This is a genomic window from Enterococcus hulanensis, from assembly GCF_005405485.1.
GTDB classification, from domain to species: Bacteria; Bacillota; Bacilli; order Lactobacillales; family Enterococcaceae; genus Enterococcus_A; species Enterococcus_A hulanensis.
The window spans coordinates 1-57,671 of the sequence record NZ_BJED01000018.1 but is presented as its reverse complement, the minus strand read 5'-3'; the positions used below and the strand labels follow the sequence as shown (position 1 = coordinate 57,671).

At 41.0% G+C, this 57,671-nt stretch carries 54 protein-coding genes, 1 riboswitch and 1 other annotated feature (1 of these 56 running past the window's edge); of the genes, 10 read left to right on the top strand and 44 right to left on the bottom strand.

Annotated elements, in window-relative coordinates; all coding sequences use genetic code 11:
• The 9 genes from FFR60_RS17765 to FFR60_RS17725 form a co-directional block, all read right to left on the bottom strand.
• A protein-coding gene (locus tag FFR60_RS17765; RefSeq protein ID WP_088931958.1) for an amino acid ABC transporter permease crosses the window boundary here: on the bottom strand, nt 1–171 show its 5' portion. Its footprint begins 471 nt before the window's first position; only the first 171 of its 642 coding nucleotides appear in the window; its start codon is at nt 169–171; the stop codon falls past the left edge of the window.
• Nucleotides 172–759: 588 nt separating this feature from the next.
• Nucleotides 760–985 (bottom strand) — a binding site (T-box leader).
• 80 nt (nt 986–1,065) lie between these two features.
• Complete coding sequence (locus tag FFR60_RS17760) at nt 1,066–2,157, bottom strand: DUF871 domain-containing protein (protein WP_137665179.1); 1,092 nt, start codon at nt 2,155–2,157, stop codon at nt 1,066–1,068.
• 19 nt (nt 2,158–2,176) lie between these two features.
• Nucleotides 2,177–3,565 (bottom strand): glycoside hydrolase family 1 protein, encoded by a 1,389-nt coding sequence (locus tag FFR60_RS17755; RefSeq protein WP_088931956.1) that lies wholly within the window; start codon nt 3,563–3,565, stop codon nt 2,177–2,179.
• A gap of 79 nt (nt 3,566–3,644) precedes the next feature.
• A complete protein-coding gene (locus FFR60_RS17750; RefSeq protein WP_088931955.1) occupies nt 3,645–4,898 on the bottom strand; it encodes a PTS sugar transporter subunit IIC in 1,254 nt (417 codons plus the stop codon).
• Nucleotides 4,899–4,917: 19 nt separating this feature from the next.
• Nucleotides 4,918–6,060: a GNAT family N-acetyltransferase gene (locus FFR60_RS17745; RefSeq protein ID WP_137665178.1), complete on the bottom strand. Its 1,143-nt coding sequence runs from the start codon at nt 6,058–6,060 to the stop codon at nt 4,918–4,920.
• A gap of 11 nt (nt 6,061–6,071) precedes the next feature.
• Nucleotides 6,072–6,401, bottom strand: a complete 330-nt coding sequence (locus FFR60_RS17740; protein ID WP_088931953.1) for a PTS lactose/cellobiose transporter subunit IIA — start codon at nt 6,399–6,401, stop codon at nt 6,072–6,074.
• A 23-nt stretch (nt 6,402–6,424) separates the two neighbouring features.
• Nucleotides 6,425–6,742: a PTS sugar transporter subunit IIB gene (locus FFR60_RS17735; protein WP_088931952.1), complete on the bottom strand. Its 318-nt coding sequence runs from the start codon at nt 6,740–6,742 to the stop codon at nt 6,425–6,427.
• A 120-nt stretch (nt 6,743–6,862) separates the two neighbouring features.
• Nucleotides 6,863–9,541 (bottom strand): sigma-54-dependent transcriptional regulator, encoded by a 2,679-nt coding sequence (locus FFR60_RS17730; RefSeq protein WP_137665177.1) that lies wholly within the window; start codon nt 9,539–9,541, stop codon nt 6,863–6,865.
• Nucleotides 9,542–9,635: 94 nt separating this feature from the next.
• Entirely contained in the window at nt 9,636–10,130 is a 495-nt protein-coding gene (locus FFR60_RS17725) for a TetR/AcrR family transcriptional regulator (protein WP_137665176.1), read from the bottom strand.
• Between the two features lie 144 nt (nt 10,131–10,274).
• Here FFR60_RS17725 and FFR60_RS17720 point away from each other — a divergent pair, with 144 nt between their 5' ends.
• Nucleotides 10,275–11,219, top strand: coding sequence for a ketopantoate reductase family protein (locus FFR60_RS17720; protein WP_137665175.1), 945 nt, complete (start codon nt 10,275–10,277; stop codon nt 11,217–11,219).
• A 53-nt stretch (nt 11,220–11,272) separates the two neighbouring features.
• Here the strand turns inward: FFR60_RS17720 and FFR60_RS17715 are convergent, their stop codons facing one another.
• On the bottom strand, nt 11,273–13,348 hold the full coding sequence (locus tag FFR60_RS17715) for a DNA topoisomerase III (protein WP_137665174.1): 2,076 nt from the start codon (nt 13,346–13,348) through the stop codon (nt 11,273–11,275).
• Nucleotides 13,287–13,658 (bottom strand): DUF1033 family protein, encoded by a 372-nt coding sequence (locus FFR60_RS17710; RefSeq protein ID WP_137665173.1) that lies wholly within the window; start codon nt 13,656–13,658, stop codon nt 13,287–13,289. The genes FFR60_RS17715 and FFR60_RS17710 overlap by 62 nt, the downstream gene beginning before the upstream one ends.
• A gap of 244 nt (nt 13,659–13,902) precedes the next feature.
• Here FFR60_RS17710 and FFR60_RS17705 point away from each other — a divergent pair, with 244 nt between their 5' ends.
• Nucleotides 13,903–15,150, top strand: a complete 1,248-nt coding sequence (locus FFR60_RS17705; RefSeq protein WP_088931946.1) for a multidrug efflux MFS transporter — start codon at nt 13,903–13,905, stop codon at nt 15,148–15,150.
• A 77-nt stretch (nt 15,151–15,227) separates the two neighbouring features.
• The gene (locus FFR60_RS17700) at nt 15,228–15,458 is read left to right on the top strand and encodes a hypothetical protein (RefSeq protein WP_137665172.1); all 231 of its coding nucleotides are present in this window, start codon (nt 15,228–15,230) and stop codon (nt 15,456–15,458) included.
• 37 nt (nt 15,459–15,495) lie between these two features.
• Here FFR60_RS17700 and FFR60_RS17695 read toward each other — a convergent pair whose 3' ends face one another.
• From FFR60_RS17695 to mnmA, 5 genes are all read right to left on the bottom strand, one after another.
• Complete coding sequence (locus FFR60_RS17695; RefSeq protein WP_137665171.1) at nt 15,496–16,350, bottom strand: CPBP family intramembrane glutamic endopeptidase; 855 nt, start codon at nt 16,348–16,350, stop codon at nt 15,496–15,498.
• A 114-nt stretch (nt 16,351–16,464) separates the two neighbouring features.
• The gene (locus FFR60_RS17690; RefSeq protein ID WP_171004969.1) at nt 16,465–17,493 is read right to left on the bottom strand and encodes a sensor histidine kinase; all 1,029 of its coding nucleotides are present in this window, start codon (nt 17,491–17,493) and stop codon (nt 16,465–16,467) included.
• Nucleotides 17,494–17,771: 278 nt separating this feature from the next.
• Nucleotides 17,772–18,491 (bottom strand): LytR/AlgR family response regulator transcription factor, encoded by a 720-nt coding sequence (locus FFR60_RS17685; protein WP_171004968.1) that lies wholly within the window; start codon nt 18,489–18,491, stop codon nt 17,772–17,774.
• A 149-nt stretch (nt 18,492–18,640) separates the two neighbouring features.
• Nucleotides 18,641–20,386, bottom strand: coding sequence for a carbon starvation CstA family protein (locus FFR60_RS17680; protein ID WP_137665168.1), 1,746 nt, complete (start codon nt 20,384–20,386; stop codon nt 18,641–18,643).
• 174 nt (nt 20,387–20,560) lie between these two features.
• Nucleotides 20,561–21,679 (bottom strand): tRNA 2-thiouridine(34) synthase MnmA, encoded by a 1,119-nt coding sequence (gene mnmA / locus FFR60_RS17675; RefSeq protein ID WP_137665167.1) that lies wholly within the window; start codon nt 21,677–21,679, stop codon nt 20,561–20,563.
• A gap of 181 nt (nt 21,680–21,860) precedes the next feature.
• Here mnmA and FFR60_RS17670 point away from each other — a divergent pair, with 181 nt between their 5' ends.
• Both FFR60_RS17670 and FFR60_RS17665 read left to right on the top strand, forming a co-directional pair.
• Complete coding sequence (locus FFR60_RS17670; RefSeq protein WP_137665166.1) at nt 21,861–22,235, top strand: GntR family transcriptional regulator; 375 nt, start codon at nt 21,861–21,863, stop codon at nt 22,233–22,235.
• Nucleotides 22,235–23,611 carry a PH domain-containing protein gene (locus FFR60_RS17665; protein WP_137665165.1) on the top strand — a complete coding sequence of 459 codons (1,377 nt, stop codon included), beginning with the start codon at nt 22,235–22,237 and terminating at the stop codon, nt 23,609–23,611. Before FFR60_RS17670 ends, FFR60_RS17665 begins: the two co-directional genes overlap by 1 nt.
• Before the next feature lie 40 nt (nt 23,612–23,651).
• Here the strand turns inward: FFR60_RS17665 and lepB (FFR60_RS17660) are convergent, their stop codons facing one another.
• The 8 genes from lepB (FFR60_RS17660) to FFR60_RS17625 form a co-directional block, all read right to left on the bottom strand.
• Nucleotides 23,652–24,194: a signal peptidase I gene (lepB, locus tag FFR60_RS17660; RefSeq protein ID WP_137665164.1), complete on the bottom strand. Its 543-nt coding sequence runs from the start codon at nt 24,192–24,194 to the stop codon at nt 23,652–23,654.
• Between the two features lie 160 nt (nt 24,195–24,354).
• Nucleotides 24,355–24,960, bottom strand: coding sequence for a metallophosphoesterase (locus FFR60_RS17655; protein WP_088931927.1), 606 nt, complete (start codon nt 24,958–24,960; stop codon nt 24,355–24,357).
• A gap of 142 nt (nt 24,961–25,102) precedes the next feature.
• Nucleotides 25,103–26,206: a hypothetical protein gene (locus FFR60_RS17650; protein WP_137665163.1), complete on the bottom strand. Its 1,104-nt coding sequence runs from the start codon at nt 26,204–26,206 to the stop codon at nt 25,103–25,105.
• 142 nt (nt 26,207–26,348) lie between these two features.
• Entirely contained in the window at nt 26,349–26,993 is a 645-nt protein-coding gene (locus FFR60_RS17645; RefSeq protein WP_088931925.1) for a hypothetical protein, read from the bottom strand.
• An 821-nt stretch (nt 26,994–27,814) separates the two neighbouring features.
• Nucleotides 27,815–28,162 carry a DUF1831 domain-containing protein gene (locus tag FFR60_RS17640; RefSeq protein WP_137665162.1) on the bottom strand — a complete coding sequence of 116 codons (348 nt, stop codon included), beginning with the start codon at nt 28,160–28,162 and terminating at the stop codon, nt 27,815–27,817.
• Between the two features lie 63 nt (nt 28,163–28,225).
• Nucleotides 28,226–29,371, bottom strand: a complete 1,146-nt coding sequence (locus FFR60_RS17635) for a cysteine desulfurase family protein (protein ID WP_137665161.1) — start codon at nt 29,369–29,371, stop codon at nt 28,226–28,228.
• A gap of 139 nt (nt 29,372–29,510) precedes the next feature.
• Nucleotides 29,511–30,482 carry a ribose-phosphate diphosphokinase gene (locus FFR60_RS17630; protein WP_137665160.1) on the bottom strand — a complete coding sequence of 324 codons (972 nt, stop codon included), beginning with the start codon at nt 30,480–30,482 and terminating at the stop codon, nt 29,511–29,513.
• Nucleotides 30,483–30,636: 154 nt separating this feature from the next.
• The gene (locus tag FFR60_RS17625; RefSeq protein ID WP_137665159.1) at nt 30,637–31,188 is read right to left on the bottom strand and encodes a hypothetical protein; all 552 of its coding nucleotides are present in this window, start codon (nt 31,186–31,188) and stop codon (nt 30,637–30,639) included.
• Nucleotides 31,189–31,393: 205 nt separating this feature from the next.
• Here FFR60_RS17625 and FFR60_RS17620 point away from each other — a divergent pair, with 205 nt between their 5' ends.
• A complete protein-coding gene (locus tag FFR60_RS17620; protein ID WP_137665158.1) occupies nt 31,394–33,301 on the top strand; it encodes a M13 family metallopeptidase in 1,908 nt (635 codons plus the stop codon).
• Nucleotides 33,302–33,399: 98 nt separating this feature from the next.
• Here FFR60_RS17620 and FFR60_RS17615 read toward each other — a convergent pair whose 3' ends face one another.
• From FFR60_RS17615 to FFR60_RS17570, 10 genes are all read right to left on the bottom strand, one after another.
• Entirely contained in the window at nt 33,400–34,242 is an 843-nt protein-coding gene (locus FFR60_RS17615) for an ABC transporter permease (RefSeq protein WP_137665157.1), read from the bottom strand.
• Nucleotides 34,223–34,978: an ABC transporter ATP-binding protein gene (locus tag FFR60_RS17610; protein WP_137665156.1), complete on the bottom strand. Its 756-nt coding sequence runs from the start codon at nt 34,976–34,978 to the stop codon at nt 34,223–34,225. Before FFR60_RS17610 ends, FFR60_RS17615 begins: the two co-directional genes overlap by 20 nt.
• 28 nt (nt 34,979–35,006) lie before the next feature.
• Nucleotides 35,007–35,528, bottom strand: a complete 522-nt coding sequence (locus FFR60_RS17605) for a ClbS/DfsB family four-helix bundle protein (protein WP_137665155.1) — start codon at nt 35,526–35,528, stop codon at nt 35,007–35,009.
• A gap of 174 nt (nt 35,529–35,702) precedes the next feature.
• The gene (locus tag FFR60_RS17600) at nt 35,703–36,539 is read right to left on the bottom strand and encodes an SDR family NAD(P)-dependent oxidoreductase (RefSeq protein WP_137665154.1); all 837 of its coding nucleotides are present in this window, start codon (nt 36,537–36,539) and stop codon (nt 35,703–35,705) included.
• Nucleotides 36,540–36,631: 92 nt separating this feature from the next.
• Nucleotides 36,632–37,249, bottom strand: a complete 618-nt coding sequence (locus FFR60_RS17595; RefSeq protein WP_137665153.1) for a hypothetical protein — start codon at nt 37,247–37,249, stop codon at nt 36,632–36,634.
• A gap of 31 nt (nt 37,250–37,280) precedes the next feature.
• Complete coding sequence (locus FFR60_RS17590) at nt 37,281–39,401, bottom strand: hydantoinase/oxoprolinase family protein (RefSeq protein WP_137665152.1); 2,121 nt, start codon at nt 39,399–39,401, stop codon at nt 37,281–37,283.
• A gap of 24 nt (nt 39,402–39,425) precedes the next feature.
• The gene (locus FFR60_RS17585) at nt 39,426–40,754 is read right to left on the bottom strand and encodes a citrate transporter (protein ID WP_137665151.1); all 1,329 of its coding nucleotides are present in this window, start codon (nt 40,752–40,754) and stop codon (nt 39,426–39,428) included.
• A gap of 231 nt (nt 40,755–40,985) precedes the next feature.
• On the bottom strand, nt 40,986–42,275 hold the full coding sequence (locus FFR60_RS17580) for an MFS transporter (protein ID WP_137665150.1): 1,290 nt from the start codon (nt 42,273–42,275) through the stop codon (nt 40,986–40,988).
• 118 nt (nt 42,276–42,393) lie between these two features.
• Entirely contained in the window at nt 42,394–43,242 is an 849-nt protein-coding gene (locus FFR60_RS17575) for a shikimate dehydrogenase (RefSeq protein ID WP_137665149.1), read from the bottom strand.
• A gap of 18 nt (nt 43,243–43,260) precedes the next feature.
• Nucleotides 43,261–44,115: a sugar phosphate isomerase/epimerase family protein gene (locus FFR60_RS17570; RefSeq protein ID WP_088931909.1), complete on the bottom strand. Its 855-nt coding sequence runs from the start codon at nt 44,113–44,115 to the stop codon at nt 43,261–43,263.
• A 336-nt stretch (nt 44,116–44,451) separates the two neighbouring features.
• Between FFR60_RS17570 and FFR60_RS17565 the strand changes: the two genes are divergently transcribed.
• A complete protein-coding gene (locus FFR60_RS17565; protein ID WP_088931908.1) occupies nt 44,452–45,354 on the top strand; it encodes a LysR family transcriptional regulator in 903 nt (300 codons plus the stop codon).
• Nucleotides 45,355–45,395: 41 nt separating this feature from the next.
• Nucleotides 45,396–45,851 carry a hypothetical protein gene (locus FFR60_RS17560; RefSeq protein ID WP_137665148.1) on the top strand — a complete coding sequence of 152 codons (456 nt, stop codon included), beginning with the start codon at nt 45,396–45,398 and terminating at the stop codon, nt 45,849–45,851.
• Between the two features lie 44 nt (nt 45,852–45,895).
• On the opposite strand, the gene FFR60_RS17555 is transcribed toward FFR60_RS17560, so the two are convergent.
• Both FFR60_RS17555 and FFR60_RS17550 read right to left on the bottom strand, forming a co-directional pair.
• A complete protein-coding gene (locus tag FFR60_RS17555) occupies nt 45,896–46,594 on the bottom strand; it encodes a hypothetical protein (RefSeq protein WP_137665147.1) in 699 nt (232 codons plus the stop codon).
• A gap of 51 nt (nt 46,595–46,645) precedes the next feature.
• Nucleotides 46,646–47,254 (bottom strand): hypothetical protein, encoded by a 609-nt coding sequence (locus FFR60_RS17550; protein ID WP_137665146.1) that lies wholly within the window; start codon nt 47,252–47,254, stop codon nt 46,646–46,648.
• Nucleotides 47,255–47,433: 179 nt separating this feature from the next.
• Nucleotides 47,434–47,531: riboswitch (THF riboswitch) on the top strand.
• 35 nt (nt 47,532–47,566) lie between these two features.
• On the opposite strand from FFR60_RS17550, the gene FFR60_RS17545 reads away from it, so the two are divergent.
• Together FFR60_RS17545 and FFR60_RS17540 are read left to right on the top strand one after the other, a co-directional pair.
• Nucleotides 47,567–48,097 carry a folate family ECF transporter S component gene (locus tag FFR60_RS17545; protein WP_137665145.1) on the top strand — a complete coding sequence of 177 codons (531 nt, stop codon included), beginning with the start codon at nt 47,567–47,569 and terminating at the stop codon, nt 48,095–48,097.
• Between the two features lie 315 nt (nt 48,098–48,412).
• Nucleotides 48,413–49,312, top strand: coding sequence for a WaaS/CpsH family glycosyltransferase (locus FFR60_RS17540; RefSeq protein ID WP_137665144.1), 900 nt, complete (start codon nt 48,413–48,415; stop codon nt 49,310–49,312).
• An 80-nt stretch (nt 49,313–49,392) separates the two neighbouring features.
• Here FFR60_RS17540 and ltrA read toward each other — a convergent pair whose 3' ends face one another.
• The 8 genes from ltrA to FFR60_RS17500 form a co-directional block, all read right to left on the bottom strand.
• The gene (gene ltrA / locus FFR60_RS17535) at nt 49,393–50,781 is read right to left on the bottom strand and encodes a group II intron reverse transcriptase/maturase (protein ID WP_137665143.1); all 1,389 of its coding nucleotides are present in this window, start codon (nt 50,779–50,781) and stop codon (nt 49,393–49,395) included.
• A gap of 600 nt (nt 50,782–51,381) precedes the next feature.
• Entirely contained in the window at nt 51,382–52,176 is a 795-nt protein-coding gene (locus tag FFR60_RS17530) for a helix-turn-helix domain-containing protein (protein ID WP_137665142.1), read from the bottom strand.
• A gap of 180 nt (nt 52,177–52,356) precedes the next feature.
• A complete protein-coding gene (locus FFR60_RS17525; RefSeq protein ID WP_137665141.1) occupies nt 52,357–53,466 on the bottom strand; it encodes a coiled-coil domain-containing protein in 1,110 nt (369 codons plus the stop codon).
• Between the two features lie 22 nt (nt 53,467–53,488).
• Entirely contained in the window at nt 53,489–54,229 is a 741-nt protein-coding gene (locus tag FFR60_RS17520) for a hypothetical protein (protein WP_249355033.1), read from the bottom strand.
• A gap of 42 nt (nt 54,230–54,271) precedes the next feature.
• On the bottom strand, nt 54,272–55,876 hold the full coding sequence (locus FFR60_RS17515) for a coiled-coil domain-containing protein (RefSeq protein WP_137665139.1): 1,605 nt from the start codon (nt 55,874–55,876) through the stop codon (nt 54,272–54,274).
• Nucleotides 55,876–56,649: a hypothetical protein gene (locus FFR60_RS17510; RefSeq protein ID WP_137665138.1), complete on the bottom strand. Its 774-nt coding sequence runs from the start codon at nt 56,647–56,649 to the stop codon at nt 55,876–55,878. Before FFR60_RS17510 ends, FFR60_RS17515 begins: the two co-directional genes overlap by 1 nt.
• A 31-nt stretch (nt 56,650–56,680) precedes the next feature.
• Nucleotides 56,681–57,259 (bottom strand): signal peptidase I, encoded by a 579-nt coding sequence (lepB, locus tag FFR60_RS17505; RefSeq protein WP_137665137.1) that lies wholly within the window; start codon nt 57,257–57,259, stop codon nt 56,681–56,683.
• A gap of 166 nt (nt 57,260–57,425) precedes the next feature.
• On the bottom strand, nt 57,426–57,671 hold a 246-nt coding region (locus tag FFR60_RS17500), incomplete at its 5' end, for a CHAP domain-containing protein (RefSeq protein WP_137665136.1).

Below are 57,671 nucleotides of genomic sequence, written 5' to 3'. Positions count from 1 at the left end.
GATCCAAACGTAAAAACGCAAGATCCATTGCAGTGGTTTAAAGCGGCTCGACAAACCAAATGAGAGTAAAATTCCCAACGGCAATGAGCCTAATATCGTATAAGCAAATAATTTCAGTGTTGTCGTTGCCCCTTGTAATAATTGCGGCATGACTTCGATCAAATAATTCATCCCAATATCCCTCCATGTTATCGAAAGTTGTACGGCCTTTCGAATGTTCTTAATCTTGACTTAGTTCGTTTGGTAAATAAGTTTGGCATATGAGGTACTCTTTTTTCGTACGCATACGATTCCGCTAAACAGACCCCAATCTCAATTCTCCCATCAAAATAAACTGCAAAAAGCGTAACTCGCTGCTATTTCGTATTAAGGAGCAAACTTTTTCAAAAAACGAAAAAGTTTATTTGATTCTCACCACGCATATCATTCTACTAACCTGCTGAAGCAGGAAGTAGAACTGACAGCTAACTTAATGCTAAGGAAATTATTTTTCTAAAAAACGAGAAAAATATTTCCATTTTCGTACGCATACGATTCCGCTAAACAGCTCCATTCATGATTCTCTTAAAAGCCCAATCTCAATTCTCCCATCAAAACAAACTGCAAAAAGCGTAACTCGCAAAAAAAGCCCTCTGGTATTTCTACCAGAGGACGTTATATACGTGGTTCCACCTCATCTTTGTTCCTTTCTCGCAAAAGGAACCTCTTCGGGTCAGTGTCCAATCAGTGAAATAAAAAAAAGTCCTTTAGCCGCTAGGGCTAAAGGACGTAATTACGTGGTTCCACCTTTTTTCATCGTCGTCTCACAACGAACGATCTCAACTGGTCAATCTGACCTCTGCGCTAACGGGCTCTCCCGGATCAGCCTACTTATTTCAGCTGATCGACTCAAAGATGTGGTTCACAAATCATTGTTGTCTCTTCTCACCAACCAGAGACTCTCTGAGAACAAATGAACTGCTACTCTTCTTTTCATTGTCGTTTGATTAAGTTGAGTCATACTTTACACGCCTTTTGAGGGTTTGTCAATAACGAACCTTCATCTTTTTATCATCAGTCTCAAATTTAGTTTTTAGGAACAAACTGAAATTTCGTCCAAGGTTTCAAAAAGTCTAACATAATCAGTTCTTCTTGCGGAATTTTACCAACTAAATTTTTCCGCGAATCACTATGCGGTTCTAAAACAACTTGCAGCTCATTTTTGTACTTGCCAAAATCATCATTGCCGACGATAACATCCCCAACTTGGAATTCTTGGGTATTGTCATGAACAGGATTTGCAACATCCGCATATTTCACCCGAACCATCGTTGACCGTACTGCGGTTGATGTAATATCTCCACGACGAAAATGTTTTTTATCAGCGACGATTTTCCGCTCGATTTCTGTTGCTTCTGGCACAAACTCGATTCCTAAGCTTAATTTATAACGATCAACTGCCGCGACTTTTGCTAATTCTTCATCAGAAGCATAGGCATTTCCGATAATCACCGTATCAATCAACCCCGTCGCAAACATATGGCGGGCCTGTAAATCAATCGGCAAATGACGGTGCATTTCCAATGTCGGCAAGCCATCATTCACATCCCACGGACCGTATTCAGCACTTTGACTTGTAATAAACGCCGCTGTTTTGATTCCATGACCTTTAAAGCGTTCACTACAGCTAATAAAGAAGTCATAAGGCAAAGCCGAACCTTCTTGCGGATAGAAATTGTGACAGCCATAAATGAATGGTTCATTGGCTTCGTAGGACAAGATATTATCAAGGTAAGCAACATTGTTACTCATATTCAACTCAATAGCTAACCCCTCAGGATTGTAGCTCAACATCGCTTCTTTGTTCCCGTCGAACCCTTCATCCAAACGAATTCCCTCAGCACCCAGCTCCGCAAAAAAGCTTAGATCATCATATGAAATTCCTAAGTCGTTAAAAATTGATGGCGCGATATCCAGCACAGTTTCCATGCCTAACTCTTTTGCATAATGAATCACACTGCCAAATTTCTCGCCGACCTTTTCTTTGCCCTCAGTTACCTCCAGCATACTCATAAAAATTCTAGTATAGCCAAGCTCTGCCGCCTTTTTGATGTAATCACGATCCGCCTGCGGATCACTATGATCGGGATATACCGAAATACCTAATTCACGTTTCACTGATTTTCCTCCTTCTGAACTAACCTTCTAAGCCATTTCTTTCAGTTACTTCTTTGAACCAATAACCAGATTTTTTAATCGTTTTGATTTGAGTGTGGATATTGTTTGAAATAAAACCATACCGGTTCTTATACGAATTCAACCAAGACCAGCAATCAATTGGTGTCCACATATGGTAGCCAAAGCAATTTGAACCTTCTTCGATTCCCTTATGAAGCCAATCCAAATGCTCCTGCACAAAATCAATACGATAATCGTCTTCGATCATTCCAGCAGAATTTTTGAAGCGCTCTTCATTTGAGACACCCATACCATTTTCAGATACGTACCATGGAATATTTTTGTAGTTTTCTTTGATGTTAACTGCAATATCATAAAGTGCCTTAGGATAAATTTCCCAGCCGCGATCTAAATTCACACGACGGCCTGGCATATCATAAGCATCATAATAACGATCCGGCATCCATTCACCAACGGAATTTGGGGCAACATCTGGTGCTTTCACACGATTTGGATGATAGAAATTCACTCCTAAGAAATCAACCGTGTTGTTCTTCAAGATTTCTTTTTCCTCGTCGCTTGTTTCCCATAAAACTTTGTCTTTCGTTAATAACTCTTCCAATTCAGCAGGAAAATGTCCATAAACTGCCGGTTCTAGGAACATTTTGTTGTTCCAAAGCTCCGCAATCCGAGCAGCTTCTTGATCTTCAGGCGCATCAGAAGCAGCATACGTTGGAGTTAGATTTAGAATTGTACCGATTTGCGCATCTGCGATATTCAATTTACGGAAAGCTTGGATTGCTTTAGCAGAAGCTAAGTTCAAATTATAGGCAACTTGAACCGCTTTTTTTCCATTTACAATATTCGGATAATGGAATTGGAATAAGTATTCACCTTCCACTACAACCATTGGTTCATTGTGTGTCGCCCAGAATTTTACACGATCGCCAAATAGTTCAAAACATTTTTCCGCAAAACCAACATATAGCTCCACAACCTTTTTCGATTCCCAGCCGCCGTATTTGTCATACAATTCCACAGGTAAATCAAAATGGTGCAGATTCATTACCGGCGTCATACCTTCTGCCAGCATTGTGTCGATTACATTATTATAAAAATCCACCGCATCTTGATTGACCGTGTTGGTTTCCAAATCATCAATCAAACGACTCCATTGAATACTCGTCCGTAAACTGTTCATGCCGATCGAGCGCATCATATGGATATCTTCTTTGTAGCTGTTGTAGAAGTTTGATGCGACATCTGGTCCTACCTGATTATGGAATTTCTCCGGTTCGATCTCAAAATGATAGTCGAAGACATTTGCGTGTTTTTTGTTGAAGCGCCCTTCACTTTGTGGACCAGAAGTTGCTGCACCCCACCAGAAATTATTTGGAAAAGTTTTCATTGTAAATCTAATCCCCTATTCATATTAAATATTTAAGGGGGCTAGGACATTGGAATGTCTCAGCCCCCTTTTAGTTTATTTAAGCCTCTTGTACTTTTTTCAATTCTTGTCTAGTCGCTAATGATACGAATGGTACATACATTGCGATTGAGATGACTACGTTAACAGCAGCTAAAACTGCGCCCGAGAAGCTTTGAGTTGCTAAGAATCCTCCGATGATTGGCGGTGTTACCCATGGCGGCATAACTGTCGCTGCCGGTACCCAGCCAACGCTCGTTGCAAAGTACGCTGTTGAAACACAAATCATTGGTGTCAAGATGAATGGGATAAACATAATTGGGTTCAATACCAATGGCAATCCGAACATCAATGGTTCATTGATGTTGAAGATACCAGGAGCTGCAGCCAAGTTGTTTACGACCATAAATGGTTTGTTTTTACGTCCTACTAAATAGATGGCGATGATTAAACCAATCGTTACACCAGTACCACCCATATTTACAAATGAATCAATGAAAGGTTTGTTAACGATATAAGGAGCTGCTTTTCCAGCTGAAAGAGCCGCATTGTTTGCTTCAATCGCTGGTGCGTTGATTGCTTGCATGAATGGGTCGATCATGTTGGCACCATGTAATCCAAAGAACCACAGGAATGGTGTGATGAAGGCAATCAATAATGCTGAACCGTAAGAATTTGCTAATCCCATAAATGGTTCTTGAACTAGTGCATAGAATTCAGCGAACATATCTTCAACACCAAATCCGGCGATAATCGCTGCGATCAAACCAAAGAGTGAAACAGTGATCATTGCTGGGAATAAAGATGCGAATGAACGCGCAACTGCTGGCGGTACGCCATCTGGCATTTTAACAATTAATTTTTCATTACCAACTAAACGAGTGAATATTTCTGCAACTACGATACCTACGATCAAAGCTACGAACAAACCTGATGAGTTCATTCCGCTAGTTGCTGCACCTAATGTGAAGAAAGAAGCAACGGAAACAACACCTGTTCCGATTGGATCTTTACCATAGTGATGCGCTAGGTTATAGGCTACTAAGAAAGCGATAAATACTGAAAGGACACCAAATGTTCCGTTCCAAACTGCTCCTCCGAACCCTGTCCATTTGTCACCACCGAAAATTCCGTTCATAAAATTTTGGAAAGCTGGAATCGGCAAGTTGTTGATCATTACCGCTAATGCCCCTAAAATCATCAACGGCATAGTTACTGTAAAGGCATCCCGAATTGCGATCAAATGACGCTGGTTACCGATCTTTGACGCATGCGGGATAAAGTGTTTTTCCATAAAAGCAATAAATTTATCCATTTTTTGTGTTCCCCCTATTTTAAAAATAATCGTAAAAACTTTGTCGACCTTTTGGGAAAATTTCTGTCTCAAAACCCTTTGAGGTTGTGACTTTACCGAGGAAGATTCCTTCGGCTAAAGTTAATTCTCCCAGTAATAATTCGCTCCACCCATGAATCGAAGCTTTGATATCGCCTGCTTGTTGTACTTTTTGACAATTCCCCTGACTGATCAGCCAGCTACCAACATTCCAAGGACATTCCTTATCTTCAGTTACTTCTATAATAATTTCTTTTTGGTTAAGCGGAAGTTTCGGTAATAATTGCTCAATGTCAATAATTCGACTCATCATGTAAGGTTCTAAAGTAATCGTAAAATATTCTTGTTCACGAAAACATTTTTCAATGATTTCATGGACAGGCGCATGATAAAGAAATTCTTCAAATGATGAGACATGGGATTTTAAGTACGTTAATAATTTTCGCAGTGCAAATTCGTTTTCATAAGCAAGCTCATCTACTACTAATGCGCGGCCCTGCATTCGATAAATGATGTATCCTTTCGCTTCACCAGTGTCGTCATAAGCTGCGGCGTAAAAACGGTGTGGATAATACTCATTTAGACGATCCCACCACCAATCTTCACGAACAACCGTGCCAACTTGCTGCTGTTTTAATAAGCGCTGATAAATTGATTGGATCACCGGCTTCATCTGCTGCCAGGTTCCACGTTTGACATTCCCCCTTTTTTCACTTGTCAAATAATTAAAGGCTAGTGCTGGAATGCGATATGTTTTTCTTCGGCTAGTAGCTTCGTATCCAAATTGACGATAAAAATCTTCGGAAAAAGGGGCAAGTTGTGAAACCGCCACTCCTTGTTGATGAAGATCAGTTAAAAGTTCAGCCATGATGCTGCTGACCCCGCCTTTACCTCGATATTCTGGATAACTGGCTACATAACCAACACCAGCCATTTTAACTCTCTGTTGAAAAAATTGAATCTCAAAATGATTCGCCATCACTAAATTAGTTAATTCATCTTCTTGATAAACACCGTATACATCTGCGTGTTCATAGCGAGATAAAAAGAGCGGATCATTGATGATTGTTTGCTGCTTTCTAAAAGCGTATTCAATTAAACCTGTGATCGCTTTCAACGTTTCTTGATCACGAGTTAATTTCACGGGATCACTTCCTATTCGTTCCCCAAACGTTTGTAAACATCTACTACTTCTTTGGCCATATCGTTAAAGGTAATACTAGTCATCAAGTGGTCTTGACTGTGAACCGCTAAAAGTGTCACGGTCATTGGGTTGCCGCTTGCTTCTTCCGTTAATAGCCCTGTTTGAGAGTGATGTGCTTCCACTAAAGCTTGATCTGCCGCAGCAAGCTTTTCTTGAGCTAAGGCGAAGTCGCCATCTTTAGCTGCCTGAATCGCTTCCATTGCATCGCTTTTTGCATTGCCGGCATTGATGATTAACCCCATCACTGCTTCCAATTGTTCTTGACTCATTGTTTCGCTCATTTGCTTAGCTCCCCTTCTCCTTCTTATTTCATAAGATTAAGTGCAGTATTTAGAACAGCTTCACCGTTCATCATGCCATAATCTTTCATATCGATTACATCAACTGGAATACCTTTGTCAGCTAATTTTGTTTCAAATTGGCCTTTCATAAAACGAACTTGAGGGCCTAATAATAAAACATCGACTGGTTTGCTTGCGTCTTCTAATTTTGCATCTGCTTCTGATGCTGATACTGCAAAGATATCTGATTCCAATCCTTGGGCTTCTGCTGCTTTTTCCATTTTTGTTACTAGTAAACTAGTGCTCATTCCTGCTGCACAAACTAACATAATTCTTTTCATAATTGACACTCCTTAATTTTTTTATTGTACACTTTATATAAAGCAAGTCCCGTGCCAACTTTTTCATCGCACAGAAGCTGTTGTGATAAGGTTTTCATCTTACACACAAAAAAACTAGGATTACACACTGTGCAATCCTAGTTCAATTCGATTATCTTCAAGTGTTTTAACGATGTAAGCGATATCGTCTTCGATAAAGTGAACACCAAACTGTTTCTCAATCAATGATAGACTGGCCGCGGTTTGGTTAAAACGTAGAAGATGCTCTTGATGGAAATACTTCACGTTTTCAAATGCCGGCCGCTCTTCGCCTTTTTTGATTTTATCTACCAAGAAAGCAATATGCACACTTAACGCCTGCATCGCTGTATTCTCGATAATCAGCTCTTGATCTTTACGGATCAGCTGCAAGACATCATCAATTAGTAAAAAGAGTGTTTTCACATCTAGCTCAGGTGAAAAGTTCTTGGTTAATGAATCGACCATCTCAGGAAGAGTGATCGTACTGCCTAATAAATCTTGAAACTCTAAAATCTTATCCCGCTTGAATAAATTCATTGCCGGAATAAACGGAATCTTTTGATAATGGATCTCCATCGTTCCTACGATCGCTACGATATCCTTATGTGTGATTAGCTGGTCGATGCGGTGCTTGAAGCTTTCCCGTTCTAATGATTGCATTTGAATGACCTCAAACTCATCCAAGTTAACGATCTGAGAGACCACTTCATTCAAACGTTTAGAGACACCTTCACCGGTAAAGCAGGCAACGATGATTACCTTCTTTTCATCCTTTTGCGTCGGTTCTTCTAGACGGACCATTGTTTGGAACATTGAAATCACACTAGTGTAGATTTCTTCTAATGAACGCCCCAGCGTTGCTAGACGGATACTTTCCAGCACCAACATCGTACTGGTCATAGAGATTACTCGTGTGCGGATACCCATTTCATGAAAGATCAGATTACCGAAATTATTTGGTGAACCCATATCCGTCAAAAGAATGATCCCTTCTGAAAATTCTTCCCGTTTTCCTTGGATATAATTTTTGATCTGACCATACATCTTTTCAGTATTCAACGTTAAGGGCATGTTAAAGGCGATCCCATGAGTGGTTCCTAAGAGCTCCTGCACCGTTTCTAACATACTTGAAGCCGTTGACTTTCCATGCATTACAACGAGAACAGCGACTTGTCGTTCATCTATTTTTTGTTGTTCTTGATTATCCATCGTTAGAAACATCGTGATAAAGCCGATCTCATCTAACGGGATCATAATATTGTAGGCTTCTTCGATTCGATTAGATAATTCAATCGCCAACTGAAATTCCTTCGAGTAGCTGCGGCGAATATCATTCAAATTAGGATGAGAAATAAACTGATTGCCACGAATTCGCTCGATCGTTGAATTGATGTGCAGTGCAAAAGCGAAACGTACCTTTTCGTCGTATTCTCGATTCATTTGAACAGAAGCAAAATCATAAAGTTCATTCACCAGCTTCCATAGATCGTCGGAAATAATTTCTCGATACGCATTACTGTGGGAAAGCTCTTCAACATATGTCTCAAAATATTGATCCACATCATCGGAAATCAATTCTTCCAAATCAATCTCCGATAAATTCTCACGGCCTAATTTTTCTAACTTATAGGTGATTGAGTGGTAGACCTCCATGTCCTTATTCGGGTCTTGTCCCCAAACCACTTCTTCGGTACCGGGCTTTAAGGTCAAATAAAGATTTCTTTTATCCATAAAAGGGGTTAATTTATCTTGGACTTCATTCATCCGTAATAAACCCTTTTGCACAACTAACGGCAGATCTTCTTCAACAATCATTAATTTTTCTGACTCGCTATTGGTTTGGTGATGAAGAAACGCCTTAGCGCAAACTAATTTTAAATCTCGTTTTAACTGTCCGATATTTCCTTCTGCAGTATATAGAAGAAACGCGAGCAGGCTTCTTTTATCAATCGCAATTTCCTGCATCAACCGATTGGCCTCTTGTTGAAGAAATTCCTTAATGATTGCTAAACGTTCATCCAACGAACGCTCCGCTAAAGAAGGCAGTTCGATCTGCATCGGAATTCGCCGATTGAAGGTCGATAAAAACATAGAGCTAGTCTCTGTCGTTGCTCCAATAATCTGTACCGAAGCCTGCTTTTCTTGTCCATCCCCTAATGAGCGGAAAGTTCCCTTATCGATGAAGGTAAAAAGCATTTCCTGCCCTTCTGGAGGCAAACGATGAATTTCATCCAGAAATAGAATACCGCCGTCTGCTTGTTCCATTAATCCTGCGCGTGTCTCTTCAGCTCCAGTAAAAGCGCCTCGCTTCACACCAAAGATATGTCCGTAGAGTAATTGTGGATTTTGCGCATAATCTGCACAGTTGAATGTGATGAACGGCGCATTTTCATCTAAAACTTTGGCCGAAACAGCGTAACGATACATACATTCCGCAAACATCGTCTTCCCTGTACCGGTCTCGCCAAAAATAATCGTATGTAATCCGCGTGGTGGATATAAAATAGCCGCTTTTGATTTTTGAATCTGACTCTTCAGAGAATCCTCGCGGCCAATCAAATTATCAAAGTTAATATGTCCCTCTTTTGACACAGTAGTGATTTGAAACTTCACCGGACGTCCATCAATTTTTTTGACTGTCCCGTCTTTTGTCAATTCATTCAAGTAGCGGCTGACGTTTGTGCGGTCAACCCCCAGCTGATCTGCCAGTTCTTGTGCCGTCTGTTCGTTAGGATTTGCTCTCAATGCCTCTAATACTTCGTCTTTTCTTGATTTCAAAAAAATCCCTCCCGAAATTGGTATAAACCATTTACATTGTAACCCTTTTCTTTTTGAATTTCTACTAAATATTCTTGAAAAAAATCGAATCCTTTTAACGAAGTGAATGAGTAATTTTTTCTATTTCCTGTGATATCTCTATTTCGGAAATATCGTTCACTAAGTAATGTTCCAACAAACCAACAAATCCATGAGCGAAGAAGATACTGGTCAGCTGTGGTTGATCTGTCATTTGTTCCATTAAATAATTGCTTTGGAAGCGGGCAAAGAATCCCTGCTTATCCGCAAGAAACAATCGCTGCAAATGATCTCGATGCGCTGCAATATATTCAAACGTTTTTTCCAACTTCTTTAGATCACTCGATTCTTCACACCTATCGCAGTAATTGAATAATTTCTGCATTTCATGAGCGATACTTTTCTCCAGCAAATCATCTTTATCCATAAAATGAAGGTAAAAGGTCCCACGATTGATATCGGCTACCTGACAAATCTGACTCACTGATATTTCTTCGTAACTTTTTTTCTTTAAAAGTTGATAGAACACATCTGTGATTGTAGTTTGTGTTTTTCGCTTTCTTCGATCCATCACTCTGCTCCGATCATTATTTGATTACTGTTCATTTATCAACAGTCTCTCATTTTTGTTGATTGAAACTTATTAAATATCACTTTATTATATTGTACACAAGTTGATTAATCAACACCTGTTGATTTTGAAAGGAATGACATTATGAGAATACTAATTTACGGTGCAGGCATCCAGGGAAGCTACCTAGCTCACTCGCTTATGAAGGGAGATAATCAAGTCACCCTCTTAGCACGGGGAAAAAGAAAGGAAGAATTGTTGAGCGACGGTGTCGTATTGTACCACAGGCTGCAGCGAAAACTAACCAAAGACAACATTCGTGTGATCGAGAAGCTTCAACCGGAAGATAAGTATGATTTGATTTTTGTTACGATGAAATACAGCGATTTCCCAGCAATCATTGAACCATTAGCAAAAAATTGCAGTCAAACAATTCTCTTTATTGGTAATCAGCTAAACGCTGCTGGCTTAGAAATAGAGCTGCAGAAAAGAAGCACGCAACAAAAAGCTATCTATTTCGGCTTTCAAATGACTGGCGGAATCAAAACTGACAAAGGAATCTCAATTTTACGTTTTGGGAAGGGACAATTGAAGGTTGGTTCATTAGCAGCCGATTTTAAGATTACAAACATGCTAGATACAGCATTTAATGGAACAAACTATGCTTGGCGCTATGAAGCAAAAATGGACGATTGGCTGAAAAGTCATGCAACTATGATCATGGTACAAAATTCTTTTGAATACCTTTATGATTTTTCTGCTGAGGCCATTCGGAGAAGCGGTGAACTTTCAACGCTTCCGCAAGCATTAAAAGAAGGTACTGAACGTTTGGAAGCAAGCGGCCATGAAATACTGCCTAAAGGACAAAACTTTTTGTTTCAGCATCCAACACTTTCCAATCTTTTTTACACACTTTATTATCGACTACCGATTAGTCAAATGGTTCAAGGGGACTTCAAGGAAGTGCAACAATTAATCATTGATTTTGAACAATATCAAACCAAAGCGAGCCCAAAACTTGATTCAATGCTGCAGGCGGCCAAAGAGAAATATGAAAAAAGCCAAGGACTGTCATCCTCGGCTTCATAAATGATCTAAATGAAAGAGCCTGCTAAGACCGAACATCTTAGCAGGCTTGTTGATTAGTCTTTGTTTTCCATTGCTGCTTTGAGTGCGGCAGCCAAAGGACTTTCTTGTGGTTCTTCTTGAGAATTGACTTTTTTCAACAGACGACGTTCTTCGTTCTTCGTCATTTTTTTCGAACGTTCTTTCTTATCTAGCATCTTCTCTGTTGTCCCGTCATATTTACAACGGAAGTAAGAGCCATTCTTTCCACCAATGATCTCCATCTTGCGGTGGCATTGCGGGCAGCGATGATTTGAGACTTTAGGATCTTTCCGACGACGATAGTTACATTCCGGATTGGTGCAAATATAGATCTTACCATCGCGCGTATTCTTTTCTCGTAATGGCGAGCCGCACTCTAGACATTTCTTGGCAGTAATTGAGAAGTCTTGATATTTTTTGTCACTATGTTTGACTTCGCTAACTAGCTTCTTCGTATCGGCTTCGATTTCTTGCAAGAATTGTTTACTGCTGTATTTGCCATCGGCGATCGCTTCTAATTGCTTCTCCCATTTTTCTGTTAATTCTGGGGTCACTAACGATGGGTTTACCAGCTCTAGTAATTGCTTGCCTTTTGGCGAAACTAATAGTCCTGTATTCGTCCGCTCCATCAATTCTGATTTGATCAATTTCTCGATAATCTCCGCACGAGTTGCCGGTGTTCCCAGACTATGCTTTTCCATCTGACCCAGCAATGTTCCTTCATTCAAGGGTTTCGGCGGCGAAGTCAAAGCTTTTTCGATCGTAAAATTCGGTACGACCTTCATTCCATTTGACCATTGAACAGGTTTTTTAGCTTCTTCAGCTGGTTTCCAGCCGGCTACTAGAACCTTGTTTTGACGGAAGGTAAAGGTTTCCTTTTGGAATGTCACAGTCACTTTTTGCTGACTTTCTTTGTGAGCATCCGCAAATAAACCTAAGAAACGAGTCACGATCATATTGTAGATGCGCTGCTCATCGGTTGATAATTTTTCAAAGCGCGCCCGTTGCTCAGTTGGAATCAATGCATGGTGATCCGTCACTTTACTATCTTGGAAGACCCGCTGTTGTTTTACTTGCCCGCCATTTTTAATGTAGGATTTTACCTCTGGTGCAAAATCACTAACAGCCTGCAGGCGCTCTTTCATAGTCGCCTTCATATCACTCGTGAGATATTTACTATCCGTACGTGGATACGTGACGATTTTGTGCGTTTCATACAAGCTTTGGACTAACGACAATGTCTTCTTCGCTGAAAATTGATAACGCGCATTCGCTTCTCGCTGAATTTCTGTTAAATCATAAGGCAGCGGAGCTGGTTCGGTTTTTTCCTTTTCAGTGATCTCAGTCACAGTACCTTTTTGCTGGGACAGCTCTTTAACTAATTTTTCAGCGGCCTCGCGCTCTGTGATCCCATATGGATTTTTTTGATTCAGCTTGGCCTTTTGTCCATCGACTTCTAAAGAAATCACGAAATAATTCTGTGGACGGAATTTTTCAATTTTCTTTTCTTGCTGACGTACCATCGCAAGGGTTGGTGTTTGCACTCGCCCTGCGGATAAGCTGTCTTCGTACTTCACGGTTAACGCTCTAGTGACGTTCAAGCCAACAAGCCAGTCAGCTTTTGCCCGTGCCAAGGCAGAGTAGTACAAATTGTCATACTCCTTGGCAGGCTTCAGCTTTTTGAAGCCGTCTTTGATGGCCTTATTTGTTTGCGAAGAGATCCATAAGCGTTTGACCGGCTTTTCAAATCTCACATATTCTAAAATCCAACGTGCGACTAATTCACCTTCACGCCCAGCATCTGTCGCGATCACCGCTTCTGAAATATCTTTGCGTTTGGCTAATTGTTGAATCGATTTTAATTGTCCGCGTGTTTTTGGTAAGGGTTTGATCCCGATGTGTTTTGGGATCATCGGCAATGTTTCCATCTGCCAGCTCTGCCATTCCTTATTTAAATCCTCTGGCATTTTTAGGCTCAATAAATGACCAAGGGCCCAAGTCACAACAACATTGGGTCCTTCAAAATAATTTTTATTCTTTTGATTGGCGTTAAGCACCTTGATCAAGTCTCTTGCAACGCTTGGCTTTTCCGCTATAATTAGCTGTTTCATAAAATTCCTTTCTGCTGTCAACCGTCAACGGCTGTTCGTCCTTTAATAGCGCCAGACCCCAATACTGCTGTAAATAGTCATCACACTCTTCACACCAGCGTTCATCCTGATCTTTCCAAAATGCGCTTAAATAGTTATGTTTTGCATTGCTATATGTATTAGTCTTTTGGAGCTCGTTCCAACGATGCTCATAATATGCTACAGCCGCATCAAAATCTTCAAAAGCCGCGGTCTCTTGGATATCGTCTTGCCATTCTTCAAAGAACCACCAAGGTTCATTATCACCGTACATTGTTATTACTTGATACATCCCGCTACCCTTCTTTCCATCTCAATCATAAGTATCATGAAAGAAAAATTCAAGAAAATTGTTTCTGGCTGATACAAGTTCAAGAAAAAATTAGATAACCGCAAAAAATTTGCAGAAAAATATTGCTTTTTTCTTAATAATATCCTAACACAAAGCAGCATAATTTTACATGGTCCTTAAGAGAGTTATAATGAAAATTGTTTTTTGAAATTCTCATTTTTTCTGAAAGAAGGCCTTTTTTAGTTTGAGTAAAATCAAGAATAAATTATTTCAACCACGTCCCACTTGGCAAAAGAATTTGATCGTTCTTTGGTTTGGTACTTTTATGGCTGGTATCGGTTTTAGCCTCGTCATGCCCTTTATGTCCTTATACATAGATACTTTGGGCAGCTACAGTAATCAGCAGCTAAACTTTTGGAGCGGGATTACTTTTTCCTCCACTTTCTTGATCACCGCAATCGTTTCTCCTTTATGGGGTCGATTAGCCGATCAAAAAGGGCGCAAACTGATGCTTCTGCGCGCTTCTCTTGGAATGGCGATTGTTATTAGTTTGATGGGCACTGTCGGAAATGTGTATCAATTGATTGGTCTGCGTTTGCTTCAAGGTGTTTTTTCAGGCTATATCAGCAACGCAACGGCCTTAGTTGCGACAGGTACTCCGCGAGAAAAAAGCGGACAAGTCCTCGGAACTCTGGCGACCGGTGCAGTAACTGGCAACTTGCTAGGTCCTCTAGTAGGCGGCGTGACCGCCTCGATTTTTGGTTACCGTCTAACTTTCTTTATCACCGGCAGTATTCTATTCTTAGTTTTTCTGCTCAGTTTGATCTTTGTCCACGAAGAGTTTACCCCTGTTGAGAAGAAAGATATGCTTCCCGCAAAAGAAATTTTTCATAGTTTAAAATACCCGCACGTAGTCATCGGTATGTTCGTTACGACCTTGATCATCCAAGCCTCGAATAACTCGATCAGTCCAATCATCAGCTTATACATCCGGCAATTGATGCACAATCATGGCAACATTACGTTAGTCAGCGGCATCATCGCGTCAATCCCTGGTATTGCAACCTTGATCGCGGCACCGCGCTTTGGCCGTCTCGGCGACCGAATCGGCAGCGAAAAAGTTTTAGGTATCGGTTTGATCTTTGCAATGCTGGTCTTCTTGCCGATGGCAATTGTGACCAATGTCTGGCAATTGGCCTTTTTACGGTTTTTAGTCGGCATTTCTGACGCTTGTCTCTTACCAGCTGTTCAAGCCTTGATCACAAAATATTCACCGCAAGCAGCTGCCGGAAGAATTTTCAGCTATAATCAATCCTTCCAAGCAGCCGGAAATGTTGTGGGTCCTATGATCGGTTCCAGCGTTTCATCGATCTTTGGTTATCGCGGCGTCTTTGTCTCAACCTCAGCATTGGTTTTGACTAATTACCTGCTGGTGCACCGCAATACGAAGGAAATCGCTGAGAAATATCATTCGACACAGCAAACTCACTGATTTCAAGTCTTATTGATGGCAACTTCCTCGTTAATTTTTTATACTAATAAATGATTCTAATGAAAGAAGTGAACAACATGTTCGAAGGACAATTAAAGTTTTTAGACTTTTTCCTAAACAACACGATTGAAGGAAAAGAAGAGGAAGCAAAGGCGATTTTGGTCAAAAGTTTTGCGGATCAAGAAACTGAGGCACTAAGCCTACAGGAGTTTAAAAAACTCCAAGAAAAACTATTCCCTCTGATCAAACCTGAAAAATTAAATGAAGTAAAAGTTGCAATGGCGCATTTCGCCCAAAGTCTTGCATAGAAAAAAATCATCGTCGGAATCAGACGATGATTTTTTCTTATGCTTTAATTTCTGAATAAACCTTTAAGCTCGGGAAAAAGAGTTCCTTATTCGTAAGAACGATCAAGCCAGCAATACTAATGATAACCACTGTTTGAATACAGCTCGTCCATTCGGTCATTTGCGTTGATGTCTGCATGAAATTCAAGAAGATATGGAAAATGATCAACGCTAACGTGCTGCGGTTGCTCTTAACATACAGCCAATTTAATATGATCCCCAAAGGAATGATACTGACAAAATAATTGACTGCAAACCAAACATTTTCTTGTAACAAAAGATTCATCGAGTAATTTTTAACAAATACTAGCGGCAAATGCCAAATTGACCATAAGAAGCCGAACATCAAAGAACCAGTAAGGAGATTGAAACGACTCAACAACGCATCAACACCGTAACCTCTCCAACCAATTTCTTCTAGTACAGGCGCGATAATCATCACCATCAAAACGGGAATCGAGCCCGCTGAAAACTTAAAGTCCTCTGACAATTGCAGCTGATTGATTGAACCGCCGAATAGAACTGAGATAAGAATAGCTGCTACTACCGATGAGCCCATAATCAAACAAATTTTTACTAATGGCGCTAGATTTATTTTCTTCATATCGAAAAGGCGTTGAAAGAAATCTTTCCGAATCAAACGATTTTTCGGCATCGCGATAAATGCGATCGTAACCAGTACTGGCGCAAACAACCCCGGGATTAAAAAGATCGAGTAAAAATTTGGATCAGGATGATTATAGCTTAGATATGCTGCAATCAACCAACTGCCCCAAGTAATCAAAAACACCCATCCAAAAAATTTCCCCGGCTTATACCCTTTTTCTTCTACTGATACTGTATTCTTCATCATGTTTTTATTCCTCCTGTTTTTCTGTCATTTACTAACTGACTTTAGTATAGGAGGAAAAAAGAAGTTTCTTTGCAAAATGTAACGAATGACCCTTTTTTGTGTAACAACTCGCAGCTAATTCGGTTCCCAGATCGATAATTCTAACCGAAAGGAGGTTTTCTTTGCTTCATAAAGCATGTCGCCTTGGTATTTTTCTGTGATTGCTTGAATACTTTTAACCCCAAAGCCATGTTCAAACGCCTTTTTCTTTTGTGTTTTAAAATCGGTCACCTGTTCTGCCGTACTATTTTCGATTTCCAGCAACAACATATGATTAAAATAAATCAATTTCAAATCGATCCACCGTTCCTGTGAAGACCTTTGGCAAGCCTCGATCGCATTATCAATGGCATTTCCAATCAACGCTCCTAAATCCCGCATTTCAAAATTCATCTCGGCGGGGACCTTTACTTCAAAGCTGGTTTGGATATTGCTTTCCTGTGCTCGCTGATACTTATTGCTTAATAATTGATTGATGCCGCTATTTTGAGTAAACTGACTGGCTTCTTCCTTGATAATTTCGCCTAATAATTTTTCAATCTGGGATTCCGACTCATGACTGTCAGCAACCAGCGTCAGCAATTGATTCTTTAAATCATGACGAATCGCACGTATTTTGGTTTGATGATTTTCCATCTGCTGATAATATTCCTCGCGATGGGCAAACTCCTGAACTAGAAAAAGATTTTCGTAGTTTTCTTTTTCCAGCTTCTGGTGAATCTCAAGAATGAGGAAATGAACCAAATTGATCACTGTAAATAGTAAGACAACCATGAAAAAACGCACATCATCATCTTGTGCCTGCTGCTCAACAAAAATCGGGTAAATAATAAAAAACAAGCTTGTCATAAAAGGAATCAAAACTTGTAATAAATAGAAGCTGTTTTTCCCGTTGATACCTATCGGAGCTTTCCGTTTAGCCCGTAAAAGAAAAACCGCAATCAGTTGGATAAACTGACTGGCAAATATTCCTCCATAAGCATAGGATAATTGATTCGAAGCAAAATAATTTACCGCAAAAAGATTCTGAATGATCCAATAGACCAGAAAATCAAAAAACAGCACCAGAATCATTGAGAGAAAAATCAATAATAGCTTTGTCACCGCTTGTCCTTTAAAAAAGAAATAACCAATGCTGTACATTAAAAAAATGTATGTTGCAACGTTAACCAGCATATAGAAGGAGCCAAATGACAAATACATTGGACTGATGTTTCTTATTAGATATGCCGTTATTACAATTAATACAGCGAAAAGACCTTTTAACTTGTGTTTCTGCCAATAGTCAATGGACCGTGCTGGCAAATAGCATGAAAAAAATACACTCATAATAAAGATGTCATTCACTGATTTGATAAGTTCGAATAATCCGCTAAAGGTCATTATTTTGTCCTCATCAATACATAATTTCGATAGGCGCGTTGAAAGGTTTGATGGAATTTTTTAGTGATGGCAATTTCTCGTCCTGATTGCATCACAATCGTTTCTCCGCTCTTTACTTGAACATAATCCATGTTGATCACAAAAGAATTGTGAATCTGTGTAAATAATTGCGGAGATACTTTATCAATGACCTCTTTCATCGTTCCATAGTATTCGTATTCTTCCCCACTCTTCAAATGAATGATCATTTTTCGTTTCATACTCTCAAAGTATTCGACCTCTCCTAAATAGACGGTGTGAACTTTTTTCTGAATCGTAAATTGGAGGATCATTTTCCGTAACGTCAATTGCTCCAAGGCCTTTGTTAAGACTTGTTTAACCTTGATCTCGTCTACTGGTTTGATCAGATAATGAAAAGCATTAACTTCAAAAGCCTCAGGCATCAACTCTACATGACTGGTAATAAAGATGATGATGGCCTGCTGATCCTTTTCTCTAATCGCACGCGCCACATCAAACCCATCTAACGATTTCATTTCCACATCTAACAAATAGATTTGAAACGAAGACACACTGTTAGTTAAGTGTTCCACTAGTGATTCTCCAGAAAGAAAAGCTTCGTAATTAAATTGATTGGGATCATTTTCAAAAAACGATAATAATAGGTTTTCAATTTGACCGACCATTTTGGGATTATCATCGCAGATAGCTATATTCATTCTTCTCTCCATTTCCTTTTTTTTTAAGCGTTAAAGCCCTTTTAACTAGTATCCTTCATCCGTTTCGAATAAACAAGAAGCTCCATAGATATTTTCCCCGCTTTGTCAAAAGGCAAAAAAAACGACCCCTTTAAGAGTCGTTTTATTGCTTATTCTGCGATAACTTCTTCAGAATTTTCAGTTTCTACATTAAATAAAGAACGTAAACATTTAGTCGCTACCATTAAGCCAAGACCTAATAATAAGAAGGCGAAAACTAGCTGCAAGCCATCTGATAAGAAGACAAATTGTCCTGCGGCTGGAACTGCCGGAATGGTTACTAGATATTGCGTTGCATTAATCAACTTCGTTACTAATCCGTAAATCGACATCCCTAACGCTGTAAAGGTCACAGCTAACATGATCCCCATCGGAATATAGAACATGACACCAGATTTTTTAGAGGTCTTCATATACACTGCTACAGCGATCATCACCATCGCAGCTAACAATTGGTTCGCTGAACCGAATAAAGGCCAAACGCTGTTGTAACCGCCAAGCGCTAAAACAAATCCTACACCTAAAGTAACTATGGTCGCCACATATTTATTCGTTAGTAATTTTGCCAAACCTTTTTGCTCCACGCCTTCTTCATAGAAGAATTCCTGCAGCGACATCCGACCGATACGAGCAACTGAATCCAACGAAGTCAGTGCCAACGCTGAGACACACATCGTCATGAAGGCTTGTGCAATGTTCAACGGCAAACCAAATTTTGTTAAGAAGCCTGCAACTGAACCAGAAAAAATTTGAAACGGTGTTCCTGCCGGCAATTGCCCATTTTTTGCAACCGCACCTGCAACTACCAAAGCAACGACCGCTAACACACATTCACACATCATCGCTCCGTAACTAATCGGACGCATATGCTTTTCATTCGTTACCTGTTTTGATGATGTTCCCGAAGAGACCAAACTATGGAAACCAGAAACCGCACCGCAGGCAACTGTAATGAATAAAATCGGGAATAAATATTTCACATTGCCAGTCGCATCTTGTACAGCAAAACCATTAAAGGCATTCAACTCAACCATTGGCGCTTCTACTAAAAGCCCTAAAACAGCAGCGATGATCATCCCCAGCAGCATGTAAGTGCTAAGAAAATCCCGAGGAGCCATCAATAACCAAATCGGCATGACCGAAGCTAGGAATAGATAAGCAAATACGATCAATAACCAAGTCTGCTTATCTGCAAAAATCGGAAACATAATACCAACAGCAAGTGTCACTAATAAAACCGCGATCCCAAAAACATGCATGGCAATTCCTTTTAAATGAACCTTTTTCATGAAAAAGCCGACTAACACAGCAGAAACGATGAACAACATCGAGATCGAAGCCGCTGAAGCATTTGCCGTATTTACTGCCGCCGGTACATCTGGCGTCAAACCATTAAAAGTTGTCGCCACGATATCGCCAAACGCAGCGATAACTAAAAGAGCAAACAGCCAGCAAAACAATAGAAACAGCTTTTTACCAAGCTTGCCGATATATTTTTCAATAATCAGACCGATTGATTTTCCTTCATTCTTGACTGAAGCATACAACGCACCAAAGTCATGGACAGCTCCGAAGAAAATTCCACCAAATAAAATCCATAAAAATGCCGGCAACCAGCCAAACATCGCCGCGATGATTGGACCTGTCACGGGCCCCGCACCAGTGATCGATGAAAACTGATGACTAAAAACCACAAAAGCCGGTTCAGGAACATAATCATCGCCATCTTCCATAGCGACCGCAGGCGTCACAGCCTTAGGATTAATCCCCCATTTTTTCTCCAACCAACGGGAATAAATAAAATAGGCCGCGACAAAACAAATAATAGCAAATACTAATAGAACAACACCATTCATAACCTCACCCAACTCTCTTCAAATTATAATAAATATTTAATTAGTATATTCCCACAATTCCATGAGCATGTAAAGAGAATCATTTTAATTTTCAAGAATTTTCTGTAAATATGTATGAAAGGCAAAAAGACTGGGATTGCTCTAAACAAAGCAATCCCAGTCTTTTAACACTATTTAAATATATTGTAATTCTTTGGTTTCTTGGTACGCGTGATCGATCAAACCGCCGCCTAAACATTCCATGCCATCGTAAAAGACAACGGCTTGTCCAGGAGTGATCGCACGAACAGGATCATCGAAGATCACTTCCGCGCGATTATCTTCTAATAGACGAACAGTTACCGGTACATCTTGCTGACGGTAACGGAACTTCGCAGTACATTTGAATTCTGTTGGACGGTCTTCATTTGTTGTGAAATGAATCTCACTGGCATCCAAACTTGTCGCATACAATGCTTCATGATGGAAACCTTGACCTACATACAACGTATTCGTAGATAGATCTTTCCCAACAACGAACCATGGATCATTCGTTTTTCCACCGCCGCCGATACCTAAACCTTGGCGTTGACCGATGGTGTAGTACATCAAACCATCGTGTGTTCCCTTTTCTTCGCCGTCTAGCGTTACCATCTTACCTTTTTTGGCAGGCAGATAATTGCTTAGAAATTGTTTGAAATTCTTTTCACCGATGAAGCAAACACCAGTTGAATCCTTTTTCTTGGCAGTCGCTAAGCCAGCACGTTCAGCAATTGCGCGAACTTCAGGTTTTTGCATACCGCCTAGCGGAAACATCGTTTTCGCTAATTGTTCTTGTGATAATTGACTCAAGAAATAGGTTTGGTCTTTGTTGTTATCGAGGCCCCGTAACATATGGACCACACCATTTTCGTCCTTTTCAACTTGAGCGTAATGCCCGGTTGCTACATAGTCCGCACCTAATTCCATCGCGTAATCCAAGAAGGCTTTGAATTTGATTTCCTTATTACACATCACATCTGGATTCGGTGTGCGGCCTGCACGATATTCCGCTAAGAAATATTCAAAGACACGGTCCCAATATTCCTTCTCGAAGTTGACAGAATAGTAAGGAATACCAATTTGGGCAGCGACTTTCGCCACGTCCTTATAATCCTCTGTCGCGGTACAAACACCGTTCTCATCGGTGTCGTCCCAATTTTTCATAAAAATGCCGACTACATCATAGCCTTGTTCTTTTAACAACAAAGCAGTTACTGATGAATCGACGCCGCCGCTCATTCCTACGACGACTCGTGTGTTGCTGTTAGACACAGTATCACCATCATTTCAATATAGATTCCGAAAACTCTACGATTTGAAGGTCGCAACTTTTCAGTATGACGAATTATACAACATAAATCTTAAATTTTCGATAGATAATTCTTCGAAAAAACTTTATTTGCCTTTTTGTATCATTTGTATTAATATAAGCAATACAAAGGAGGACAAGTAAATGATTTTAGAAATTGATCCTCATTCTGAGGAACCGATCTATCTCCAGTTGCGAAAGCAGATCATTATCGGCATCGCTCAAGGCGAGTTGAAACCAGGCGAACAACTACCAACAGTCCGGCAATTTGCAGATGAATTAGGTGTGAATACGATGACTGTTTCAAAGGGCTATCAGCAATTGCGTGAAGAAGGCTACTTGATTACCGATCGACGCAAAGGAACATTAGTCGCCCCGCTGCCTGTCTCCTCTAAGAAGACAAGTGTAGAAAATTTGACCTTGCTGTTGGCTGAACTTTACTTGTCGGAACCTAATGAAAAAGCCGTTCAAGAAAAAGTTCAAAAGATTTTGACAAGTTTTGGAAAGGATGACGTTTGATGCTATCACCTCTTATTTTAGGTATATTGATTTTTTGCAACTTCATCATGGCATTTACCAATTCTTTAGCGGCCAAGCCTCATAACTATGTAATCGTGGAAAATACCTTCCCAGCGGATAAAATCGATGATCCACGTGTGCTGGCTTTTCGAAAGAATTATCGGAAGCGCCAATTTCAATTAGCAGGCGTATTAACTGTTTTAGATTTAAGTCTGCTGATCCCTATGAAGGACTCGATCTTTATGATGCTTTTCTTTGTCCTTATATATATCACAATCGGTGCAGGTTATCTGTTGCAGATTCGTTATATTCGAAAAGGTCACCAATTGATCGTCGATAATAACTGGCAATTAACAGAGCAACCGATTCAGGTCGATACAAAACTTGTGCTTGAAAAAAATCGAAAATTAGTTTCTCCTTGGTGGTTTGCTCTTTCACTTGGAGTGTTGATTGTATTGACGTTCATACTTCATCAACAAGGTATGGAAAGTTTGACTTGGATTTTATTATCCGCTTGCGGAATTACTTTAGCGTTGTTCATCTTAGGCTGGTGGATGATCAGTCGAATGCCAGTACGAGCTTTGACAAATGATTCTACGATCAATCGCCAATACAATGATCTGACAAAATTTTATTGGTCAGCCTTTATGGCGGCAACAAGTTTCTTTGTTAATCTAATTGTTTATCTTCCATTATTAACGATGAATATCAGTGATCGCTTTTTTGAAATCCTAATGATTGCAGAATTTTTGCTGGTTTTCATTTTCTGCGGCTTTACTTTATGGTGGCTGCTCCGCTTGCGCAGCAAGCAAGATCAATTATTGGCTCAGACACCAAGCTTCCGCTATGCCGGTGATGACTATTACTGGCGTTATGGCTTTTACTATAATCCGAATGATCGTCGTTTGATGCTCCCTGATCGTATTGGCCTTAATATAACAACAAATTTAGCAAGAGTTGGCGGGAAAATATTCATCGGACTAATTCCTGTCGTATTGATCGCATCCATGTTAATTGTGGTCGTGCCCTTGTACATTTTGGATTATCGTCCTGATCCGCTAACTTATGAAGTAAAGCAGGAAAATATCAGTTTAGATGGTCCCTTCTATCGGAAACAAACAATCAATTATGATGCCATCGAAAACGTAGCCTTGATTGATAAAATGCCAACCGCCGGAATGAAGATTAATGGTCTTGCGACAGATAATTACGCAATTGGAAGTTTTAAAGTTGACGGTAAAGCCGCTACCCTTTTTGTGAATCATCAGTCCAAGCCGATCTTAAAAATCTCAACAAAGAAACGAGATTATTATTATACTAATACCGATTCCACAGTTACTAAAAAAGTCTATCAAAAAGTACAAGCACATCAGTAAAGCAAAACGCCCTCTTCATTTTCAGAAGAGGGCGTTTTTATTATTCTACGGTACCGATCCGGTTGATCGGCCAGAAAACAAATTTTACATTGGTTAAAATATCCTTTTGATTGATCATACCGATAATGCGGCCGTCTTTTGATATCCGCCGATTATCGCCTAAAACAAACAGCTGTCCAGCTGGAACTTTTTCGTATCCAAACAAATGCTGCAGATCAAAATCATTGGTTAATGGTTGACCATCCGTCAAATTAGCTTTGTACTCATCCAAATAAGGTTCATCATATTTCTTTCCATTGATATAAAGCTGATCATTTTTATAAGCTACTGTATCTCCCGGTAAACCAATCACACGTTTGACATAATCTCTGCCCGGATCGTCAGGCGCTGGAAAAGTCACGATATCGAATCGTTCGATATCAGTATGCTTCAGACCAAACATTCGCTCACCATCGTTTAAAGTCGGTTTCATCGAGTCTCCGATCGCCTCGACAGGCGTAAATACATAATGTCGCAACGCAATAACCGCAACGATCATTACGACATACATAAGAATCGTCTTCACAACTTCCTTCATTTTCACTTGCTTGCCTCCTTTTTTATCTTGTCTCGTTGTTCTTATAATTAATTTACCATACTCATTCTATTGTGAACATAGTCGAACGAAATGAAATCAAGTAAATAAAACTTTTGGGCAATCCGCACAAAAAAAAGCAAAGGCATCAGTTAAGTAATGCCTTCACTTATTTTAATTTCTTTATTTCAGCTTCCTTATAAACAGCGATCTCATCAATCAAATTTTCAGAGATCGGTGTACCAAATGGTAGTGGTGTTTTAAGAAAATCGCGTTCAGGAGCATCCACGCCAACGTTGATATCCTCAGCAATCGGCATACTATAATTATGGATATGCCCATGCAAATTGCGAATATTCAATGTTTTGCCTAAAAGCATCGGATAGTGTGTCAGATAATATTGATGATGATTGAATTTGACGATCGCACCTACATCATGAAATTCAAATTTGTCCTCACCGTTGGGAAGCTTCGGATCATGTGCTGCCAAATACCTGAAAAACGTCCGAGAATCATGATTACCCTTGATAAAAACGATTTTACCTTTTAATTGTACCAGCTGCTTTAAAATATCGGTAAAGCCTTTTTCATATTGGGGATGCATCGCCACATCGCCTAGATGATAAACAGTATCTTTCTCATTGACGACGGCGTTCCACGCATTGATCATTTGTCGATTCATCTCTTCGACAGAATCAAATAACCGCGGCGCAAAATCATTGTCACCTAAAAGATTCTCGTGAAAATAGTGTGTATCTGATATAAAATATTTCATTCTGATCACCTGCAAACGAATTCTGATTCTTTCTTTTATTTTACCATCTCTGCTAAAAAAATGCGCTATTACAGTCATCGACAAACAAATATTTTAGCTGGCGATAGTCAAATAAGGCTTCAACTTGCGATGAGTTTAGCCTTTATTTGCGAGGTTTCTTTTTCCTTTGATTAAAATTATCCAAAAGTTTTCGGTCTTTTTTGGAAAGCTTTTTACCATTTGGTTTAACAAGTGTGTCAACTTTTGGCTGCTTTTCTGTGCCTTCTTCAAGAATAGCTCCTGCTGCAAAAGATGGGATCAGATCGTTTTTCAGTTTTGCTAATGTCGATAGCGGCTTTTGTTGCTGATTCCCTTTTTCCTCTGGAACAATCCTTGATTCTATATTCGTCTTATTTCCAATAGGCAGATCTGCCGGCAATTTTTCAAAGCCTTCTTCTGCCTTATCAGAGGATTCCTCTAACATAGCTGCTTCAGCTTCCTCAAAAATCCCTTTAAGCAATATGATAAGCTCTCCCTTTGTCAATACAGAAAGGTCCATGCCGTCCACCAAAACCTTCTCAATGCTTGTATCCGCCTTCGTTTTTGTTGGCTCTGCCACCGAATTTTGGACAGACTGCTCCTGCTCTTTTGGTTGTCTCGTACTGTAAATCGTCGTCGTTCCTTTGAAATCACAATCGACAAATTTGGCAAATCGACGCACGTCACCCTTTTCAAAAATCGTCAAAGTCGTTAAAATGTTGAGGATTCGTTTGGTTTCTTCAAGAGTATTGCTGGGGTCGGCATCTCTTAATTTCCAAGTATGCTTTTTCCCATTGGCATCTTCAAAAATAGAAACCAAAGTGTAGCTATCATAGTTACCAGCAAGCGCAGCACTGCCTCTATTTTTTAAATTACTTTCATGTACTCGCATCTTTTTAGTCGCTTTATAATACGCATTCTCATTTTTGAATAACCGCTTGATGACGCTGATCCATTCGCTCTCATCCAAATAGTCCTTGAAAAATGGACTGAATTTTCTTAGTGTCTCGCTTGGTTCGGCTTGAAAAAGCAGGTTCCGCACAACATCTTGACACGGCAGCGAAAAATCGCTTGCCACTAGCGCATTCCTTACAATAATCGCTACGATATATTCCACTACTAGATCCGCATTTTTGGTTGCTTCCCAAAACTTGCGTACTTTTGTTTCAAGGTTCTTTCTGTTCTTCATCGTAAAAAGTTGTCGTCTGGTCAGTTGTTTGATTTCCATGCTTATTCGCTCCTTTTTCAATGTTATGTTCTCTTTACTATTAATGTACGTAAAAAAAGAAAAAATCAGCCAAAATCTTTCAAAATTTTTAGCGATTTGCGAATAAATAACAAAAGGAAAACAAATAAACAAGGCCGCCAATTTAAACTTGGTAGCCTTGTTTTTGTAGAAGTGCTTGATATTTTAGTTTGATAATCGTAATAACTGCTTCCAGTTGAGTCAGGTCTTCAACTTTGGTCACATCGAATTCTTTAGTGCGCTTAAAGGATTTACCCGTATCAATCAAATGAAAGATTTGGTTCCATTTTTCAAATTCAGAAAGATTTTTGAGATTAGCGATCGGAAAGGCAGCGCCATCACAAATTTCCCACAAACGGAAGATCAAAAATGCTGTATCGATCACTTCCATCTTTTTCTTTTTTTTACTGCAGGTAACAAGTACTTTTTCAGGATTGTATTCCAAATACCAGTCTAGAAGAATAAAAAAAGCTTCCCAACGATAGCTGTCGCGGAACATTTTTTGCGTGTCGGGCATATCGCGGAAAATCAGCGGAATTAAGTAGCTCTTCTTGTATTTCCAACAAGGAATTCCGTCGATAAAATAATCAACGTAACGAGTCAAGTAGCTATTTCCTTCATAGTCGCTGATATAATAATCCTCTACACCATATTTTTGAAACTCTTTTGTCAGGTTGGCACAGTCTTCAATAGAAACGGTCAGCCCTGACAGGAGACGGAAATCAGAAATAATTTTGTGATGCTCGATCGTATGTACCTTGTGAACCAACTTCTCACCTTCGTTTCCAACAATTTTCTTAGTATTAGTGTACCATAATCTTTTCGAAATTAAGCTTTTAAGCGTTAAAAAGATTTAGAAAAAAAGGTGAATAAAGAAAAAAGAAAGCGGATTATAATTACATTCCCCTTGTTTAACTATTCAGATAGAAAAACATCCATTACATCTAATGGATAAATAACCTTGATTTCATTTCTACACATAAAAAAAGAGCATCCAAAAGATAATTTCACCAACCTTTGAACACCCTAAAAATTCTCTTTAAAACCCATGCGAATCTTTTACAACTTACACTATGTCTTATTTTCCCTGTCTCTTTAAGCCTCGGTTATTTTTTTCTTAATTCCTTCAAAATCGTTTTCCACGACCTCGTTTCCCGACACCCATATGACCTTCGCGTTTTTCGCCCGTTCTGCATAGAGAGCTTTATTTGTCTTAGGAATAACGATTACATCTGCATTTGACAGCTCTTCTGACAGATCATCACTGATAAAATTCGATCTCCCATTCAGGTGCCAGCACTCCTCTCAACCCGCTTTGAAACTTGAGCGGCCTCATTGTCGCATTCATCCCATTCGGCAGTATAACAGTTTGCTGACGATTGTTGAACGACCAGATCCACAATACTTTTTTGCTCATTGACCTCAGTCCTTTTTTTATTATTATCCGCTTATAACATCGTAAAATCAATCAATCTCCGATCACACAGGTTGAAGAAAAATTTTTGACTGAAGCGAACCTGTAAAATATTGAGATTCATCTATTAATAAAAAAAGCAGATCTTATCTGATTAGATAAAATCCGCTTTACACTTACACTTCTTCTTTTACAAACAGTCCACGATCAATCATTCCATCCAATAGGAAATAGAATTTTTCTTGAACCAATTCTTGTTTTGAGTCTTTAAAGATATCGACTGCTTTTAATCCGTTGGCAGTCGTTACCGACATTTTCATCGTGCTGATATCTTTTGATACCGTGATTTTTAGTTTGAAGCCTTCTTTGCTTTGGGGCGTCGCTTGTAACGGACGGATCAATTGGAAATTACCTGAACTAGTTTCAGTAAAACCATTATCCCGCAGCGTATACTTTTTAGCTGTCGGCGCTAATTCGTATTGATATTTTGACCCTTTGATTGTCGCTTTCTTTGTAAATGCCATTTACTCACCTCATCATTTTTTCTTTCATTCTTAATTATAAAGATAAGTATCAGCCATTTCAATCTACTTTGTCAGTTCTTGTAAACTAGCGACCAGCTGTTCAGCAAAATATTCCACCTGTTCCATGGTATTACCATAGCCAAAACTTACCCGCAGTGATTCTTTTACTTCCTGCGCATTTTTGCCGTACATAGCTTCTAATACATGAGACGGATCGATTGTCCCTGCTGTACAGGCTGATCCCGTAGAAACTGCGATCCCTCGCAAGTCCAGCTTCATTAATAATAGATCATTGTTTATTCCGGTAAAACGAAGATTCAACACATGGGGCAGCTTGTTTTCAAGATCACCGTTCACATGATAATCAATGCCCGCTTGATTTAACGTCGTTAAAACTTTATTGGTGAACTGGTCATAGAGCTCGCGGCGCTTTTCCCGTTCGCCCTCCGTTAATAATTCAACAGCTTTTGCCATTGCGCAAATACCGGCTAGATTTTCCGTTCCTGCGCGGCGTTTTTCTTCTTGTTCCCCCCCGCGAAGCAATGGGGCAAGCTTTGCTCGGTCATTTTTATATAGGAATCCGACACCTTTTGGACCGTTAATCTTATGTGCTGAAATACTTAGAAAATCAACACCTAACTCATGTGGGCGAATCAATTGATTGCCGTAGGCTTGAACGGCATCCGTATGGAAATAGGCAGGATGATCTTCCAAGCGTTCACCAATTTCCTTGATGGGCATCAAATTGCCAATCTCGTTGTTTCCGTACATGATCGAAACCAGAATCGTATCCGGCCGTAAGTTGGCATCAAAATCAGCCAAAGAAATATTTCCTTTGCGATCCACCGGCAAATACGTAACTTCAAAGCCTTGTGTCTCTAAATACTTCATTGTATTGATCACGGCGGGATGTTCGATCTGTGTCGTAATCAAATGGCGACCTTCATTTTGACGACCAAAGGCAGTCTCTAAAATCGCTGTGTTGTCTCCTTCAGTACCACCGCTATTGAAGATGATCTCATGGTATTTGACCCCTAGACTCTTACCAATTGTTTCGCGCGCTATTTCTAATATCCCGGCAGCTTGCCGACCAAAAGAATGAACGCTTGATGGATTGCCAAAAGTTTCCGCCATAACTTCTGTCATCGTCGCGATTACTTCTGGATGCATGGGGCTTGTCGCTGCATGATCTAAATAAATATTTTCCACAAATCTTCGAACCTTTCTATAAGAAAGGCTCCGCGAACCTGCTCAACTTTTAAGCAATTAGACATAGATTGTCTATTATTGCCGATAAAGTCAGTTCGTGAAGCCAGACATTACTATTTCTAATACTAACGATTGTTTCTTATTCGAAATCTTTCCGTTCCATTGTAAATAGAGGACTGACAGATTCATCTTGATGGATTCGTTTAACTGCTTCTCCCATCAATTCTGAACAACTGACAATCGATAATTTTTCTGGATGACGTTCTGGATCAGTCAAAACAGAATCGGTAATACAAATGTCTTTGATGTCAGCAGCATCCAAATTCTTTTTCGCTGGAGGTGATAATAGTCCATGTGAAGCACAAGCGACAACTTCTTTGGCACCGGCTTTTTTCAATGTTTTAGAAGCGTTGGAGAAGACTTCTCCCGTGTTCAAAATATCGTCCACCATGATACAGCAGCGTCCTTCAACATCACCGATTACATAACCGGTATCCGGATTGCCTTCTTCAGTAACATCAACGATTGCGATCGCTGTATCCAAATATTCTGCTAGACTGCGAGCTCGTTGGACTCCGCTATTTTTCGGAGAAACCACGACATAATCATCCCCCACCATTCCGCGGCGACGATAATAATGCGCAAACAACGGCATCGTGAATAAATTGTCAACAGGAATATCAAAGAAACCTTGGACTTGCACGGTGTGTAAATCGAGTGTCAGAACTCTTGTTGCACCTGCATCTGAAAGTAAATTCGCAATTAATTTTGCTGTGATCGGCTCATGCGGTTTAGCTGTACGATCTTGTCTGGCATAACCATAATATGGCAATACGACATTGACTGTCTTCGCACTCGCACGTTTCAATGCATCGATCATGATCAATAGTTCCAAATAATAATCATTTACCGGCTCATTGGTCGATTGGATCAGATAAACATCAAATCCTCTGACTGTCTCCTCCAAGTTAATAGAGATTTCTCCATCACTGAATTGTTTGACAGTGCTTTTTCCTAACGGCACGCCACAGACATCGGCGATTTTTTCAGCCAATGGTCTGTTTCCATTTAGGCTAAAAATTTTAAACTTTTCATTACTTTCTTCTGACATGGTGTCCCTCCAAGTATTTTTGTACCATCAGTTTAACATATTTTTAGTTATTTGATGTAGATTTTACTTTTCGTTTAGAAAGACAAATGGTCTTCGTTCGGGTTTTGCTGATTATCGATAAAACGAATGCGTGATGTCAGTCATGGTGCATAAATTATTTTCTTTGAGAAACTAACGAAATCGTCCCGTTTCCCCATTGCGCGGGTATTATTGCGTCACTCTTGCCCCAATTATCATGAATTTTATAAAATTTTTGTCCGTCTGCAGTTTCCATAAACCCGTGCACAACGACCCAATGATTTTTATAGGTGCTGCCGAACATTTGTAAAAGACCGATCATGACAGGTTCGCCAGCCATGATGCGTTTAGTCACTCGCTGCCAAGATCCTGCCGCGGTACTTCTTGCTCGAAAAGGAATGCGATAGCGTCGGAAAAAATGATTTAACCCCAAAGAAATCTGCAAGGGCACTGTCGGAAAATCAATTGGCTGTAATACAGGCTGCAGCGCATGGATCAATTCTTCATTTTGACTACTGCCCTTTTCTCTTAAACCTTTTGGAACACAGCGATCATCTAAATGATCCTGCCAATAAGCCAACAACACACTGCTGGCATATGTCCCGCATAAAAATCCTCGCGGTGTTTTCCACTCGCGGTATGTTTCAAAGCTTTTTAGTTCATTCCATTGATCGATTGGATAATCCATTTTTTTCACCACCAAATCTTTTTGTATTTGTACTTAAGGTATAACATATATCCGTTCCACTCGACACTTTAATATGTTCAGTGGAATACCAAGTGTGCAAATACGAAAAAATCCCAAAAGAAAAAAGCTGCTTTCCTATGAGTCACACGTTAATTGTTTTATTATAGTATAGATGAAACAATAAATACAAAGGAGTGGTAGTTTTATGGACAAAACAAAAATCAAAGAAGATTTATACGAAGCAGTCAATGGCGAGTGGATCAGAAAAGCCACGATCCCTGCAGATAAACCAGCGACAGGTGGCTTTCAAGATCTGGTAGATGACATTGACGACTTATTGATGGCTGATACGAAAAAAATGAGCGACGATCCCTCACTCATTCCAAATGACTTAATGAAGGAATACCTCGCTTATTTCCAATTAGCCAATAATTATCAAAAACGCGATCAAGATGGCGCGGAACCGATGCTTCCTTTATTAAAACAAGTAGAAGAATTAAAAGATCTTGCTGATCTCGATCAGCAAATAACCAGCTGGGTACTTGATGGGCTGCCTTTGCCTTTCGGTGTCGACGTGGACGCTGACATGAAAAATACTAAAATCAATGCGTTGTTTGCTGGCGCGCCTAGTCTGATCTTACCGGATAAAACCTATTACGAGCCTGACCATCCGCAAGCACCGCAGCTTTTAGCGATTTTTAAAGAGATGACGATGAAGTTATTCACACTCGCAGGCTACGAAGCGGCTGCAGCAGAAAAAATCACGGATGAAGCACTCCAATATGATAAATTGTTAGCTCCTCATGTAAAAAGCGCGGAAGAAAATGCAGACTACAGTAAAATGTATAATCCCGAAAGCGGTGAAGAATTTATTCAACGCAGTCAGCATTTAGACTTGAAGAAATTATTGGTTGGTTTAATCGGTGAGGTTCCCGAGAAGATCATCGTGACCGAACCTGATTTTTTCAAGCAGTTGGATGAATTAGTGAATCCTGACACCTTCCAGCAAATGAAAAGCTGGATGCTGGTGATGACGATCAACGCATTGACTGCTTATCTCAGTGAGGAGTTCCGTCAAGTCGGCGGCGCATACAGCCGTGCGCTTTCTGGAGCACCCGAAGCACGTCCGCAAGAAAAGGCGGCCTTCTACTTAGCCTCTGGGCGTTTCGATCAAATCGTTGGCGACTATTACGGGAAAAAATATTTTGGCGAGCAAGCGAAAAAAGATGTCGAACAAATGGTGCGTAGAATGGTCGGTATTTATCAAGACCGTTTGAGCAGCAACACATGGCTCAGTGAGGCTACTCGTGAAAAAGCCATCGTGAAACTAAGTACCTTGGGCATCCACGTTGGTTATCCAGAAAAAATTCCGCCAATCTATACACAATTCAAAGTAACTCCCGCAGAAAAAGGCGGCACACTTTTAAGCAATGCTCTGCATTTTAGTAAATTGAAGCGCAAAGATGAGTACGCCAAATGGAACAAGCCAGTCCAACGTGATGAATGGGAAATGAGCGCAGACACAGTGAATGCCTATTACCATCCATTCCGCAATATCATCGTTTTCCCAGCAGCGATCCTGCAAGCACCGTTTTATAGCTTGGAGCAATCCAGCAGTGAAAACTTTGGCGGAATTGGTGCCGTGATCGCTCACGAAATTTCTCACGCTTTTGACAACAACGGCTCACTCTTTGACGAGTATGGAAATTTGAACAACTGGTGGACAACAGAAGATCAAAAACACTTCCAAGAATTAGCCGATCAAATGATCGCTGAATTCGACGGTTTGGAGATTGCCGGCGGAAAAGTAAACGGAAAACTGACAGTCTCAGAAAATATCGCCGACGCAGGCGGTCTGAGCTGTGCATTAGAGGCAGCGAAGAAAGACAGTGATGTCGACCTTGAAGGCTTCTTTATCAACTGGGCGACGATTTGGCGGATGAAAGCACGACAAGAATACACGCAGCTGCTCTTGTCAATCGATGTGCATGCACCCAACAAATTACGGGCCAATGTCCAAGTTAAAAATCTGGAAGACTTCTACCAAACGTTTGATATCCAAACAACAGATGCCATGTACTTGGCACCTGAAAAACGTGTAAGTATTTGGTAAACAAAGTCCTTTTCTAAATACAGAAAAAACAAACTGCCTAAAAGACTGTTTTGCTGGTCTTTTAGGCAGTTTTCATCATTTATTTTATAAGCAAGAGCCTATCGTTTAACTTCCACTCGCTTAACATTCCATAAGGCAACGACTAAGAATAGACAGCTTGAGATCACTAGAATCGCGATTGGCAAGGCAATGCCAGTTTGTCCGCTCATTACGATCCCTAACTCTTCTTTGACCATAGTCGCCGCAGATTTATCGGCTGAGGAAAAAACATTCTCTGTCAAAATGCGCCGAATCAAGACAATCCCGCTAGTTAAGGGGAAATACTCTACCACTTTTTGAACACCCTCTGGCAGACTCCCTATCGGAACATAGCAGCCAGTTAAGAAACCGATCAGCGGGCCAATCACAGCGGTCACAGTAGAAAAAGTATCGATCCGTCTAAAAAAGCTAGCTATGAAAAACATGAAGGCCGATGAACAAAAGACGGTCAAAAGACTTACGACAAATAATAAACCAAATTGCGGTAAAGTTAAGAACTCTCCTTTTGAAAGTACCACGAGATAGATTTCAGCGATAACGATCACAACCAAAGTAATCAACAATGAAATCAAAAAGGTACTAAAGAAATAGCCCAGCATGATTTTACTTTTTGAAATAGGTGAAATCATGAAGTCAGTATAGACATTGCTTTCTTTGTCTCGAATCATCAAACTAACCGAACCAAGTGTGGAGCTAGCTGAGGCAATCCCGATAACCCCCGCAAGCATCCAAGCATCAACGACCAATTTAGGATGAGTTAGGACAGATAATGAGCCGACTAAACTTTCCCCTAGTAAGAAAACATACAGAATGATCATAATCGCAGCACCAATAAAGGAACCAATTACCGCCTGCCTGTTTTTGAAAAATAGTGATAACCCTCTATAGACTAAAGCATTCATAATTTTCTCTCCCTTTTTCCATGATTGTTAAAAAGACATCTTCGAGTGTTAGGCAGTGATAACTTTTTTTCAATGCCTCTGGTGCATCATAGGCCATGACTCTTCCCGCATCCAGCATCAAAACATTATCAGAATCCTTGGCTTCTTCCATATAGTGTGTGGTCAGTACGATCGTCATCCGATATTTTTCTTTTAATTGGTGGATCAATCGCCACATGTCTGCTCGCGATCCGATGTCCAAACCAGTTGTTGGCTCATCCAGAAACAGCAGTTTTGGTGTATTCAGCAAGGCACGAGCGATATCAACCTTGCGCTTTTCACCGCCGGAAAGGACACCGTAGCGCTTATTCAGCAAATGACTCCCTTGAACATCGGCTAATTTTTCTTTCGCTAATCGCTTGGCTTCTTTCCAGTTATTGACATAAAAGTAAGCGCGAATAAATAAATTTTCTTTGACTGTTAGAGCTGGATCTAAAATACTGTTTTGAAAAACCACAGAGATCACTGACTTATGCTCGATCGATTGCGTTTCAAGTTTTTTTCCCTCAAGTAAAATTTCGCCAGCATCTGGTTTGGCTAATCCTAGAATTAAAGAAATCAAGGTTGATTTTCCGGCACCATTTGGTCCTAGGATTGAAAATAGCTCCCCCTCATGGATTGAAAATGAAATTGCTTTTAAGACTTCTTGATGATTGTACTGTTTAGCTAGGTTTGAGATTGTTATGAGTTCATTCATGTTGTTTACCCCTTTTTCTGATTCATTTTTAATCCAGTTCAGCTCGCTGTTTTTTCCATTTGCGAACCTTGGTCCGAAATGATTTGAATGGTGCGACGGTGTTGATGTGGACCCATTTCCAGACAGGCCAATTGGAAGAAGTCGATTGAGCCCATTTTCGACCGCCAGGCTTGAACAGCACATCATCATCTAAACTAGCAAGCCACTGACTATTCTCAGCGACAGCATTCTTGAATAAGGTGATCATTTCAGCTAGGCTCTTTCCTTGATAATCCGCATAGAATTTTTCATGCAAGGGGCCTAACTGATTCCACTTGATCCCCGGAGCAGGCATTTCCACTGTTTCGCCATTTCCTTCAGCATTCTCCCAATGTTGGATCAGTGCCAACCAGCCCAGCTGATACGCAAGATTTTCAAACGGCGTCCGTTCTCCTTCAGCTAAACGTACATCCTTATCTTCTTCACTGATATCCTCGTATTCTTTGATGAACAAATTTGCTCTTTTTTCTATTTCTGTGATAAATGCTTCTTTGCTTACGTATTCTTGCATGGTTTACACGCTCCTTTGTTTGTTTTAGCTATTTGCTACACTCATAATTTAACAGTTCTAAAAGGGGGTTTTAGCAACTTGTCATGTTTGCTTAGGTTTCTCGTTATGATTGAATGACATTTTGTACAAAACAAAAAACCCTGACAGAAAAAATGTCAGGGTTCTAGTTAGTTACTATGCTTTTGGTTTCTTTGAATCGATTGCGTATTGACGGCGTCCGCCTGGTTTTGGTACTAGATCGCCGATCATATTGCCGAAGCCGCCTTCTACCCGTAATTCGTGACCGTTCGTGTAGTCTGAACGTTTGCTTGCAAGATATAATACCGCGTTAGCAATATCCTGCACTTCACCGATACGACGGTTGGCAGTCATTCTTCTACGACCTTCTTCAACTTCTGCGTCTTCATAGAATTTTGTTGATAATGGTGTTTTAACAAAACATGGTAATACGCAGTTGCTGCGTACGCCATATTGTCCCCATTCGCCAGCAATCATTTTAGACAACATATTCACGCCGGCTTTACTTGGGCTGTAAGCACCTGAATAAGTTTCCGGTGCGATTGAAGCGATCGTAGAAATGTGAACCATTCGGCCTGATTGTTGCTCGATCATCACTCGACCGATACGTTGTGAAACTAAGAAATAACCAGTCAAGTTTACATCAATTGTCCGTTTCCATTCATCTAATGCTAAATCTTCTAATGGGCTGAAAGTTAGGATCGCTGCTGTTTGCACCAATACGTCGATGCGACCAAAGTCTTCCTTCACTGTTTTCGCTAAAGCATCTACTTGTTCTTCAACCGTTGAATTACACGCATAGCCTTTTGCCTTAATTCCATACTTATTCGCTAATTCTTTGGCATAGCTTTCAGTCGCTTCTTCATTTAAATCGACTAAAGCTAAGTTGGCTTTTTGCTCTGCGAAGTCATTTGCGATTTTGCGTCCCATTCCACCTAAAGCTCCCGTGATTACTACCACGTCATCTGCTAAATCTAACCATGTATTTTCCATTATTTCCGCTCCTTAAAGGTTTTCTTTCTTTAAATATACTGAATCCGTTCAGTGGATACTAATTCTTTTTTTCAATCAATCTATAGCCCTGTTCAATCAATCACTAATAGTTGTTTTGCCAGCTCTTGACTATAATCAGGAGCCACAGGAAAAAGCAAAACAACATTCAAAAGAATTGGCGAAAAACTAAGATCCAACAGCTCTTGGACAAAGCTTGTCGCAGCAATCTCACTTAAAGAATGCAAGCGTGCTTGCTTTTTAAAAGGTCCTATTTGATAGGTCAGCTGCTTTTGAATCGTAAACAAATTCTGCTGATTTTCTAAGTAATGATACAGCTCATGAGCTAATAAGATTTCATCTACTCGTTGATCCTTTAAAAACTCCTGCTCTTTCAAAAATTCGTCCGCTTCGTCTAATAAACTTTGATTGATCCGAATCCGATTCGGCAATTGAAATTCTGCCAAGACAAAACGAAAATTTTCCGCTTTCAGCTCTTCCGTAAAATAATCGATCTCAATCGCTTCTTGCTGACAATATTCCCACAAATCTGCCGCTAAAAAATTTCTTGCGGCATTCCTTCCGCATTCAATCGCTTGATAAATCAACTCTGAGCGCTGGTCGTCGGGAATTTTCTTAAACAAATGATCCTGCGATAGTAAATACTCAGCATATTTCTCATCGCTCTGATCTAATAAAGCGTTAAAATCCATCGCCAGCACTCCTTTTCATTTTTAGACTGATTTAAATATATCGATTTGCTGCAATGATGATGATCTCATCCGTTCCTATAATTTCGCTCATCTCAATCTCCATCAGCATCGTTAATTGAGAGAAGTCCGTACTGGAAAAGTCCAATAGCCGCGGACCAACACAGAAATAGTAATCTGGTCTGATAATCAAATCACTTTGATAATTTGCCATACTTTCCCACAACTGATTGACGACTTCAAAGTAGCTTTGGATCGTGGTCTTGACTACTTCGGCATGCTCCCGCTGAACGCGGATAAAGCCTTTCTTATCAATTACACGGATCGCATTGCCTTTTTTCGTACTGGAGCCGTAAATATTGAACTGCTCCGTTGAATCCAACAGCTTGACCTGTTCAGCCGGCAAACGAAAATCTTGGATCGCGATTTCTCGTGCTTCGGCTTCTGTAGCAGCACTTTGAAGCTCGGTTGCTTGCGCAGCCGTAGAGCCTGAAGCCCGGGCCGTAATTTTTTGTGTCTGAGGATCAATTTCGATGTGGACCTCGACACTGTCTTCGGTCGCACCGCTTTCGATCGCCATATCCGTTACTTCCTGCTTGATCGCCTGAATATCTTGTTTCGTTGGGCTTGGCACGATACGCTCAACTACGTCTTGAACTGCGGCCAAGGCGACACCGATGGAAGAAATAACTTCCGCATTATCGGGGATCTTATAATTTAATTCCATCTGCTCAGCCGCAAATTTGATCAACGAGGCCACACCGCCGCCGACACCGACTAGCGTCATTTGATTCTTTTCTAATTGATACTTTTTCGCCAACGAACGAATCACTGGGATGATTTTTTCGACTGCTTTGGCTAGAATCTGGCGTGCCACTTCTTCAACGGACGTATTCAAATACTCTGCTAAAGGTGCCATCGCTTTTCTCGCCGAAGCGACATTTCCATAAGAAAAATCTTCCTCAGTGACATATCCTAAAACATTGGCCGCACATGAATTGGTGATTGTGATTCGTTTGCCGCTAGCTAATTTGATCGCGACATAATCAGCCGGATCGCCTTCTTTTGGTGAGAACAGCTCCAGCTGCGGCTCCACGATTTCTTCTTCAGGAGTATAAACAGCGTATTCAAGCCCTGCGATGTGAGCACTGCGGGGACCGACATCCTTCACTCCGCTTTTGCTCACGCGGATCATACTGCCGCCGGCCACTCCTAATACTCGTACATCCAGTGAATTAACGTATGTCTTATGTCCTGAGATTTCCGAATAATCAATGACCGGCCGACCATTTTTGATCACACCGAGATTGGTCGAAGTGCCGCCGACCTCGAAATAGATCCCATTCGAAGTACGTAAATACATCAAGGCACCCATCACACTCGCAGCCGGCCCTGACAGCATCGTCAAAACAGGGCGTTTCTTCATTTCAACAACATCCATCAAACCGCCGTCGCCTCGCATGATCATCAGAGGTACATCCACACCGGAAGAACGAACACTCTCTTCCGTGGAATTCGCTGTCTCCAGCATTTTCGGCAGAATCGAGGCATTGATCGTCGCTGTCCGCGTTCTCCGAGACAAGCCGTAAAGCTTCGTCATTTCTGATGCTAATGTTACTGGGATATTCTTTTTGCGACCAACTGCCGCAATCTTTTCTTCTAAGCATAAATTATCGACACCAAAGGCAGCCGAGGCTACCAGTACGTCAATTTCTTCTGCTAATAGTTCATCGATAACCTTTTCGATTTCTTCTTCTGTCAAATTTTTCTGAGAAATGAAACGAGAGACTACATGGATACTGCGTCCCGTTCCCAGATCGATATCTTTCAAATTGGTTTGAGGGCGAGCCAGCCAGCCCTCAATTCCTGCCTTGGCTGTGCTGATGATCCCTATTTTGGCAACATCACCTTCCAATAAGGCATTCGTCGCCTGTGTTGTACTATGAGCGACAAAGACGACTTCCTCGGGTGCAATATCAAACTCCGCCAAACATTTTAAGAAGGAATTGACCACACCTTCAGCCACACCTTGTTCGCTGTCATGGGTTGTTTTTACCGATGATTTACCGATAATTTCTTGGGTATCGTTGTCGATCGCTACCGCTTTTGTATGGGTACCGCCGACATCGATCCCGATCCGAACACGTCGTTTCATGTTGAGACCTGCCTTTCTTAAGTTCTATAGCGGATTGTTGAGGAAAAAGTTCGCGATTTCCAGAATCAATGCCACTGTTGTTCCCGGAATCAGCGCCACCTTCATATAATCGACTGCATTGATCCGATTGAAGCCCAATCCCCAAGCATTCCAAGAGATCGTAATGTCAAAATGAGCCATGCCGATCAGAACGGAAGCAAACAAAGGATATAAGAAGGTTGTCGGAAAATTCGTCGTCTGACTGACCACTGCCAGCAGTGCCGCACCTGAACCAATCAACGAAAGCGGTCCTTTGAACCACGTTAATGGTGCCAAGATCCCAAAAGCGATACATAAAATCAACGGAGAAGATGGAATCCAGCCGCCGATAATTTCTTGAAAATAAGGAGCCGCGTAAACTGCCGCGTCATTGAACATCGCCAAAGTAATCCAAAAGGCGATCAGCGCCGACATGTCTTTTACTCCTTCGGTAAAGATGCGGGAGATCGTTCGGCAGACTTCACGGAAGTTACCCGTTAAGCCGCCGCAAACACCTAGCCCATATAAGCTTGCTAAAATAAAACACAGTATCACAGGCAGCTTAAACACGATTACTCCTACCACCGGTAAAAATGGTGTGATTAATGAGATTCCTGGTGCATCCACCACTTCACTCTGTTTGACCGCTGCCCAAGAATACGTGAGATTTTCCATTTTTAAATAAATCATTGATGCGAGTGAAACTACTGTGATCATTACTGCGAACGCCAAAATCCCAAACGGGAAGTAATCGTTATACGTATACTCCTGTCCGCCATTTGAATTTAAAAAGAAGGCTGAGTATTGTCCGAAGTTGATCGGATTTAAGAAAATTCCCGCCGCAACTGATCCAGTAAAGGAGAAAAAACCAACGACTTTCGGAATACCGATCGAAAATAGAATCGGTAAAACAATGACTGCAATAGCGATTACCGATCCGCCGCCGGTCATTGAGGTAAAGATAAAGCCGCTGATCAAATTCACGATCGCTAAAATCACCGCGGGATTATCTCCCCCCAGCTCGACACTTTTTCGAATGATCGTAGCCGCAATCCCAGTGTCTAACAGGATTCGCCCAAAGAAGGCTCCCAAGAAAATATTCATGACCGATGCACCATATTTTTCCGGTGCTGTTTGATACACTTGACGCAGCATATCATGGATCGTCAATCCATCAAATGCCGCATTCGGCGACAGCAAATTGCCAATGATCGGCAAAAATGTCCAAATCGTCGCCATGATGAAAAAGCCGATCATCAAGTTATGACCTTTGATACAATAGATGACCATCCCCGCAAAGGAACAGATCAGTAATAGTCCAATTACAATATCCATGAGGACCTCCTAAATTACCTAGCGTCCAACAGTGGACACAAATTAATACGGATGATAAGCAAAAAGGATTTCCGTTCAACTTTTTGCAGCTCATCTAAAAATTAGGTAGAAATATTATAAAATCGACTAGTGATTACTTAAACCGTTTAGCTAAAAGCTATCCAGTGTTCGTACACTAAGCGAATAAGGAGGTGACTAGTGATAGTCCTACCTCCTTTTTTGTTTTCGCAATTAATCTCGCATTTTTTCAAAAGCGCTATAGCCGAATACTTTTTTATGTTGACCTAATAGATACACCATCATAACTGTTGCCGTAAGGGCAGCGACTAAAAGCAAGCCCATCATAATGTAAATCGCTTGTTTTTCACCGACTGATTTGGTCATCGCCGAAACGATGAACGGTAAGAAGGTACTGGCAAAGCCCATGAATGTATAGTAGATCCCTGTATTTCTTCCTTTAGGTCCTGGACAGAATAACTGACGCAAGCCCAATCCTGTTTGCAAAGCACCGCCTGACGCGAAAAAGCCTAGAGCCGCGATACTTGCATAAATGACTGCTGGATGACGAATGACCAATACACTCGCTAATGCCAATGCAGTAAAGACTGAATCAATCACTAAAACCTTCAATGGGTTCCAACGTAATTTACCCATCAGAATTGCCCAGAAAACTACCGCGATGATTCCGCCAAAGGTATAGATCGACGTTAATCCAGCTGCTTGCAGCTCAGTAAGACCGGCATTGCTTAATCCGAAAGCTTTGGTATATTGTTGAGCGCCATACATAATAAACATACATAAGAAGGCATAGAACATGGTGATGAAGTTAACTAACACATTTGGTTTCACTAACATTTTTGCTTTAGCTGCTTCGATTTCCTGTTTGATGGCATCTGAATGATTCCCATCTGAAGCCTCTTGATCATTACTGCCCTTCATCATATCGTCGTAGGCGAATGGAGAAAATGCCGCTAAAACTAAACAACCAACAGACAAAACTAACGGAATAATGACATTCAATTGAGGAGAACCCATTTCAGTGAAATTAACCACCATCAACGGATAAACGATCCCTGCTAATGAAACGAACAATTTAATTCCCAATAAAGCTGAACCAGCATATTTTGGTGCTGCTTCTTGAACCGCTGGATATAGTGACGCATCCCAGAAACCAGATGTTGCCACACCGGCCATAAAGGCACAGACCGAAGCGATCATCATGCTCGGGCTAAGTAATAATCCGGCAAAACAAATGATGTAGAGGATCGATCCGCCGATCGCCATTTTCTTCCGGCCGATCTTATCCGAAACTTCCCCGCCGATCCAAACAGAAACGAATTTACCAAAACCGGTTGCCGTAATCGCTAGAGAAACTGCTGCTGCTCCGGCTGTTGCATCTGTATAGCCCCATTTTTCATAAAAGTAAGGCATATTTTGACTAAGAATAAGTGCTTGCATCCCATGTGTAAAATAGCACAAGTATGTCGTTACCAACGACATGATATATTTTTTCGATCTCATCTCTAGGCTCCCTTAAAAATATTTTTAACACTAAAACAGTTTACTAACGTCCTTTGCTGAACGGCTGCCCCTCATTTGTATTCCGTACACTCCGCAGAGTGCACGGAAAAAGAAGGATTTATGGTCTGACCGGTAATTCCTGATCAGTAAAAATCTTGAACGCCGCTTTACCTTGCCCTAGCAGCATTCCTTCACCAGTCACTGTTTTACAGCCTGTTGCTGTTGCATCATTGATCAATTGTGTTTTCGGCGGATTGTAGATCGCGTCGGCTACAACTAATTTTTCATGAAGCATGCTTGTATCACTGATCGGTGTCTTAGTAGAACCTACACCCATACCAACAGTTGTTCCATTTACTAAAACATCCGCTTCAGCAATTTTTTGTTTCAATAATTCAGCGTCACCTAAATCATGGATCGCAACAGCTAAATCAGGATAGAATTTTTTGATGCGTGCGACAGTTTCTTCGCCTTTAGCAAAGAAATCATCTTTGATATTGAAGATATCGATAGCTACCGCTTCTTCGATCGCTAATTGAACTTGGATCGCAGTTGCCGCACCGCCCGTTCCTAACACGACAAATTTCTTTCCTTTAGGTTCCACATCATGAGCCTTCAAGTTATCGACAAAACCGATACCGTCTGTAATGTGACCCGTTAATTTTCCATCTTTGTTTTGGAAGGTATTGATCGCACCGACCATTTGGGCCGCTGGTGATAATTCGTCCATGTATTTCGCCGCTTCACCTTTACAAGGCATTGTTACGTTGCCTCCAGGCATGTTGAATGTGCGAACAGATTGGAATGCATTTGCTACTTCTTCGATTTGTACGTCGAACGCTAGATATACGGCATCGATGCCTAATTGTTCAAAGCCATAATTGTACATCGCAGGTGACCCTGAATGTCCGACTGGACTGCCGATCAACCCGTATAATTGTGTTTTACCTGATACGCCTTCTAACATTTTTTTATCCACCTTTTTTTAGTCTTCTAATAGTTCCGGCCAAGCTTGTTTGATTACATCGATACTTGTGTCATAGTTCATTTGCGCTGCTTTTTCATAACCTAGGCTTAAAATTGGATCAGAGATAACTTCTGTTCCGACTACGCGAGGTTTGATTCCATGTTCTTTGATTGCTTTCAAGAAACCAACTGTATCTCCCCAGCCAGTTCCTGGGCAAAGACGATCATGCATTGATTCGTCACGTAAAATTGTGTCTGGGTAGCGGCGCTCCAACACGTCACAGATTTGAACAGAGACAACTTTTTCTGCTGGTACACCTTTCAAATCTTCTGCTAACGTTTCAGCGCGCGCCCAATGCCATGTGTCTAAGATCAACATACCGTTGTCGCAGCCTGCTTTATCAACGATATTCCATGCACTCGCTAAATCTGGTACACCGCTGTAAGGCATGAATTCTAAACCAATCACTAATTCTTTTGCTCGTGCACATAATTCTTTGAACGCTTGGATATGAACTTCCGCTGGATATTTTTCCATCAAGCCGCAGTTGATATGACCTACGCCGAACAAACGAGCCATGTGATAAACTGTTTGTTCTTTGAATTGTTGTAACAGTGTTTCTGGTGTTTCTTGGGTTTTATTTGGATCAGCCCACAAGGTGATGTATTCAACTTCCGTTACCTTCATGTCGTTTTCTGCTAAGATTTCTAACATGCGTTCATCAGAATAGCCTTGTTTAATTGCCAGCATATACGTTTCAGCACGTAAGCCAATGCCGTCAAAGCCTGCTGCCTTCGCAATTTTTACACGTTCTTCAAAATCAATTTCCATTCCTAATGTATAAGAGCTGATTGTTAATGGTACCTTTTTCATTTGTTCTCCTCCTAATTTGTACTGATCCAATCTTTTTTGTCGTCATTAATCTGCGTTTTCACTTAATCCAAAATCATCTGACATCTTAAAATCGTATTTAAATTTCTGAAAGTTATTTCTTTCACATGAAGAGCTGCAGTCTCTTAATGTATGAAAGGATTTTTTGATGCGAAAACCGTAGCTTTAATAATGTATCGGCTTTCACAATCAAATCTTGCCTTCATTTTAACGTGGGACTTTTCAAAATTCTAATTGGTTTTTCTCGAATAACCTATAGGTAAAACATATAGGTTTTGCTATAATCATTTAAAAGGTCATATAAATAGGAGCGTGCGCATGAACTTACAACATTTGAAATACTTTGATGTATTAGCCAAAGAGCAGCACTATACCCGATCTAGTAAAATATTGAATGTCACACAGCCGAGCTTGAGCAATGCCATCGCCTCACTTGAGGATGAACTGGGCATCACCTTATTCGAAAAAAAAGGCCGGAATGTCGTATTGACCAAACCGGGCATGATTTTTCAAGACTATGTTTCACGAACATTGGGGACATTAGATGATGGGATCGAGACGGTCACCAAGATCAGCAAAGGCAGCGGCTTTATCAGTTTCGCCTTTTTACCAGTTTTAGGAACGACCTTTGTGCCAAAATTAGTGCGGGAGTTTCGCGACGCCAACTTAGATAAAGAGATTATTTTTGATTTTCACACCTCCTCTGGAGTAACCAAAGAGATCGTGGACGGAATCAAAAATATGCACTACGATATCGGCATCGCCTCTTACTTGCCGGATGAACCTAGTGTCGAGTTCTTACCGATCGCCAGCCAAGAGTTAGTCGTGATCGCACCGCTGGATCACCCTTTGGCACAGTTTGATGATATTTATTTAGAGCAGACTCAGCCCTATGAGCAGATCGGCTTCAGCAAAAGCAGCGGCCTGCGCAATGTCATTGATGAGGTCTTCCAGAAAAATAATTGCAGCTACAATATTGTTTATGAAGTCACTGTGGATCAGGTCATCGCCGGACTAGTCAGTCAAGGCTTTGGTATCGCGGTAGTACCTAATATGTATATCCTGAAGCATTTGCCGCTAAAAACAATTCATTTGAAAAATGTGCTTATGGATCGTTCCTTCTATTTAGTTACGAATAAAGAAGCCTATCTCACACCAGCGGTCATCAACTTCAAAGAGTTTGTTTTAGCGCATTCCGATCCAAAAGAAATCGTTTATTAAACATAGCTAGCAAAAACTATAACTTAAAAGGGGTGAAGACGGTGACGATAAAACAATTTGTCGTCCTGATTATTCCACCGCTGCTTACCTTTGTTTTTTTCTTGATAAGGCAGCCGCGTACCAAAAAGCAGAAAATTTATCAAACTGCCAAAGAAAAAGGTTGGTATGTTCCAGCCAAAGCTGTGAAATGGCACCACTCTACCAAAAATACGGATGATCTGAGTGATTATTCCAAGATTTTTGTGACATACGAGTATGCGATCAACGGCCGTAAAAAGACAAAGAAATTCGTGTATCGTGATGATGGCGGAGGGGATTTCCCGATACAGCTAAATGTTTACTATTTAAAGAATGATCCAAATAAAGCAGTGTTTGAGAATGATGTTGAAGATTCAAATTTTACCCAAACATATACAGGGTACAAAAAAGGCTGCGGTTGGGGCATAGTTGTCTTCATCGTTTGGGGTATCTTAGTGTTTAACGTGTTGAATATTTAAAAAGAAGAAGCAGGACGCTAAAATCGTCCTGCTTCTTCTTTTTATCAGTTACGAGCTTTATTTTTTTTTCGAATAATTGAATGTTTGACTTCTGACATACAATCCTCTCCCAGAATTTCTTCGAAACGACGAACGCCATCTTTCTCAAAAATCGTCAGCTTTGTCAAAATTTCTAATAAGATATACATTTCATGGCCTGACTTGCTGATGTCCGCGTGCTTGAAGGTTACCATATGCTTCTTGCCATTCTCGTCCGCAAAAAGGGCTTTAAATAAAAAATCAAAGTTCTCTTTATCAGCAAATGCTTCGGCTCTTTTTTTTTCTGAATAATTCCTTGTTGCATGGGTTAATATCTCATCGAACTTATCATAGGTCGGTGCTGCGGCCGCCCGTATATACTTGGTCTCTGGTCGAATTACTCGCGTCCATTCAGAAAATTCTGATCGCGTTTTAAACAGCCGTGCTCGGACGATCTCCCATTCACTATAGTCAAAAAAGTCGTAGAAATATAAGCAAAAGTCGCGCTTCTTATCGTTCGGTTCACCTTCTAAAAATATCTTGCGAATCAGGTCCTTGCAGATGAAGGAATAATCATCCATCACCATCGCATTTCTCATTAGAAGCGCCATCCCATATTCGATCACGACGTCTTCGTTCTTTGTTTCATTATAATATTGAAGAATTCTCTTTTCTAAAGAATCCCGATTCATTTGAAGCAGCTGTCTCTCCTGCAAAACTTGCATATTCCTTTTCCCCTCTTTCTAAAAATCGTACTTTGGTGCTTACTTCATCCCCTAAAAAGTATCTGCTATTATCGTTTTACAATCAGCAGGCACTACCTGAGTAAACCTTCGCACACCATCTTTTTCAAAAATGGTCAGCTTCGTTAAGATCTTTAATAGTGTAAAAAGCTTTTTGTTTGGCATATCTACATCCACATTTCTAAATCTTTGCTTATGCTTCTTTCCCAGTTCATCCTTAAAAACTGTTTCGAAATAATCCTCGGAACTCTCTGTCGTTTCCGCTGTAGGCGCAGATTCTGCTCGTACATATTTTGTTTCCGGACGAATCGCCCGGGTGTGCTCAGAAAATGCTGCTCGATTCTTGAACAACCGATCTCTTACCCGTTCCCATTCTTCGTACTCAAAGAAATCGTAAAAATACAAACAATAATCCCGCAGCTTATCACTAGGTTCATTTGTTAAAAAGATCTCCTTGATCAAATCCTTACAAACAAATGAATAATCATCTATCGTAATCCCATTAAATACTAGAACGGCTAGACTATACTCCAATACTGTATCTGTATCATGGGTCTCTAAATAATAGAGATTGATCCTCTTCTCAAGATTTTCTCGTTTCATTCGAAACAACTGTCTTTCATCCAACGGTTTAACAGCCATAAATTGACCTCTCTTCTTTATAATTTATATAGTTCTATAATACCTCTAAAATGCCCCAAAAATTACCCAACTTTATTCGTAAAAATAAAGTTTTTACTATTTTCGCGGGAATGGAATGAAAAGATTGTTTCCTCTTTCATTCTGTGCTAGTATTTTTTCGGGGACTTCCCCAAAAATAAATCAGAGTAGGAAATAAAGCGTCAAGTGCTGGAGGGATGGGATGTTGTCCTCTGGACGAAAGACTTTGGTCTGCGGTTTTATTTTCGCATTCGCTGCATGAAGATGTAGCAGCTCTATAAGGAGATGCTAGAAATGAAGAAACACCTCGATGCTAGAAGCATCACAACGATGGCGCTATTAATCGCCATGATGGTCACTTTGTCTCGGCTTTTGGGAATCGAGACACAATTTCTCAAGGTCAGCTTTACCTTTATCCCAGAGATTATTATGGGAATGCTGTTCGGTCCATTCTGGACAGGAATCGGCTCGGTGATCGCTGATTTTATAGGAATGTCGCTTTTCGCAAAGGCACCTTTTTTCATCGGTTTTACCATCAATGCCTTTCTAGAAGGAGCCATTTACGGTTACTTCTTCTATAAGAAAGAAATTACCTGGAAAAACGCGATTCAATCGGTGCTAGCAACAACGATCTTGATCAATTTAATCTTGACTCCGCTATGGCTGGCGATGATGTATCATGTGCCATTGAATAGCTGGGTGATCTGGGCACCACGTTTGATCAAAACCGTGATTTGGATTCCGATCCAAGCAGCCATCACCTACTTCCTAGGCGGCGTATTACCATATAAACAATGGATCGCTCGTTTCAATCGGGCACATTAATTTTTGAGAATTCATTACATTTGTTTGAAAGTTGTTATTTCTTTCACACTGTATATCCTCTTAGAGACCGTCTTATCCCATAGGCGGTCTCTTTTCTTATCAGCCGCGCTTTTCACAGTTAATTATAGTAAGAGCGGCTTTCTATGATGGATAAAGTATTCGCGTTTAATCAATGTAGCGCGATGATATGCGTAGGAGAACAAAAAATTCCCTTTTTCATGAGCTAGCTGTGTTATTTTTCTCAAGCATAAAAATCGCTATTAGCGATGGAAAGCGCTAAACTGGGAAAAATTTAATACGAAAGCTGGGAGAAAAATGAAAAACTCAGATGTCTTGATCGTCCCTAAGGACCGTTCACTTTACTTTTTCCCTGCCATCTCAGAGATGAGTGTTTGTTCAGGAAAAGAGTTACTTGCAGCAAGCAACGAGTATTTACGCCACTATTTGAAAAACTTTCAATTGATCATATTCTTAGATTTTGGCTTTGAACCAGAAATGGCCGCCCGAATTCGACCATTCACAAAAGCCAAAATCGTTCTATTTTTCTGGAACCACTTCAAATTAGAGCACTACCGCAAATTAAATGTCGCCCAAAAAGAAGCGGCTATCGATGAAATTTATCACTTCGATCCGTTAGAGGCTCGGGATTTAGGACTAAAGCACAACAGTTCCTTTTACACGCGATCTGTTGGCGAACCTCTGCATGAGACAGATTACGATATTTTCTTTGGCGCCAATGACAATGGCCGTAAGCAGCAAGCGTTGGATTTAAAAGATCGCTTTGAATCACTGGGGCTATCAACGTTTTATCATATCCTGCCAAAGCGCGGGAACGAACAGGAAGGCTATCTGCCTTATGGGGACTATCTCCAACTAGTCAAACGCAGTAAAGGTATCTTAGAAATATTACGCGCTGGTCAATATGGTGTGACCCTTCGAACCTTTGAGTCGCTGTTCTTACAAAAGAAACTGGTCACAGCAAATGAAATGCTGCCCTTTTATCGCCTTTATGATCCAAGAAATGTTTTTATGCTCAAACCCGACTTGAGCCAATTAACAGCCTTCTTGAATATTCCCTATCAGCCAGCCGATCAAGAAATGCTTGATTTCTTTGAAGCAAAAAATTGGGTCAAGCGTTTCATAGATTACGATCCAAAGCTTTTCGCGGAATACGAGTATTATCCAGAGCTGATGGAACATGAAAGTGCATTGTAGATTAAATAGAGTAGAGGAGAAAGTAGATTAACTTTCCGCCCCTCTCACACCACCGTACGTACGGACCCGTATACGGCGGTTCAATAAGTTGAGTGTAGGAACTGGTACTGCAAGGATATGTCCACATATCCTTGTCGTGCCAGTTCTTTGTCTGTTAACGATCGATGTAAAATATAGCTCTTGGCGATTGCCCAATAGCCTTTTCTTGTATTCGACCATTCATACGCTTTTCTGTGATCGATCCCCAATCGTATCAGATTTTTCCTTCTGGTTTTTGGTTTCTTCCATTGCTTCCAGATGTACTGTCTGATTCTTCGTTTCAACCAGCCGTTTAGTTCCCTCATGAACACTTTCATTTCACCGATTCCATAATAATTCAACCACCCTGTCATTAATCGGTTGATCTCTCTTAAGAGCACTTGGATGCTTCTTGCTCGGTTTCTTTTAGTGATTTCCTTGAGTTTCTTTTTCACGTTTTGTTTTGCTTTCACGTGGGGACGGACTTTGACACCGTTTCTTGTCGGTAGAATACAAAATCCAAGAAACTTCCGTTTCATGGGGCTTCCTACTGCACTTTTCTCACGATTCACGATCAGCTTTAATTGTTCTTCAAGGAATTCAATGGATTTAGTCATTACTCGTTGTCCAGCTCGTTTGCTTCTGACATAGATGTTACAGTCGTCGGCGTACCGGACGAATTTATGACCTAGATTTTCTAACACTTGGTCAAATTCGTTTAGGTAAATGTTACTCAACAACGGCGAAAGATTGCCCCCTTGGGGCGTTCCTTCCTCGCTTGTGGTAACCAGTCCATTTTCCATTACACCGCTCATGAGATATCGGCGGATAAGTCGCAACACCTGTTGATCCTTCACTTTTCGTTCAATGAAAAACATTAGTTTGTCGTGGCTGACGGTGTCGAAATAGGCTTTCATATCAATATCTACTACATATTTATAGCCTTGTTCGTAATAGGATTTCGCTTTTTGTACTGCTAAGTGAGCACTGCGATTCGGGCGAAATCCATAACTATTATCCGAAAAGATCGGTTCAAATAGTGGTTGTAGAACCTGATTGATGGCCTGTTGAAACATACGATCAATTACTGTGGGAATTCCGATTTTCCTAATACCGCCATTTGGCTTTGGTATTTCCACTCGCAATACTGGTTGTGGTTTGTAATTTCCTTGACGCAGCTCATCCAGTAATTCCTCACGGTGTTCCTTCAAGTAAGGTAAGAGCTGGTCTATGGTCATACCATCGACACCCGCTGCTCCCTTATTTCTGACTACTTGAAGATAGGCTTGATTAAGATTATTTCGTTTGAGTATTTTCTCAAACAGATTTCCTACACCATCCTGTGTCCTTTGTTCACCGCAAGAAGTGCTGCGCACTTCATCATACCCTTCGTGTTCCACACGTGCTCTTTGATGATAGCCAAGTTTTCTTGTTTTCTGCGGTCGTCGCATCTTCTCACACCTCCTAAATTCGTCAAGATTCTCATTGTTCAGTCCTTCGTAACGGTCAGTCTCGTTACTACTATGACCTCGGCTGACTTCTTATGATTCACCCTTATGTCTCCACAAGGGTTGTATCGGTTTGTTTTCATTCAACGCCCACGATACCCTCATAAGACCTCCCCCGGTAAGAGTGAAAACTTTTCTCCCATGTAACTGCTGGATTTACTGTATAGGTTTTGGGCAGTATTGGACTTTGTCTTGTTAGGCAGACTTATCCGACCTAATCCAGCCTTGTATCCAGTTTCTGTTCGTCAGTTCAGGAGTTTGCGTCCGGCTTCCTTCAGCCACAACCTCACGATTGCCACCTTGCCATTCGCTAACAGTTCCTACTGCCAAGCCTGTAATGGACTTTCACCACCTAGTTTTCACCCATGCAGGGCGCACCTAAAGAAGCACAACTTTCGCAAATGAAAGTTGTGCTTCTTTTGGTCTAGGATCATTTGGTAAGGGCAGAGATATTTTGAAAATCATTTGGTAAATAGCATTCTTATTTTTAGACAAAACTATTTTGTTATTGTCAGACTCTTTTTGGTCAAATTATGTCTATCCTTATCCATTTGAAACAACCTTCTTTAAGTTCTCATTCATTTGAATCCGATCCAGCAATTCTTGATTGATCCGATAGCCTTTACCCCATAATGTTTGGATTGCTTTGTGAGACAGGTTGGTCTGCTCGAATTTATTCTTAATCCGTGTAATGGTACTAGATAACGAAGCTAAATGGGATTTGTTCACTTCTTCGTTCCAGATTTGATGACAAATCGTTTCTCTAGTCACGACTTGATTGCCCGCTTGAAGCAGGATCGACAAAATTTTCGTTTCTGTCGTCGACAGATGATGCAGGACTTCTAAAAATTGATAATTATCCTCCGGAGAAATTGACTCCTTTTGCAGGACATTCGGGCGAATTAATGAGACTTTATCCGATAATTGCACATATTTCCGATTTTCTTGCAGTGATTCTTTTTCATCTTTGTAGTTCTTCAGAATATACAAACACTCCCGCAGCTCATCGACAGAATCCTCATTTGAAATGATGGCGTGGATAAGTGCTTCTTCTAAATACTGATGATCCATTTCCGTCACTTTGGCTTCCACTTTTCGAATAATACGAATGGAACGATTTTTCAACAGCGGAACGAGCTCCATGACTTCTGATTCACAGATTGTTTCGCTTAAAATGACGTACTGAAAGAAATTGAAAAACTCTAACATTTCCAGTTGTTGCCCACAATTTTCAAAAATCTTCGCAGAACAATAGACCTCATAGTTTAGTGCCTGCAGTTTTTGTTGAATCTCTTGCTCAGCTAAAATATTTCTAGTCAGGATCAAGACTTGGTTCATGTTAATCTCTCCTATTCATAGTGTTGAACTATTTTTGAGAAAATTAGTTCTATTTTACCTACTGTTTACCCTTTTTATCTAACAACCCCACTAATGATTCATCCTATTTCCTGAAACACTATGTACGGCACGAGAACAATGAAAGCCAACGCTTCTTTTGTTCTCGTTTATTTGTTTTGCTTAATACTCTTTACGCGTCTCTTTGCGGGACATCACAGAAACCTTCGGATATTCATAGCGGCCTTTGATTTCCTCTAGGTCCGGCACATCACTTTGAGCCAACTGATCCACACGGGTCTTCATTTCTTCATAGATACTCATGATTGTTTGACGGGATTCGTCGACTTCACACGAAATTTCTTTGGCCCGGTCATGGATCGTTTGTAATTCAGCTTCGGAATCCTTCACAATGCGTTGGGCATCCATCTTGGCTTTTTCCACCATCCGATTGGCCTGGCGGCGAGCCGAGATCAGGACTTCACCGATCTCATGTTGAGAGTGGATTGCTTCTTGTTTTAATTGGTCATTCTCGTTTCGAAGTTCGGTAATTTGATCTTCTAATTTCGCGATCTGTTCACTTTCAATCACGGCTTCTTGATGCTTTTGATCTTCGATCAATTGTTGCACCAACTCTTCTTTTTCCAGAATCTGTTGGTCCTTATCGGTAATCAAGTGATCCAATTGAGCCACCAATTCTTCTTTTTTGGTCAAGTCAGCGGTGATGCTGTCCATTTGATGTTCAACTTGCTGGATCGCTTCTTGGTAGCGACGTTCGCCATCTTGTTGGCTCACGGCGAACTCGTGAAGCTGTTTCTTGGCTTCTTCCAAATCAGCTTCCAACGAATGGTGCTGTTCCAGCGAGGCCTTCAAGGTAGTGACTTCTTCTTCGGCTTGTTCCAGTTGTTCTTTTAAGTAGCCGGTCTCTTTATTGTCCTGCAGCCGTTGGATCTCTTGGCGGTTTCTACGAACCTCTGTCTCTAGGTCTTGGATCTGACGACGGTTCTCCGCTTTTTCTTCGCCAGTTCGTAGAAGGGCTTGTTTGTATTTTTCATTTTCTTTTGTTAGGCGTTGTTTCTCTAAGGCTGTGTCCCGCTTTATCTGTTCGATCTGGTGATCCCTTTCGGAAATAGCCCGCTTCAGTTCTGCGGTCTCATCGGTTTCTTTCTTCACAGGCTGCTCAACCGTTCTTGGGCGTTCTTCGATCATGATCTCTTCTTCTGGAACCGAATTGATTTCATCAATGATATTCTTATTGAAAAACCAGCCATTCTTTTTTTGTTGTGCGTTCATACGGACTCCCACTCCTCTTTCTTTACTCTTCTTCTTGGATCAATGTAAACTCTTCGTCGGCCTTCTCGCGTGAAAAGGTACAACTATAGGTCTTTTTCTTCTCTTTATCGTTCATCAAATTCATTTGGAAGGTGATCTGGGTGAGTTTTGAGACATCCTTCGCTTCTTTCGCGAAGGCTTTGACGTTGTCTTTGATCTGTTGGCGATTCTCTTCACTGCCGGAATCCCCCGCTAACGCAATGTTCAGGGTCTGCGTTGGAATATCCAGTACGATCAAGGTCGTGGATAGGCCAAAGTACGGGCTCACCTTCGTCGACAGGTCGCTTTCGATCTCATATTGTTTTTCGCGGTTTTCTTCTGAAAACAAGTCATCCCATGGATACTCCTTCAATCCAATCCCCTTGGCAGGATAGGCTTTGATCGGCAGTTTGTTAATGATTTGTTTCTGCTCTTTTTTTAGCGTATACAGCTCGTCTTTTAATTGATTGGTTCGTTCCGTCACGACGTGCAGCTGGTCCTCCATTTGAAATAATCCATAGGTGGTCAAAAGCAGCCCGATCGCTAAAAAGATCGTTAGGAATAATAAGGCAGAAACGTGTTTCTCCTGTTCTGCTTGTTTGACATACTCCAACTTTCGTTGAAATGACAGCGGCGTATTTGGCGGTACGTTCAACCGCTGCAGCTGCACCTTAATGATCATTCGCCGAAACCAGACAATGAGTATCAAAATGACCAGCCCTACGCTCATCCAATTTATGATCAAAATGTTCGTTTCCCCTTTTCTCTCTCTAGTTTCGTTTCGCAGCTACTCAAAATAATTGGATAACTTCTGTCCCTGACTATTTTTCTTTATTTCCTTTAACAGTGTGCCGTTCGAGAGTGCTTCGACCTTAAATTCCAAATCATCATAGATCGACAGCACATTCTTCCGTGATTCTGACACTTCGATCAGAATCTTTCGCGCCCGGTTACTGATGTTTTCTAATTCCAATTCCGCAGAACTGATCAGGTGCTTTGCCTCGGTTTGGGCCTCTTCGATCGTGCGATTCGCTTGTTTTTTCGCGGAGATCAGCACTTCGCCGATTTCTTGTTGGGATTGCACCACTTCTTTTTTCAACTGTTCATTTTTCTCGATCAGTTCCTCGACTTGTTTCTTGGCTTGGATCAGTTCGAGGCTTTCCTCTGCATCTTTTTGTTCCTTTAGCTTACTTAATTCGACCTGCGCATCCGCTAAGCGGCTCGCCAGTCGTTCCTTTTCAGCTTCTAGCTGTTCCAGCGCACTCGTTTTTTCTTCGAGCTTCGCAATTTCTTCATGGGCATCGAACAAGGCGCTGTTGAGTGCTTCTTTTTCAGCGGCCAGCTCCTCCATATTGTCCGTTGTTTCTTCTTGGATTTGTTCTTCTGCCAGTGGTCCTTGTTCACCTACATCCATCTGTGATTCCTCCAATGCGTTTTTAAGCTTTTGAGCGACCTGCTCCTTTAACTGCTGGATCGTCTGTTTGTATTTCGCGTTTGCTTCTTTAAGCGATGCCAGTTCAGCGGCCAGCTCTTCTTCCTTTTCTTCAAGCAGTTCGTCCAGTACATCATTTTCAGCTTGAAGTTCCATCATTTTGGCCTCATTTTTTTGATTGAGTATATGTAACTGCTGGTAATCTTGTTCCAATTCACGGTACTGCGTTTTTAGCTGATCATTGACTTCTTTATATTCTGTGATTTCTGTACTAATCTGGTTCAGCTTTTTTTCCTTGTCACTATTTTCTGTCTGCGACTCCTGATACTTTTGTTGGTATTCCTTCAGCTGCCGCGTCAACTCCTTCAAATCTAGGGAGGAAGCGTCCTTTTCTGCCTCTTCTTCCTTGATTCGATCAATGGTCGCCGTTAGCTCTGCTTGTTTTTCTTCTAGTTGGTCCTGAAGCTGTGCGACCTTTGATTCAATCGCGGTTTTCTCTTCTTCTAGTTCAGAAATTTTCGTCTGCCATTCTTCCTCACGATCGTTTAGCTCATCTGCTAATCGGGTACGCTCAAAGGCAAGCTTTTCTTCCAACGCTTCCTTTTCATCCGCTAATTGCCGAATACTGGTTGCCGCTTCTGCCTTTAGCAGCGCCAGTTCTTCTTGAACTTGGTCAAGCTCCTGCCCCTCAGCTTCTGCTTCCACTGCCGGATGTTCTGTTTCTTGGCTATCCGTGACAGGATCTTGTTCCTGTTGGGTGAAGGTTTCCTGTTCTTGAATCAGCGCTTCTAGTTCCGCTTCGGAGTCCTCGATCTCCTCTCCCATTTCCAAGGGACCAGGAATGCGTGTCGTTTCGTTATACAGCTCTTCTGCCTTCAACTCTTCTTCCGTAATATCATTGATAAATTCCTTCAACGCTTGGGTTGAAAGCCATTTTCGTTTCTTCTTATTCTCTGCCATTAGCCCTTCCCACCATCATTCTTTAGATTCTGCTCGGAAACATTCTTCTTATTAAACCCATCCGTATCGTTTTCCCGTGAATAATTTACGCTATAGATGACTTGTTTCTCTTTACCGACCGCGGTGATCATCCGAACGTGAATGCTCCGCACTTCGCCAATTGCCTCTGCTTCTTTCGCAAACGCATCAAGATTCTTTTTGACAGTTTCCTTACTTGCGTCGTCATCCGTTTGCCCTTTGAGTTGAAGGGAGAGCGTTTGGGGAACGGCTAAGGACACTGTCGTATCAGAGGAACCAAAATACTGCCTCGTCTCTTGCGTAATCGCCGCTTCCATCTGCTTCTGCAGCTTGGAATCCTTCATTTCACCAGCTAATTTATCCCAGTCGTAGGTATCAAGCCCGATGCCCTCTTCCGGATAATTCTTCAAAGGAATACTGGCAATCAGTTGTTTCTGTTCTGCTTCTAGCTGATCTAGTCGATCTTCTAGCTGAGTATTCTGTCCGTTTAATTTCTGATGGTCCTCTGCCAGCATCAGGAAAGCTCCCACAAAGAGCATCAGGGCGATCCCGATAGCCAGGCAGGTCAACAGTAAGTAGCGAATATGCTTGGCTTGTTCGATCTTTCTTAGATACTTGACTTTTCTGCGAAACAAGGGCGATTGATCTGGTTCTTTTTGAATGGCTGAAAATCGCAAATCGAACACGAGCCGTATCACTACAAAAATAATGGCTAAGACGACCAGCCCCGCGCCGACGATTCCTAATATCACCATCTTGATTTCTCCTCTAGCAGGAAGTTCTTTTTCATTCGCTCTCCCCCTGCTTTCTGATCAAAGAGGGGAGATGGAGTTGAACCCTTCCCTCGATTTCTTTCTTGTAGACAAACCCAAAGGTCCGACTGTCCTTCGACACATCAATGTGATCACCGGTCGTGAAGTACAATCCTTTAGGAATCTTCGCTAAATCCTTAAATTCTTCCGCGACAGCTGGGGAGAGTTGAAACGTATAGGTTGTTTCAAAATCCCCGTGCTCACCAATATTCAAAACCATTCGATCGTTGCGGATAAACATTGTATCTCCCGGCATGCCGATCACACGCTTGACGAATTTCCCCTCTTCGCCTTTGACCGAAAAGGCGATCACATCATAACGATGAATCGGAGCGCGTTTCTTCACCAAGACCATGTCTTTTTCCGTCAATGTTGGATTCATGGACGTGCCCGAGATTGGATGAAAGCTGTACTCTCTTCGCACGAGCTGTCCGGATATGAACAGCACCACCAATAATAGGAGCGTCAAGATCGTGAGCACGAGGCTTTTCGCAATCGAACGGTGCGGTGGACTTTCTTCTTTTTTAGTTTGACGTGAGCGAACACTTGCCATAAGTTACGGGGCTCCTTTTTCGTATTAATGAATGAATTTTCTTTAGAAAATTCAGTTGATTCTCAAGCCGTATATCATTCCACTAGCTTCCTAAATAATTATTTCCCTTAAACCTAAGAATTTGTTTTCTCATGATAAAACTGTGAAAAGTGGAACTGAAACCCTTTTACTTTGCTTTAATATAGGAAACTTGGTCTGAGGTGGCTAGGTCGTTAGCGATCACGCGATACGAAATCACCGTGCCGCCATAGACGTTCCCTTCTGAAATCAAAATTCCTTCTGGTCGAACAACTTCTACGAAAGCCACATGACCATAACGTGCATCTGATCCGGCAACTCCCGGTTTAAAGGAAATCAACCAGCCAGCTTTAGGCTTCTGACTGACTTCATAACCTAGTGCTTTGCCTTTGAT

Bases quoted from the DNA above. Each gene is read 5' to 3' on its own strand.
- FFR60_RS17670 (WP_137665166.1), top strand. From the start codon at position 21,861: ATGATTTTAGAAATTGATCCTCATTCTGAGGAACCGATCTATCTCCAG.
- FFR60_RS17655 (WP_088931927.1), bottom strand. From the start codon at position 24,960: ATGAAATATTTTATATCAGATACACACTATTTTCACGAGAATCTTTTA.
- FFR60_RS17530 (WP_137665142.1), bottom strand. From the start codon at position 52,176: ATGAACCAAGTCTTGATCCTGACTAGAAATATTTTAGCTGAGCAAGAG.
- FFR60_RS17615 (WP_137665157.1), bottom strand. From the start codon at position 34,242: ATGAATGCTTTAGTCTATAGAGGGTTATCACTATTTTTCAAAAACAGG.
- FFR60_RS17610 (WP_137665156.1), bottom strand. From the start codon at position 34,978: ATGAATGAACTCATAACAATCTCAAACCTAGCTAAACAGTACAATCAT.
- FFR60_RS17630 (WP_137665160.1), bottom strand. From the start codon at position 30,482: ATGTCAGAAGAAAGTAATGAAAAGTTTAAAATTTTTAGCCTAAATGGA.
- lepB (WP_137665137.1), bottom strand. From the start codon at position 57,259: ATGGCAAGTGTTCGCTCACGTCAAACTAAAAAAGAAGAAAGTCCACCG.
- FFR60_RS17720 (WP_137665175.1), top strand. From the start codon at position 10,275: ATGAGAATACTAATTTACGGTGCAGGCATCCAGGGAAGCTACCTAGCT.
- FFR60_RS17570 (WP_088931909.1), bottom strand. From the start codon at position 44,115: ATGAAAAAGGTACCATTAACAATCAGCTCTTATACATTAGGAATGGAA.
- ltrA (WP_137665143.1), bottom strand. From the start codon at position 50,781: ATGCGACGACCGCAGAAAACAAGAAAACTTGGCTATCATCAAAGAGCA.
- FFR60_RS17545 (WP_137665145.1), top strand. From the start codon at position 47,567: ATGAAGAAACACCTCGATGCTAGAAGCATCACAACGATGGCGCTATTA.
- FFR60_RS17755 (WP_088931956.1), bottom strand. From the start codon at position 3,565: ATGAAAACTTTTCCAAATAATTTCTGGTGGGGTGCAGCAACTTCTGGT.
- FFR60_RS17680 (WP_137665168.1), bottom strand. From the start codon at position 20,386: ATGAATGGTGTTGTTCTATTAGTATTTGCTATTATTTGTTTTGTCGCG.
- FFR60_RS17640 (WP_137665162.1), bottom strand. From the start codon at position 28,162: ATGGCATTTACAAAGAAAGCGACAATCAAAGGGTCAAAATATCAATAC.
- FFR60_RS17740 (WP_088931953.1), bottom strand. From the start codon at position 6,401: ATGAGCGAAACAATGAGTCAAGAACAATTGGAAGCAGTGATGGGGTTA.
- FFR60_RS17575 (WP_137665149.1), bottom strand. From the start codon at position 43,242: ATGTTAGAAGGCGTATCAGGTAAAACACAATTATACGGGTTGATCGGC.
- FFR60_RS17715 (WP_137665174.1), bottom strand. From the start codon at position 13,348: ATGAAACAGCTAATTATAGCGGAAAAGCCAAGCGTTGCAAGAGACTTG.
- FFR60_RS17565 (WP_088931908.1), top strand. From the start codon at position 44,452: ATGAACTTACAACATTTGAAATACTTTGATGTATTAGCCAAAGAGCAG.
- FFR60_RS17750 (WP_088931955.1), bottom strand. From the start codon at position 4,898: ATGGATAAATTTATTGCTTTTATGGAAAAACACTTTATCCCGCATGCG.
- FFR60_RS17735 (WP_088931952.1), bottom strand. From the start codon at position 6,742: ATGAAAAGAATTATGTTAGTTTGTGCAGCAGGAATGAGCACTAGTTTA.
- FFR60_RS17590 (WP_137665152.1), bottom strand. From the start codon at position 39,401: ATGAAACGACGTGTTCGGATCGGGATCGATGTCGGCGGTACCCATACA.
- FFR60_RS17580 (WP_137665150.1), bottom strand. From the start codon at position 42,275: ATGAGATCGAAAAAATATATCATGTCGTTGGTAACGACATACTTGTGC.
- FFR60_RS17695 (WP_137665171.1), bottom strand. From the start codon at position 16,350: ATGATGAAGAATACAGTATCAGTAGAAGAAAAAGGGTATAAGCCGGGG.
- FFR60_RS17525 (WP_137665141.1), bottom strand. From the start codon at position 53,466: ATGAACGCACAACAAAAAAAGAATGGCTGGTTTTTCAATAAGAATATC.
- FFR60_RS17650 (WP_137665163.1), bottom strand. From the start codon at position 26,206: ATGGAAATCAAACAACTGACCAGACGACAACTTTTTACGATGAAGAAC.
- FFR60_RS17555 (WP_137665147.1), bottom strand. From the start codon at position 46,594: ATGCAAGTTTTGCAGGAGAGACAGCTGCTTCAAATGAATCGGGATTCT.
- FFR60_RS17585 (WP_137665151.1), bottom strand. From the start codon at position 40,754: ATGGATATTGTAATTGGACTATTACTGATCTGTTCCTTTGCGGGGATG.
- FFR60_RS17595 (WP_137665153.1), bottom strand. From the start codon at position 37,249: ATGGATTTTAACGCTTTATTAGATCAGAGCGATGAGAAATATGCTGAG.
- FFR60_RS17710 (WP_137665173.1), bottom strand. From the start codon at position 13,658: ATGTATCAAGTAATAACAATGTACGGTGATAATGAACCTTGGTGGTTC.
- FFR60_RS17700 (WP_137665172.1), top strand. From the start codon at position 15,228: ATGTTCGAAGGACAATTAAAGTTTTTAGACTTTTTCCTAAACAACACG.
- FFR60_RS17665 (WP_137665165.1), top strand. From the start codon at position 22,235: ATGCTATCACCTCTTATTTTAGGTATATTGATTTTTTGCAACTTCATC.
- FFR60_RS17605 (WP_137665155.1), bottom strand. From the start codon at position 35,528: ATGCAAGAATACGTAAGCAAAGAAGCATTTATCACAGAAATAGAAAAA.
- FFR60_RS17620 (WP_137665158.1), top strand. From the start codon at position 31,394: ATGGACAAAACAAAAATCAAAGAAGATTTATACGAAGCAGTCAATGGC.
- FFR60_RS17685 (WP_171004968.1), bottom strand. From the start codon at position 18,491: ATGAATATAGCTATCTGCGATGATAATCCCAAAATGGTCGGTCAAATT.
- FFR60_RS17515 (WP_137665139.1), bottom strand. From the start codon at position 55,876: ATGGCAGAGAATAAGAAGAAACGAAAATGGCTTTCAACCCAAGCGTTG.
- FFR60_RS17725 (WP_137665176.1), bottom strand. From the start codon at position 10,130: ATGGATCGAAGAAAGCGAAAAACACAAACTACAATCACAGATGTGTTC.
- FFR60_RS17510 (WP_137665138.1), bottom strand. From the start codon at position 56,649: ATGGTGATATTAGGAATCGTCGGCGCGGGGCTGGTCGTCTTAGCCATT.
- FFR60_RS17550 (WP_137665146.1), bottom strand. From the start codon at position 47,254: ATGGCTGTTAAACCGTTGGATGAAAGACAGTTGTTTCGAATGAAACGA.
- FFR60_RS17600 (WP_137665154.1), bottom strand. From the start codon at position 36,539: ATGGAAAATACATGGTTAGATTTAGCAGATGACGTGGTAGTAATCACG.
- FFR60_RS17540 (WP_137665144.1), top strand. From the start codon at position 48,413: ATGAAAAACTCAGATGTCTTGATCGTCCCTAAGGACCGTTCACTTTAC.
- FFR60_RS17625 (WP_137665159.1), bottom strand. From the start codon at position 31,188: ATGGATTATCCAATCGATCAATGGAATGAACTAAAAAGCTTTGAAACA.